70 protein-coding genes, 2 tRNA genes and 4 pseudogenes (2 of these 76 only partly in view) are annotated in these 53043 nt (G+C 57.7%); 46 read left to right on the top strand and 30 right to left on the bottom strand.

Going from position 1 to position 53043, the window contains the following annotated elements:
- From G6M89_RS10825 to G6M89_RS10810, 4 genes and pseudogenes are all read right to left on the bottom strand, one after another.
- On the bottom strand, nt 1-1577 hold the 5' portion of the coding sequence (locus tag G6M89_RS10825) for a cation:proton antiporter (protein ID WP_165161792.1). The gene continues 196 nt to the left of window position 1, outside the view; only the first 1577 of its 1773 coding nucleotides appear in the window; the start codon lies at nt 1575-1577; the stop codon falls past the left edge of the window.
- Nucleotides 1578-1688: 111 nt separating this feature from the next.
- Entirely contained in the window at nt 1689-2840 is a 1152-nt protein-coding gene (locus tag G6M89_RS10820) for an MFS transporter (protein ID WP_165161791.1), read from the bottom strand.
- Between the two features lie 47 nt (nt 2841-2887).
- Nucleotides 2888-4218: pseudogene (locus tag G6M89_RS10815) on the bottom strand (RNA-guided endonuclease TnpB family protein).
- On the bottom strand, nt 4215-4370 hold the full coding sequence (locus G6M89_RS10810; protein WP_084777756.1) for a DUF2080 family transposase-associated protein: 156 nt from the start codon (nt 4368-4370) through the stop codon (nt 4215-4217). Before G6M89_RS10810 ends, G6M89_RS10815 begins: the two are co-directional and overlap by 4 nt.
- Nucleotides 4371-4423: 53 nt before the next feature.
- Between G6M89_RS10810 and tnpA the strand changes: the two are divergent.
- Nucleotides 4424-4910 (top strand): annotated as a pseudogene (gene tnpA, locus G6M89_RS10805) (IS200/IS605 family transposase).
- On the opposite strand, the gene G6M89_RS10800 reads toward tnpA, so the two are convergent.
- Both G6M89_RS10800 and G6M89_RS10795 read right to left on the bottom strand, forming a co-directional pair.
- Nucleotides 4907-5083 carry a hypothetical protein gene (locus G6M89_RS10800; RefSeq protein ID WP_165161790.1) on the bottom strand — a complete coding sequence of 59 codons (177 nt, stop codon included), beginning with the start codon at nt 5081-5083 and terminating at the stop codon, nt 4907-4909. The pseudogene tnpA and the gene G6M89_RS10800 sit on opposite strands and share 4 nt — an antisense overlap.
- A gap of 141 nt (nt 5084-5224) precedes the next feature.
- Complete coding sequence (locus G6M89_RS10795) at nt 5225-5593, bottom strand: methylglyoxal synthase (protein ID WP_165161789.1); 369 nt, start codon at nt 5591-5593, stop codon at nt 5225-5227.
- Nucleotides 5594-5704: 111 nt separating this feature from the next.
- Here G6M89_RS10795 and G6M89_RS10790 point away from each other — a divergent pair, with 111 nt between their 5' ends.
- Nucleotides 5705-6136, top strand: coding sequence for a VOC family protein (locus tag G6M89_RS10790; protein WP_165161788.1), 432 nt, complete (start codon nt 5705-5707; stop codon nt 6134-6136).
- 32 nt (nt 6137-6168) lie between these two features.
- On the opposite strand, the gene trkA is transcribed toward G6M89_RS10790, so the two are convergent.
- Nucleotides 6169-7503, bottom strand: a complete 1335-nt coding sequence (trkA, locus tag G6M89_RS10785) for a Trk system potassium transporter TrkA (RefSeq protein ID WP_165161787.1) — start codon at nt 7501-7503, stop codon at nt 6169-6171.
- A 404-nt stretch (nt 7504-7907) separates the two neighbouring features.
- On the opposite strand from trkA, the gene G6M89_RS10780 reads away from it, so the two are divergent.
- Both G6M89_RS10780 and G6M89_RS10775 read left to right on the top strand, forming a co-directional pair.
- Nucleotides 7908-8702, top strand: coding sequence for an Lrp/AsnC family transcriptional regulator (locus G6M89_RS10780; protein WP_165161786.1), 795 nt, complete (start codon nt 7908-7910; stop codon nt 8700-8702).
- Between the two features lie 9 nt (nt 8703-8711).
- Complete coding sequence (locus G6M89_RS10775) at nt 8712-8939, top strand: hypothetical protein (protein WP_165161785.1); 228 nt, start codon at nt 8712-8714, stop codon at nt 8937-8939.
- A gap of 54 nt (nt 8940-8993) precedes the next feature.
- Here G6M89_RS10775 and G6M89_RS10770 read toward each other — a convergent pair whose 3' ends face one another.
- Entirely contained in the window at nt 8994-9257 is a 264-nt protein-coding gene (locus tag G6M89_RS10770; protein ID WP_165161327.1) for a hypothetical protein, read from the bottom strand.
- Between the two features lie 181 nt (nt 9258-9438).
- On the opposite strand from G6M89_RS10770, the gene pyrF reads away from it, so the two are divergent.
- Nucleotides 9439-10239 (top strand): orotidine-5'-phosphate decarboxylase, encoded by an 801-nt coding sequence (pyrF, locus tag G6M89_RS10765; protein WP_165161784.1) that lies wholly within the window; start codon nt 9439-9441, stop codon nt 10237-10239.
- Nucleotides 10240-10483: 244 nt separating this feature from the next.
- Here pyrF and G6M89_RS10760 read toward each other — a convergent pair whose 3' ends face one another.
- Both G6M89_RS10760 and G6M89_RS10755 read right to left on the bottom strand, forming a co-directional pair.
- Nucleotides 10484-10735, bottom strand: coding sequence for a hypothetical protein (locus tag G6M89_RS10760; protein ID WP_165161783.1), 252 nt, complete (start codon nt 10733-10735; stop codon nt 10484-10486).
- Between the two features lie 2 nt (nt 10736-10737).
- Nucleotides 10738-10950, bottom strand: a complete 213-nt coding sequence (locus G6M89_RS10755) for a hypothetical protein (RefSeq protein ID WP_165161782.1) — start codon at nt 10948-10950, stop codon at nt 10738-10740.
- Nucleotides 10951-11091: 141 nt separating this feature from the next.
- Between G6M89_RS10755 and G6M89_RS10750 the strand changes: the two genes are divergently transcribed.
- Both G6M89_RS10750 and G6M89_RS10745 read left to right on the top strand, forming a co-directional pair.
- Nucleotides 11092-12693: a GTPBP1 family GTP-binding protein gene (locus G6M89_RS10750; RefSeq protein ID WP_165161781.1), complete on the top strand. Its 1602-nt coding sequence runs from the start codon at nt 11092-11094 to the stop codon at nt 12691-12693.
- A gap of 88 nt (nt 12694-12781) precedes the next feature.
- On the top strand, nt 12782-13087 hold the full coding sequence (locus G6M89_RS10745; protein WP_165161780.1) for a hypothetical protein: 306 nt from the start codon (nt 12782-12784) through the stop codon (nt 13085-13087).
- A gap of 107 nt (nt 13088-13194) precedes the next feature.
- Here the strand turns inward: G6M89_RS10745 and mch are convergent, their stop codons facing one another.
- The 5 genes from mch to G6M89_RS10720 form a co-directional block, all read right to left on the bottom strand.
- A complete protein-coding gene (gene mch, locus G6M89_RS10740) occupies nt 13195-14133 on the bottom strand; it encodes a methenyltetrahydromethanopterin cyclohydrolase (protein ID WP_165161779.1) in 939 nt (312 codons plus the stop codon).
- Nucleotides 14134-14247: 114 nt separating this feature from the next.
- Nucleotides 14248-14457, bottom strand: a complete 210-nt coding sequence (locus G6M89_RS10735; RefSeq protein ID WP_165161778.1) for a heavy-metal-associated domain-containing protein — start codon at nt 14455-14457, stop codon at nt 14248-14250.
- 45 nt (nt 14458-14502) lie between these two features.
- On the bottom strand, nt 14503-14814 hold the full coding sequence (locus tag G6M89_RS10730; protein ID WP_165161777.1) for an MTH1187 family thiamine-binding protein: 312 nt from the start codon (nt 14812-14814) through the stop codon (nt 14503-14505).
- A 119-nt stretch (nt 14815-14933) separates the two neighbouring features.
- Nucleotides 14934-15293 carry a HalOD1 output domain-containing protein gene (locus G6M89_RS10725; protein ID WP_165161776.1) on the bottom strand — a complete coding sequence of 120 codons (360 nt, stop codon included), beginning with the start codon at nt 15291-15293 and terminating at the stop codon, nt 14934-14936.
- 181 nt (nt 15294-15474) lie between these two features.
- Nucleotides 15475-15651, bottom strand: coding sequence for a hypothetical protein (locus G6M89_RS10720; protein WP_165161775.1), 177 nt, complete (start codon nt 15649-15651; stop codon nt 15475-15477).
- Between the two features lie 122 nt (nt 15652-15773).
- On the opposite strand from G6M89_RS10720, the gene G6M89_RS10715 reads away from it, so the two are divergent.
- The gene (locus G6M89_RS10715; protein ID WP_165161774.1) at nt 15774-16184 is read left to right on the top strand and encodes a GNAT family N-acetyltransferase; all 411 of its coding nucleotides are present in this window, start codon (nt 15774-15776) and stop codon (nt 16182-16184) included.
- Between the two features lie 362 nt (nt 16185-16546).
- Here the strand turns inward: G6M89_RS10715 and G6M89_RS10710 are convergent.
- A tRNA-Gly gene (locus G6M89_RS10710) sits at nt 16547-16617 on the bottom strand.
- A gap of 303 nt (nt 16618-16920) precedes the next feature.
- On the opposite strand from G6M89_RS10710, the gene G6M89_RS10705 reads away from it, so the two are divergent.
- The 25 genes from G6M89_RS10705 to secY are packed head-to-tail and all read left to right on the top strand — an operon-like array spanning nt 16921 to nt 31574.
- Complete coding sequence (locus G6M89_RS10705; protein WP_165161773.1) at nt 16921-17796, top strand: putative RNA uridine N3 methyltransferase; 876 nt, start codon at nt 16921-16923, stop codon at nt 17794-17796.
- A gap of 4 nt (nt 17797-17800) precedes the next feature.
- Nucleotides 17801-18823 (top strand): 50S ribosomal protein L3, encoded by a 1023-nt coding sequence (locus G6M89_RS10700; RefSeq protein ID WP_165161772.1) that lies wholly within the window; start codon nt 17801-17803, stop codon nt 18821-18823.
- Nucleotides 18824-18826: 3 nt separating this feature from the next.
- Entirely contained in the window at nt 18827-19579 is a 753-nt protein-coding gene (gene rpl4p, locus G6M89_RS10695) for a 50S ribosomal protein L4 (RefSeq protein ID WP_165161771.1), read from the top strand.
- On the top strand, nt 19576-19830 hold the full coding sequence (locus G6M89_RS10690; protein ID WP_165161770.1) for a 50S ribosomal protein L23: 255 nt from the start codon (nt 19576-19578) through the stop codon (nt 19828-19830). Before rpl4p ends, G6M89_RS10690 begins: the two co-directional genes overlap by 4 nt.
- Before the next feature lie 2 nt (nt 19831-19832).
- Nucleotides 19833-20555, top strand: a complete 723-nt coding sequence (locus G6M89_RS10685) for a 50S ribosomal protein L2 (RefSeq protein ID WP_165161769.1) — start codon at nt 19833-19835, stop codon at nt 20553-20555.
- Nucleotides 20552-20977 (top strand): 30S ribosomal protein S19, encoded by a 426-nt coding sequence (locus G6M89_RS10680; RefSeq protein WP_165161768.1) that lies wholly within the window; start codon nt 20552-20554, stop codon nt 20975-20977. Before G6M89_RS10685 ends, G6M89_RS10680 begins: the two co-directional genes overlap by 4 nt.
- Before the next feature lie 7 nt (nt 20978-20984).
- Nucleotides 20985-21464 carry a 50S ribosomal protein L22 gene (locus G6M89_RS10675; RefSeq protein WP_165161767.1) on the top strand — a complete coding sequence of 160 codons (480 nt, stop codon included), beginning with the start codon at nt 20985-20987 and terminating at the stop codon, nt 21462-21464.
- Nucleotides 21464-22429, top strand: a complete 966-nt coding sequence (locus G6M89_RS10670; RefSeq protein ID WP_165161766.1) for a 30S ribosomal protein S3 — start codon at nt 21464-21466, stop codon at nt 22427-22429. The genes G6M89_RS10675 and G6M89_RS10670 overlap by 1 nt, the downstream gene beginning before the upstream one ends.
- A complete protein-coding gene (gene rpmC, locus G6M89_RS10665; protein WP_165161765.1) occupies nt 22429-22641 on the top strand; it encodes a 50S ribosomal protein L29 in 213 nt (70 codons plus the stop codon). The genes G6M89_RS10670 and rpmC overlap by 1 nt, the downstream gene beginning before the upstream one ends.
- Nucleotides 22642-22647: 6 nt before the next feature.
- Nucleotides 22648-23157, top strand: coding sequence for a ribonuclease P protein component 1 (locus tag G6M89_RS10660; protein ID WP_165161764.1), 510 nt, complete (start codon nt 22648-22650; stop codon nt 23155-23157).
- Complete coding sequence (locus G6M89_RS10655; RefSeq protein WP_165161763.1) at nt 23148-23594, top strand: 30S ribosomal protein S17; 447 nt, start codon at nt 23148-23150, stop codon at nt 23592-23594. The genes G6M89_RS10660 and G6M89_RS10655 overlap by 10 nt, the downstream gene beginning before the upstream one ends.
- Entirely contained in the window at nt 23594-23992 is a 399-nt protein-coding gene (locus G6M89_RS10650) for a 50S ribosomal protein L14 (RefSeq protein ID WP_076582148.1), read from the top strand. The genes G6M89_RS10655 and G6M89_RS10650 overlap by 1 nt, the downstream gene beginning before the upstream one ends.
- Before the next feature lie 2 nt (nt 23993-23994).
- Nucleotides 23995-24363 carry a 50S ribosomal protein L24 gene (gene rplX / locus G6M89_RS10645; protein ID WP_165161762.1) on the top strand — a complete coding sequence of 123 codons (369 nt, stop codon included), beginning with the start codon at nt 23995-23997 and terminating at the stop codon, nt 24361-24363.
- Complete coding sequence (locus G6M89_RS10640) at nt 24360-25106, top strand: 30S ribosomal protein S4e (RefSeq protein WP_165161761.1); 747 nt, start codon at nt 24360-24362, stop codon at nt 25104-25106. The genes rplX and G6M89_RS10640 overlap by 4 nt, the downstream gene beginning before the upstream one ends.
- Nucleotides 25103-25639: a 50S ribosomal protein L5 gene (locus tag G6M89_RS10635; protein WP_165161760.1), complete on the top strand. Its 537-nt coding sequence runs from the start codon at nt 25103-25105 to the stop codon at nt 25637-25639. The genes G6M89_RS10640 and G6M89_RS10635 overlap by 4 nt, the downstream gene beginning before the upstream one ends.
- Nucleotides 25632-25829 carry a 30S ribosomal protein S14 gene (locus G6M89_RS10630; RefSeq protein ID WP_165161759.1) on the top strand — a complete coding sequence of 66 codons (198 nt, stop codon included), beginning with the start codon at nt 25632-25634 and terminating at the stop codon, nt 25827-25829. Before G6M89_RS10635 ends, G6M89_RS10630 begins: the two co-directional genes overlap by 8 nt.
- A gap of 1 nt (nt 25830) precedes the next feature.
- Nucleotides 25831-26223, top strand: coding sequence for a 30S ribosomal protein S8 (locus G6M89_RS10625; RefSeq protein WP_165161758.1), 393 nt, complete (start codon nt 25831-25833; stop codon nt 26221-26223).
- Between the two features lie 2 nt (nt 26224-26225).
- Nucleotides 26226-26759 (top strand): 50S ribosomal protein L6, encoded by a 534-nt coding sequence (locus tag G6M89_RS10620; RefSeq protein WP_165161757.1) that lies wholly within the window; start codon nt 26226-26228, stop codon nt 26757-26759.
- A 3-nt stretch (nt 26760-26762) separates the two neighbouring features.
- Nucleotides 26763-27491, top strand: a complete 729-nt coding sequence (locus tag G6M89_RS10615; RefSeq protein ID WP_165161756.1) for a 50S ribosomal protein L32e — start codon at nt 26763-26765, stop codon at nt 27489-27491.
- Nucleotides 27484-27933: a 50S ribosomal protein L19e gene (locus tag G6M89_RS10610; protein WP_165161755.1), complete on the top strand. Its 450-nt coding sequence runs from the start codon at nt 27484-27486 to the stop codon at nt 27931-27933. The genes G6M89_RS10615 and G6M89_RS10610 overlap by 8 nt, the downstream gene beginning before the upstream one ends.
- Entirely contained in the window at nt 27933-28481 is a 549-nt protein-coding gene (locus G6M89_RS10605; RefSeq protein WP_165161754.1) for a 50S ribosomal protein L18, read from the top strand. The genes G6M89_RS10610 and G6M89_RS10605 overlap by 1 nt, the downstream gene beginning before the upstream one ends.
- Complete coding sequence (locus tag G6M89_RS10600; protein WP_165161753.1) at nt 28478-29140, top strand: 30S ribosomal protein S5; 663 nt, start codon at nt 28478-28480, stop codon at nt 29138-29140. Before G6M89_RS10605 ends, G6M89_RS10600 begins: the two co-directional genes overlap by 4 nt.
- Complete coding sequence (locus G6M89_RS10595) at nt 29140-29607, top strand: 50S ribosomal protein L30 (protein ID WP_165161752.1); 468 nt, start codon at nt 29140-29142, stop codon at nt 29605-29607. The genes G6M89_RS10600 and G6M89_RS10595 overlap by 1 nt, the downstream gene beginning before the upstream one ends.
- Before the next feature lie 2 nt (nt 29608-29609).
- The gene (locus tag G6M89_RS10590; protein ID WP_165161751.1) at nt 29610-30113 is read left to right on the top strand and encodes an uL15m family ribosomal protein; all 504 of its coding nucleotides are present in this window, start codon (nt 29610-29612) and stop codon (nt 30111-30113) included.
- A 3-nt stretch (nt 30114-30116) separates the two neighbouring features.
- Nucleotides 30117-31574, top strand: coding sequence for a preprotein translocase subunit SecY (secY, locus tag G6M89_RS10585; RefSeq protein WP_165161750.1), 1458 nt, complete (start codon nt 30117-30119; stop codon nt 31572-31574).
- A 792-nt stretch (nt 31575-32366) separates the two neighbouring features.
- Here secY and G6M89_RS10580 read toward each other — a convergent pair.
- From G6M89_RS10580 to coxB, 3 genes are all read right to left on the bottom strand, one after another.
- Entirely contained in the window at nt 32367-32633 is a 267-nt protein-coding gene (locus G6M89_RS10580) for a cytochrome C oxidase subunit IV family protein (protein ID WP_165161749.1), read from the bottom strand.
- Nucleotides 32634-32935: 302 nt separating this feature from the next.
- The gene (locus G6M89_RS10575) at nt 32936-35434 is read right to left on the bottom strand and encodes a cbb3-type cytochrome c oxidase subunit I (RefSeq protein ID WP_165161748.1); all 2499 of its coding nucleotides are present in this window, start codon (nt 35432-35434) and stop codon (nt 32936-32938) included.
- On the bottom strand, nt 35431-36450 hold the full coding sequence (gene coxB / locus G6M89_RS10570) for a cytochrome c oxidase subunit II (RefSeq protein WP_165161747.1): 1020 nt from the start codon (nt 36448-36450) through the stop codon (nt 35431-35433). The genes G6M89_RS10575 and coxB overlap by 4 nt, the downstream gene beginning before the upstream one ends.
- Before the next feature lie 420 nt (nt 36451-36870).
- Between coxB and G6M89_RS10565 the strand changes: the two genes are divergently transcribed.
- Nucleotides 36871-37161 (top strand): amphi-Trp domain-containing protein, encoded by a 291-nt coding sequence (locus G6M89_RS10565; protein ID WP_165161746.1) that lies wholly within the window; start codon nt 36871-36873, stop codon nt 37159-37161.
- A 2-nt stretch (nt 37162-37163) separates the two neighbouring features.
- On the opposite strand, the gene G6M89_RS10560 is transcribed toward G6M89_RS10565, so the two are convergent.
- A complete protein-coding gene (locus G6M89_RS10560) occupies nt 37164-37565 on the bottom strand; it encodes a hypothetical protein (protein ID WP_165161745.1) in 402 nt (133 codons plus the stop codon).
- A gap of 58 nt (nt 37566-37623) precedes the next feature.
- Here G6M89_RS10560 and G6M89_RS10555 point away from each other — a divergent pair, with 58 nt between their 5' ends.
- Nucleotides 37624-38259, top strand: a complete 636-nt coding sequence (locus tag G6M89_RS10555; RefSeq protein ID WP_165161744.1) for an adenylate kinase — start codon at nt 37624-37626, stop codon at nt 38257-38259.
- 50 nt (nt 38260-38309) lie between these two features.
- Here the strand turns inward: G6M89_RS10555 and G6M89_RS10550 are convergent, their stop codons facing one another.
- The gene (locus G6M89_RS10550; protein WP_165161743.1) at nt 38310-39800 is read right to left on the bottom strand and encodes a hypothetical protein; all 1491 of its coding nucleotides are present in this window, start codon (nt 39798-39800) and stop codon (nt 38310-38312) included.
- Nucleotides 39801-40067: 267 nt separating this feature from the next.
- Nucleotides 40068-42551, bottom strand: coding sequence for an archaellin/type IV pilin N-terminal domain-containing protein (locus tag G6M89_RS10545; RefSeq protein ID WP_165161742.1), 2484 nt, complete (start codon nt 42549-42551; stop codon nt 40068-40070).
- Nucleotides 42552-42671: 120 nt separating this feature from the next.
- On the opposite strand from G6M89_RS10545, the gene G6M89_RS10540 reads away from it, so the two are divergent.
- The 10 genes and pseudogenes from G6M89_RS10540 (at nt 42672) to G6M89_RS10495 (ending at nt 47201) form a co-directional block, all read left to right on the top strand.
- On the top strand, nt 42672-43625 hold the full coding sequence (locus G6M89_RS10540; RefSeq protein ID WP_165161741.1) for a DUF106 domain-containing protein: 954 nt from the start codon (nt 42672-42674) through the stop codon (nt 43623-43625).
- A gap of 113 nt (nt 43626-43738) precedes the next feature.
- Nucleotides 43739-44314, top strand: a complete 576-nt coding sequence (gene cmk / locus G6M89_RS10535) for a (d)CMP kinase (RefSeq protein WP_165161740.1) — start codon at nt 43739-43741, stop codon at nt 44312-44314.
- A gap of 3 nt (nt 44315-44317) precedes the next feature.
- Nucleotides 44318-45241, top strand: a complete 924-nt coding sequence (locus tag G6M89_RS10530; protein WP_165161739.1) for an RNA-guided pseudouridylation complex pseudouridine synthase subunit Cbf5 — start codon at nt 44318-44320, stop codon at nt 45239-45241.
- Between the two features lie 95 nt (nt 45242-45336).
- Nucleotides 45337-45407 (top strand) — tRNA-Pro (locus tag G6M89_RS10525).
- 109 nt (nt 45408-45516) lie between these two features.
- Nucleotides 45517-45758, top strand: a pseudogene (locus G6M89_RS22320) (hypothetical protein).
- Nucleotides 45751-46122, top strand: coding sequence for a hypothetical protein (locus G6M89_RS10515; protein WP_165161326.1), 372 nt, complete (start codon nt 45751-45753; stop codon nt 46120-46122). Before G6M89_RS22320 ends, G6M89_RS10515 begins: the two are co-directional and overlap by 8 nt.
- Nucleotides 46112-46429 carry a hypothetical protein gene (locus G6M89_RS22125; RefSeq protein ID WP_206335519.1) on the top strand — a complete coding sequence of 106 codons (318 nt, stop codon included), beginning with the start codon at nt 46112-46114 and terminating at the stop codon, nt 46427-46429. Before G6M89_RS10515 ends, G6M89_RS22125 begins: the two co-directional genes overlap by 11 nt.
- Nucleotides 46426-46602, top strand: coding sequence for a hypothetical protein (locus G6M89_RS10505; protein WP_165161325.1), 177 nt, complete (start codon nt 46426-46428; stop codon nt 46600-46602). The genes G6M89_RS22125 and G6M89_RS10505 overlap by 4 nt, the downstream gene beginning before the upstream one ends.
- Nucleotides 46603-46662: 60 nt before the next feature.
- On the top strand, nt 46663-46815 hold the full coding sequence (locus G6M89_RS10500; RefSeq protein ID WP_165161738.1) for a hypothetical protein: 153 nt from the start codon (nt 46663-46665) through the stop codon (nt 46813-46815).
- The gene (locus tag G6M89_RS10495) at nt 46812-47201 is read left to right on the top strand and encodes a PIN domain-containing protein (protein WP_165161737.1); all 390 of its coding nucleotides are present in this window, start codon (nt 46812-46814) and stop codon (nt 47199-47201) included. Before G6M89_RS10500 ends, G6M89_RS10495 begins: the two co-directional genes overlap by 4 nt.
- Before the next feature lie 11 nt (nt 47202-47212).
- On the opposite strand, the gene G6M89_RS10490 is transcribed toward G6M89_RS10495, so the two are convergent.
- The 7 genes and pseudogenes from G6M89_RS10490 to G6M89_RS10465 form a co-directional block, all read right to left on the bottom strand.
- Nucleotides 47213-47596, bottom strand: a complete 384-nt coding sequence (locus G6M89_RS10490; RefSeq protein ID WP_165161736.1) for a hypothetical protein — start codon at nt 47594-47596, stop codon at nt 47213-47215.
- Nucleotides 47593-47859, bottom strand: a complete 267-nt coding sequence (locus G6M89_RS10485; protein ID WP_165161735.1) for a hypothetical protein — start codon at nt 47857-47859, stop codon at nt 47593-47595. Before G6M89_RS10485 ends, G6M89_RS10490 begins: the two co-directional genes overlap by 4 nt.
- A gap of 168 nt (nt 47860-48027) precedes the next feature.
- Nucleotides 48028-49251 (bottom strand): hypothetical protein, encoded by a 1224-nt coding sequence (locus G6M89_RS10480; RefSeq protein ID WP_206335518.1) that lies wholly within the window; start codon nt 49249-49251, stop codon nt 48028-48030.
- Nucleotides 49248-49460 (bottom strand): hypothetical protein, encoded by a 213-nt coding sequence (locus G6M89_RS10475; protein ID WP_165161734.1) that lies wholly within the window; start codon nt 49458-49460, stop codon nt 49248-49250. Before G6M89_RS10475 ends, G6M89_RS10480 begins: the two co-directional genes overlap by 4 nt.
- A pseudogene (locus tag G6M89_RS10470) lies at nt 49457-49903 on the bottom strand (hypothetical protein); the annotation flags it as partial. The pseudogene G6M89_RS10470 and the gene G6M89_RS10475, both read right to left, overlap by 4 nt.
- A gap of 1687 nt (nt 49904-51590) precedes the next feature.
- Nucleotides 51591-51716 (bottom strand): hypothetical protein, encoded by a 126-nt coding sequence (locus G6M89_RS22565; RefSeq protein WP_255488186.1) that lies wholly within the window; start codon nt 51714-51716, stop codon nt 51591-51593.
- Between the two features lie 5 nt (nt 51717-51721).
- Nucleotides 51722-52153 carry a hypothetical protein gene (locus tag G6M89_RS10465; protein ID WP_165161733.1) on the bottom strand — a complete coding sequence of 144 codons (432 nt, stop codon included), beginning with the start codon at nt 52151-52153 and terminating at the stop codon, nt 51722-51724.
- Nucleotides 52154-52280: 127 nt separating this feature from the next.
- Here G6M89_RS10465 and G6M89_RS10460 point away from each other — a divergent pair, with 127 nt between their 5' ends.
- A complete protein-coding gene (locus tag G6M89_RS10460; protein WP_165161732.1) occupies nt 52281-52466 on the top strand; it encodes a hypothetical protein in 186 nt (61 codons plus the stop codon).
- Nucleotides 52467-52489: 23 nt separating this feature from the next.
- Here G6M89_RS10460 and G6M89_RS10455 read toward each other — a convergent pair whose 3' ends face one another.
- Nucleotides 52490-53043, bottom strand: the 3' portion of a protein-coding gene (locus tag G6M89_RS10455; RefSeq protein ID WP_165162106.1) for a hypothetical protein. The gene runs 244 nt beyond the window's last position; 554 of the gene's 798 nt are visible here — the last part of the coding sequence; its start codon lies off the right edge, out of view; its stop codon occupies nt 52490-52492.

Below are 53043 nucleotides of genomic sequence, written 5' to 3'. Positions count from 1 at the left end.
GCGAGATGGGATGTCATGATGACGTAGGTCGCTCCGCGGTCGTACAGTGCACGTGCGTCGTCAATTCGCTCGGCTTCAACGAACACTGTCGCATCCTCGTTAACCTCTGCCAACAGCGCCTCGTTGACCTCACGTTCGACACTCGAACTCAACACGAACTCCGCGCCTTTGAGGTTCGATTCCTTCCGTACTTCGGTGTGTCTGAAATCGCCAAAGACATACTCGTACCGGCCCTCCTCTTCGAGTTCTTCGATATGATCGGTTTGTCTATCGATGATCACCACCTCCTCGAAATGTTCCTCGAGAAGCGGGAGCGCACGCTCGGTGATTTCATCGTAGCCGATGGCGACTGCATGATTTTCGTACCTGCTGATATCCGCATCTTTCTCGTCACCGGATTCGAACCGCCGGAACCACGGCTCGAGGCGCTCGTAGATAGCGTGATTGTACGCGATAATGTACGTCGAAATACCCATCGTGAGCAACGCCATTAGGCTCAGATAGCCGAGTATGTCCGAGTCAATGAGCCCCTGGTCAATCGCGAGTGCACCGACAATCAGTGAGAACTCACTGACCTGCACCATATTGATCGAGCCGAGGAAGGAGGTCTCGACGGCGAACCCTTCGCGGTCGATCAGATAGAACATGATCCAGAAGTTCCCGACCATGAGGATGATCGAAGCGACGATTGCTTGCCACCAGTAGGCAAGCAGACTCGAGAGACCGTCGATTTGGAGGCCGATGGTGGCGAAGAAGACGAGGATGAAGAAGTCGGTAATCGGGGTGATCCGATCCTCGAGTTCCTTGCTGTAGGGGAGTTGGGCGAGGCTGATACCGGCGAGGAACGCACCGACTTTCGGATCGAGGTCGGATCCTTCGGCAATGGCGACGAACAGAAATGCCCACGCAATGGCGACGATGAGGAAGACGTCTTTGTTGTCTGCGATCCGTCGGAAGAGCTGTGGCAAGATGTATCGAGAGGAAAGCAGCGAGAAGATGCCGATAAAGGACATCATGACGAGGATCACGGCGAGTGTCGAGGCGATCTCGCTTGCGTTCCCGAGATCGTCGGCCGTAAACAGCGCAAGGACGACGACGAGGTAGATATCCTGAACGATGAGGACGCCGACATCGATTTTGCCCGGCAGGCTGGTGATCTCGTCTTTGTCGGTGAGAATCTTGACGATGATTGGCGTCGCGCCGAAGACAGTTGCAAGCGAGATAACGAGGATTTCATTGGTATCGAAGCCAAGCGCCAGCGCAACCAGAAACGCAAGCGCAGTCTGCATCACCGTCTGTCCGAACGCAATGTTCGTAACAGACGGAAGGATTTCGCGAATATCCTCGAAACGCATCTTCAGCCCAAGCAAGAACAGCAAGAACGCAAAACCAAGATCGCCCATCAACTCGACGAGTCCTTCGTTGGTCACGATGTCTAACGCAACCGGGCCGAGGAGAATGCCAGTCAGAATGTAGGCGATGATCGTCGGTTGCCCTGTCTGACGGGCGAGTAGACCGATTACAGTCGCAACAACGACGATAATCGCAAAGTCGGCCGCGAGAGCAATTTCACTCATCGGCGATGTATGTGCTCTTGTTTACCCCATCTCGCGTTTATACGTTGGCTTCTCGGAACTCGAGTCGTTGCGCCGTCTCCGAGATGTCTGGGTGTGAAACCCACTCGTGTGTTACGGTGACTGTGGCATCCGGAGCGTAAGCACGATTATTGCGGCCATGATTACGGCCAGCGCGATGTATCCCTCATTAAAGAAGCCGTAGTCGGCGACAATCCCGAAGAAGAGTGGCCCGCCGGCACCGAGCGTTGCCGTCGTTGTCCGAATTACGCCGAGGCCGGTTCCCTGCATTGCGTCCGAGAAGGAGTCTGCCAGATACGACTGTGTGATCGCACCGGAGCCAAGCATCGTGCTGATCAGGGCGGTGATGACGACAAGCGCCCACAGCTGGTCGACCATCGGCAACAGTAGGAAGCCGGCGACTGGTGGGAGCAAGACACCGACGAGCGAGCCACGCATGCCGATGCGGTCGTACGCCGCGCCACCGACGGGTTTGACGACGACACCGACCGCGAAGAAAAAGCCAAAGAGCAGGCTCGCGACCGCCGGATCGATCTCTTTTACGCTCGTCAGATACGTCGGATAAAACGCCGTAAATGATTGCCAGATAAATATGTAGAGAAACAGGATGAGCGACATGACGGCCATCTCCGGATTTCGAAGTTCACGAAACACGCCAAGTGTCTCCCGGAGCGATGTCGTCTCATCGACTTCGTCAGATCCGTCCGCAGAGTGATCTTGCAGCGCCGGCACAGCGATGAAAATGCCAAGACCGGCCAGAAGCAACAGCGGCGCGACGAATCCCAGCCCCGCCTGCCAGGCAACTCCTGCGGCAATGACGGTCGCAATCGGGGGCAACACCGTCTGGCCAATATCGCCCGTCGCCATCGTGACACCGAGTGCGCTCCCAAGACGGTCCTCGTACTGCCTCGAGAGGAACGTAATTCGGGCGATCGGGTACAGCGAGTGGGCCAGTCCCCAGAGCGCGGTTGCACCGAACAGGATGATCGCCGTCGATGAACTGACGACGATGCCGAGTGCAATCCCGACACCAAGTGCGCTCAGCCCCATGAGCGTCCGCTCGTTGTACCGATCGGCAAGGATACCACCGGGGAGTTGCCCGAGCGAGCCGAACAGCCAGAGCACAGTCACGAGCAAGCCAGCGACTGTCAGACTCAGCCCGTAGTCGGTCTGCAGGTACGAAAGCACGACCGGGTGAACTGCCTCGGGGTCAAGTGGTTCGAGACGCCTACGGCGTCTCGTCATCACGGAAGATCGAAGATCTTCCGAACGACCCCGAGGCTTCCCGTGGTTTAGTCGGACACTCCCATCCGACCATCGGCCTGATAGCCTCGAACGGTCGGGCGGGTCACGGTCGGGGCGTCCACGGCCCCCGATGCCTGCCGTCGTCGTCCGAAACGGCGCAGCCGTTTCGTGATCACGAGAGACTCCGTCTCTCGGTCGACACCTTCCGAACAACGGGAAGGCTGTTGAGAGCAGGCACATTCCAATCGAGTTTCTTCACGCCTTTCACGGCGATATTGACGCTTGCACTACGGTCGCTGTGGTCTTGATGCCCACAGTCCCGGCACTTGAACCGTTTCTTGTTACGGTTCGCACGTGCTGTGTGTCCACACATCGGACACCGCTGACTCGTGTACTCGGGATTAATCCACGCAGTCGGGATACCCTCGAACGACGCCTTGTACGACGTATAGAACTGTAGGGCGCGGAACGGGAGGTGGTGCAAGCGTCGGTTCATTCGCGTGCCGTAGTCGATACTGTCGCGCATCTCTTTGAGGTCTTCAAAGACGATGCACGGCTTCTCGAACTGTTGGCTCCACTCCACGATGTGCCGAGATACCTTGTGGAGTCGGTCGCGGACAAACCGTTCTTCGCGCCCTTCCAACGTGTCGTGGATGCTGTCTTTCCCGGCGTTCTGCACGCGCTTCCGCATCGTGAAGTAGCGGTGGCGCTCGAACTTGATTTCGGGGAAGTCGATGACCAACGAGTCCTCGACGCCATCCTCGGAGAGTGCGGTGAGAGCCACGTTGTCCTCATTCACGTCCACGCCGACAACCGTCCGTGAGTCCTGCTTGTCCCGAACTGTTTGTTCGGTGTTGGTGACGTTGACGTGCAACTCAGGAGTGTCGTTATGGAACAGGGCCTCCGCCGTCCCAATCTTCCACTCGTCACTTTCGAGTGCGGTCTTGAGAATATCGAGGTGAGCGTCACTCCCTTCGAGGACGCCCTTGACGTGGTTGTACGGTTTCGCGCTGATTCGGAACGCCACGTTGCCATCGTCGGTAAGCGACAAATTGTGCCCCTCCTCGTAGTTCGCACGAAGCGGGTACGCACCGTCCTTGGTGTGGCTCGGGAGCCCGAAGTCGTCGTACTCGTAGTAGTTCTCCATCGCTCCGAGAGCCTTGGCGACAACGCGCTGAGTCGTGTTCTTCACAAGGTTGGCGTCGTCTGCCACGCGGTCGGGAATCGTATTCCAGTCCACACCTTCTTTGGCGAGACGGATGGTTTCGTTGTACACTCGTCGGGCTTCGAGCGTGGCGTCGTACAACAGGCTCTTGTTGTCACTCTGGATGTTGAGTTGGAAGTCCAGAGTCTTGACGAGAGCCTGTGATCCTGTCATTCTTCGTCTTGTTTGGCGGGTTCTGAGGTTCGGACGACTTTCACGTCGGCCCCACGCCAGCGTTTAGGAACGGTGACGTGGGCACTGTTCCCGAACGGTTTGACCTCACCGTCGAGAACTTCCTCGCCGTCGATTTCAAAGCGATTCACCACACCAATGTATATATTTTGGATATACTTAACTGTGTTGGTGGAGTGGGTTCGATATGGGCGAGAAGCGGTCAAATCACACGGTGTACAACGTCAACTACCACTTCGTGTGGTGTCCGAAATCAAGCAAAGCGAAGTCGTTCGAGACGGCGCGCCGTCTCGTGATGACGAAACGTGCTCGCACGTTTCGAACCACTTTGCGTACCTCGCGGGACCTTCGATCCCGCTTAGTACCGCCACTCGATTCTCGAACCCATCGAGAATTCGCTGGAAGCGAGTTTTCGCAACGTGTGCGACGAGTACGATTACAAGATACTGTCGTCATCACGAGAATCGAAGATTTTCGAACGACACGCCCCGAGCGAGATTGTACGAACTGTCAAGAGCATCACGGCGCGGGAGATGTGGGAACAGCACGAGTCGTTCTTGGAGGAGTATCTGTGGGGTGGTGGATTCTGGGAACAGTCGTACTACATCGGAACGGCAGGAACAGTCTCAACAGAAACGATTGAGCGGTACATCGAGCGGACAGAACACGTCTAAGTGTCGGCTTCACCCTCGGGGTCACGCCCCGAGGCACTCGCCTTGTTTTCTCTGTAGATCATGCGCGTCCCGACCAGCAGCCCCCAGGTCGTCGCGACCGCGATCAGTGATAGTCCTTTGCCGTTACCCCAGAGCGCCGACGCTTCCTGTCCCAAGAGTTTCCGAACAGCCATTCAGCAGTCGTTGGTGGCCTCTCACCCCCGGCCGGCCTTAGCAACTGTCGTCGCCCCCGGCGTTTTCCGCTTCTCGATCGTGTGGGCGGACCACCTCGAGCACGCGCAAACGCGAACCAGTGAATCCCACCTCGAGAACAGCTACGATGCGAGTCCCTCGATCAGAAACTCTGCCGAGGCGAGGTTCGTCGCGAGCGCGGTGTCGTGAACGTCACAGATCCGCAGTAGTGCCGAGATATCCGGCTCGTGTGGCTGTGCACGAAGCGGGTCTCGGAGGAAGATGATGCCATCAATCTTATCTTCGGCAATCTCGCCGCCGATCATCAGGTCACCACCGAGAGGGCCAGACTGCTTGCGCTCGACCTCGAGGTCGGTCTCTTCCATCAGGCGCTGTCCCGTCGTGCCCGTCGCAAGCAGGTCGTACTCCTGTAGTTGCTGTTCGTGGTCCTGTGCGAACGCAATGAGATCAGCCTTCTTCTCGTCGTGTGCAATGAGTGCAACGCGTGTCATACTGGCAGGTCGGCTGCCGGGAAAATAAGCGTGTGTCACTCACGACCGTGCGACCGACGGCTGGCGGCCACCGACACCATTACTTCGCTGCTCGCCAAACGCACCTGACAGATGTCGACACAATCACTCGAGGCACACCACATTGGCGTTACTGTTACCGATCTCGAGGCCGTCGTCCCGTTCTATCAGGACGTACTCGGCTTCGAGATTGCCAGTGAGTTTGCAGTTGCGGGCGAGGAATTTTCCGATGCTGTGTCCGTCGACGATGCCGCCGGGACGTTCGTCCATCTCGATGGCCACGGCATCCGTATCGAACTCGTCGAGTACGACCCTGAAGGCGAAACGGTCTCACCCGTCGGACTGAACCAGCCCGGTGGCATGCATCTTGGCTTTACCGTGGACGATCTCGAGGCCTTTGCGGCGTCCCTGCCCGAGTCTGTCGAGACGTTAAGCGAGCCACAGACGACGGCAACGGGGAACTCGATACTGTTCATCCGAGACCCAGAAGAAAACCTCGTCGAAGTACTCGAGCTTACAGACTAGTCTTTTTGACGGCGTCTTTCCTTGGCGGCTGCTCAGATCGCTTCGACGACCTCGTCCAAGACAGCTGCGTCTACGAAGACGACGACGTGATCGCCGGGGTAGATCATCGTTTCACCACGAGGCGTTACCAGATCACCGCCACGTGAAATCGCACCGATGACGACACCATCAGGAAGGTCGCCCATCGCGTCAACGATTGTTTCACCGGCCAGAACGCTGCTGTCGTTGACCTCGAACTCGATTACCTCTGCCCGGTCGTGCTCGAGCATGGCGACTTTTTCGGTGTGGCCGGCGCGGGTAAAGCGGACGATCTCTTCAGCGGTCTCCTCGCGCGGGTTGATCGCCACGTCGATGCCGACTGTTTCGAACAGTTCCGCATACTGGAGGTTCTCGATGACGGCGACGGTTCGGTCGACGCCGAGTCGGCGCGCAAGCAGCGAGACTAACAGATTCTTCTCGTCGCCATCGAGGGCGGCGATAACTACGTCAGCCTCATCAATGTGTTCGCGTGCGAGAAACTCGGCGTCCGTGGCGTCACTTTCCATGACGAGCGTGTTTGGCAGCGCTTCGGCGACCTCGCGTGCGCGATCATGGTCTTGTTCGATCAGCCGTGGCCGGTAGCCGTGTTCTTCGAACTCGCGGGCGGCCTGAAAGCCGATTTCGCTCGCGCCGACGATGACGACCTCGTCGGTCTCGGTCGTCTCTCGCCTCGTGACATCATCTGCAAAATCAACAACTGAGTCAGGGCTTCCGATGACGACGACGCGGTCGCCAGCCCGGAGTACAGTATCACCGCGTGCGACAATCATCTCGTCCCCACGGAAAATCCCGGCGAAGGTCATCGAATCGTAACAGTCTGCCTCCTGAACAGTCATGTCGACGACCGAACTTCCCGGCCCAAGTTCGAACTCGGCCATCCGAACGAGACCACCGACAAACATATCGACATCCTGTGTCGCAGGGAGTCCTGAAATCCGGAATATCGTCCGCGCAGTCAGGAGATCCGTACAGACCATGAAATCGACGCCAAACGCGCCCTGAGAGCCCTCCCAGGTCTCGAGAAGGGTTCGTCGTCGGACGCGGGCAATCGTAAAGGAATTACTCACCGTTTTGACCGCCCCACAGACGACGACGTTGACCTCGTCGTTGTCAGTACAGGCGATGACGAGACTCGCCTCGTCGACATCTGCGGCTCGCAAGGTCTCGAGTTCGGTTCCATCGCCCTGTAATGCGAGGACATCCATCGAGTACGTGAGTTCCTCAACGACGTCTTGGTCCTGATCGATAACGACGACATCGTGAGAGTCCTCTAGATTACTGGCAATTGCCTGTCCGACGTCACCGGCTCCGACGATTACTACGTGCATACAGTGACCCGTGCCTGTCTGGTGTCTGCGCTCGTGAGGCGACTGTATCGGTCAGTGGCCGTGTAACCGTCTGTCGTGGTCATCTCTGCCCAGACTTCCATTAGTCCGTATGAGTTGGTTCAAAACCATAATTGCTCCCCTCTGTCTCGAGCGGGGAGTCCTCGAGACGTCGATACAGAGTGGCGAACACAGTAGGAATTATCGTCGGAGTTCATCGGTTTCCAGTGTGAAACCGAGATACACCGCCATAGACTGGATATCGAACCCTCCAGTCGGCTACGATCCACCCTGTTGTAGCCGACTCAAACCCGCATGCACCTTTTTCGATTCGAAAAGGACAGTCTTAGACGCTATCGAATACAAAGTACCGAGGATATATATTCCGCTATCACGCACTGGTGTCTATGGGAGACGGGACTGGCAGCACCTACCGACTTGATGAAATTGACCGTCGGATCATCTATGCGTTGATGGCCGACGCACGGAATACATCAGCACCGACGATCGCTGAACAGGTAAGCGTCTCCGGCGCAACGGTGCGAAACCGAATCGCCCAACTCGAGGAACATGGTATCATCGAGGGGTATCATGCAACCGTGGATTTCGAACACGCGGATGGCTCGCTGATGAACCTGTTTCTCTGTCACGTCTCGTTCGACGAAATCGAAGGTGTTGCCAGACGGATTGGAACGATCCCCGGCGTGATCAACGTCAGAGAGTTAATGGGTGGTCGCATAAACCTCCACGTCCTCGCCGTCGGAACCAACACCAGCGACCTGCGTCGCATCGGACGGGAACTCGCGCAACTGGATGTTGAAATCGAAGACGAGTTCCTCCTGCAGACTGAACACGACTTCCCGTATACGCCGTACGGACCCGCCGACGGGCATCCGCGAGAACAGTTGACCGACTACATCAGCCTTACTGGCGGTGCCGAAGTCGTCGAAGTGAACGTCCACGAGGACGCCCCAATCGCCGGCGCCACGCTCGAGGAAGCCGCAACTGATGGTCTGTTGGATGACCGGACGTTGGTGATCGCAATTGAGCGCGACGATGACGTGATTACGCCACACGGAGAGACAGAGATTCATGCCCACGATATCGTCACGGTATTCGCACCGAACGAGACCAATGGGCCGACAATACAGGGCTTTCACGGCCCGAACAGAGAACCCGATCTGCGGACACGACACCAGTAATCGCTAGCCATGTCACTCAGTAAATACCTTCCCGAGTTCCTCCAAGGGGACGATGACGACCACGAAGGCAATCCCAACGCGACCATTATCTACGAGTGTCGTCACTGCGGGACCGATTTCGACGAACAGCGAGATACCTGTCCAGTCTGCGATTCTGCTGAGATTGCAACATACACGTTCGATACTGGTGCCCAACTTCAGGACGAAAGCGAAGACAAGGACCCCGACGACCACTGAGACGAATTCTCTGAATAGAACGTCACAGTCTCGAGTGGTTCTTCTACTGAGATTCTACTGGCACGACAGTGTCGACCGAACCTGCTCAACGTCGGTTTCACACGTCGCACAGGATTGTTTCTTGGCAGCGATGTAGACAACGCCACAGTCTTCACAGTGAAAGAGATTGCCCGGTGCGTCTGTGGCGTTTTCGTCAGCGTGGTCCCGAGCGGTTTCGTCATCTCCTTGAGGAGAGTGCGAGAGTCCGAGTGCAGACCGGACCTGTTGTCCGACCGTCCCGAAATCAAATCGTTCTCGCATCTGACATCGAATGCTCATACACTGACCAACAATGATACGTAAAAAGTAGATACCGTCTAATATATTTGGTTGTCAGCGGTACGAGAATTTAGGGTGTAGTGGTACCAACGTACACACTGAGACGAACTGGTATCGTCGCCACTGACTCGGAGTGACACGTATAGCAACCTTTTCGATAGTTGCGGCGTCACTCGTCTCCATGAACTTCTTCGATCGGTTGCACGACCGCATTCGGACGGTCAACAGCGTCGTGAGCGTCGGCCTCGATCCAGATCCAGCGCGGATTCCCGATCATCTGGATGACTATGACCTCCCACGCTGGGCGTTCAACCGCCGAATTATCGACGCAACGCACGAACATGCTGCGGTTTACAAACCAAACGCTGCCTTCTATGAGGATCCTGACGGGTGGGCAGCCCTCGAGGAAACCATCGCGTACGCCCACGGGAAGGACGTCCCCGTCTTGCTCGACGCCAAACGGGCAGACATTGGAAACACGACCCGCCAGTACGCCCAGATCCTCGAGACCGTCGATGCGATCACGGTCAACCCCTACATGGGCCGGGACTCGTTGCAGCCGTTCCTGTCGAACGAGGAGGCTGGTGTGTTCATCCTCTGTCGAACCTCGAACCCCGGTGGCGAGGACCTCCAGGATCTCGAACTCGAGACCGGCGAACCGCTGTACGAACGCGTCGCCGCGTTGGCGGATCTCTGGAACGAAAATGACAATGTCGGCCTCGTTGTCGGCGCGACGAAACCCGAGGAACTCGAGGAGTTACGCGAACAGGTACCGGACCTGCCCTTCCTCGTGCCGGGTGTTGGTGCACAGGGCGGTGATGCGGAGGCTGCAGTCGAGTACGGGCTCTCGGGAGAGGTCGGGCTCATCAACTCCTCGCGCGGGATCATCTTCGCCGGCGAAAATCAAGGGACAGAGTTCGCAACGGCGAGCGAACAGGCAGCCAAACGGCTCAAAAAGCGGTTGAACCAGTATCGAGACTGAGCGCTCTATAGTAACAACTGAAACTGTTTACACACCAATCGTATAGCTCACGGCTCGCTTCGCTCCCCGTCTGCTCACGGCGCGAAGCGCCGTTCGCATGGTATGCGAGACCGCTGGTCTCGCACTATTCGCGTTTCCGCGGTTCTCACTCACATCATTCGCCCCGAACCGCGCTGTTGTCGTGCGATTGGGTGTGCACTGACTTTCAGTGGCTACGATAGTTGTTTTTCGCCCGAAACAGTGTCTATGCATCCTCGAGGATTCGACCGGCAATCCGACCATCGACGACTTCGCCGACGATTTCGACGGTGACTGGGTCGGCCGGCGGGCGTTCCTTGAGTAACTCCTCGCCGTCAATGATGACGATATCCATCGGACTCGCTTCTCGAGGGTGGGGCCCAACAAGCGTATCGCTGTCGTCCGCTCGCTCGAGTCTGACCTGCACTGTCTCACCGATTGCCAGTGATTCAGCGAGCAGATCGCGCAGGGAGGTCACGGTTAAAACCGATTAACATCGACATCATCGTGGCTGGTATCGACGTTTGGATTGTGTTCACTGCCGCCCGTTCCCGGCTGCGCCTGCGTCGCACAGTCAGCACACAACCCCATCCCGCGCTCGTAGTGTTGCTCACAGGCGAGCGTCCCGCAGTTGTCACAGCGCTCCTCGGCCGGTCGAGACTCACAGATCTGACAGAGGCCACTGACGCTCATACGGCTCCTAGGCGCTCGAGTGCCTTGAATCCGGGGCTGGCACCCACACGGTAGCATGGCGCACGTCACTGGCACTAGTACTGTGGTCCGAGTTATCATGTGACGAGAAAGCTTTTGCCGCGTGACCTGCTACCGAGGTATATGAGCCGTGACCGGGCTCTCCTCGAGCGAGCCCTGGACCGTGGCGAACAGGACGGAGGCAACGTCGAATTCAAAGAACGGCTTTCACGAGACGTCCACCTCGAGGGTGGACGACGCGAGAGTCTGGCGGCCCAACTTCGACACCGGTTGCTGTCTGGCGACGGCGAAGCAACGTACGTCGTCGGCGTCACCGACGACGGGGGTCTCGCCGGCATCGATCCCGAGACGTTCTCCGAGACGATGGATGTTCTTTCCTTACTCGCCGAGGAAGCCGACGCCCATATCGACGATGTCCAGACGTGGGGGGTCAACGACGGGTTGGTTGGCGTCGCGTTACTCCAAGAAGGCAGCGTCCTCGAGACGGATGACGAACACGTCGTCGTCGGGACAGCGGGCCACGTCGACCACGGCAAGAGTACGCTTGTCGGTTCGCTTGTCACTGGCACGGCCGACGACGGCAATGGCGCAACCCGATCGTTTCTTGACGTCCAGCCCCACGAAGTCGAACGCGGGCTCTCGGCTGATCTCTCCTATGCTGTCTATGGCTTCGACGATGATGGGCCTGTCCACGTTCGAAATCCAAACCGCAAAGCCGACCGTGCAGCCATCGTCGAAGAGGCTGACCGACTCGTCTCGTTCGTCGATACCGTCGGCCACGAACCCTGGTTGCGAACCACGATCCGCGGCCTCGTCGGCCAGAAACTCGACTACGGCATGCTCGTCGTCGCCGCCGACGACGGCCCCACGCGGACCACGCGCGAACACCTCGGCGTCTTGCTCGCGACCGAACTGCCGACCATCGTCGCGATCACGAAAACCGATGCCGTCAGCGACGACCGCGTCGAGGAAGTCGAACGTGAGGTCGAAGCCCTCCTGCGGGAAGTCGATAAATCGCCACTCCGGGTTGCCCGCCACGGCGTCGACGCCGCTATCGAGGAGATCGGCGAACGCGTCGTCCCCATCGTCGAAACTAGCGCGATCACGATGGACGGCCTCGAGACGTTAGACGAACTGTTCGACCGGCTTCCGAAAACATCCCAGGACATGGGCGAGTTCCGGATGTACGTCGATCGCAGTTACTCCGTGACCGGCGTCGGTGCGGTCGCCTCGGGAACCGTGATGGCCGGCGAAGTCGAAGCCGGCGACGAACTGCTGATCGGCCCGATGCCAGATGGGCGCTTTCAGGAGGTCGAAGTGCGCTCGATCGAAATGCACTATCATCGCGTCGATCAGGCCCAGGCGGGTCGCATCGTCGGCATTGCACTCAAAGGCATCAAAGAGAGTGCCATCGAGCGCGGGATGGTCTTGCTCCCGCGCGAGGCAGATCCCAAACCCGTCCGGGAGTTCGAAGCCGAGGTGATGGTCCTGAACCATCCGACTCGGATCGGTGACGGCTACGAACCCGTTGTCCATTTAGAGACCATCGGCGAGGCCGCCGCGTTCCATCCCGAAGACGGTCGCCTCTTGCCGGGCGATACCGGCGAAACCACCGTCCGATTCAAATTCCGTCCGTATCTCGTCGAGCAAGGCCAGAAGTTCGTGTTCCGCGAGGGACGCAGCAAGGGTGTCGGGACGGTGACCGAGGTCCATCCAATGGACTGACCGTCGACACCCATTGGCCTCTCCGGCACCGTGTGCTAGACAAATCAGTTCGATAAGACTTTACTCGAGAGTGATAGTTCACTGGCTAATGCTCCCTGAATCCCCACAGGCTCGCTTTCGGTGGGCGCTCACCGAATCGCTGATTATTTTCGGACTCTTCGCTGTTTGGGCCCTCATTGTCGCCAGTGTTAGATTCCTCTCTCAGTTAGTGATTGCACTCTCACATTCCTTCATCGGACCGCTGCACCCACTATTTGAACTCCTCAATGCAACCAGCCGGTTGTGGACTGTTGTCGTGCCAGTTGCAGCGATCACCGCGAGCCTCTACGTGTTGGTCCGAGCGGGCACGCTGCTCATCGACCACTACGTTGAAACTGCAGACAATTCGAGCTAGTGGCGGTCCAAGCCTGAACTGATCGGTGAGATCGATAGCAGTCGTCTGATTTCTCCTCCCGGTCGAGGGTTGGAACAGTACTATTTCACGAACGACGCTCCTGGCGCTTACAGCCCGAATGACTCCGCGAGCAGTTCCTCGTCGGTCTCGCCGTAGGAGTACGTCGGCCCGCCGAGGACATCGATCGTCACTTTCGCGGGCGCAAACAGATCCGATGGAACCTCCGAAAAGTCCCACTCGAGGTCGTCGAAGACCTCGCCGAACGGGCGACCGTGATCTTCTGCCGCCGTCGATGCCACCGATTCGAAGACCTCCGCATCGGCGTCCTCACGAACGGTCACGTGTGCAGTGCCGCCGTAGGCGATTGCGTCGTTCGTGCGCGCGATTGCTGTTTGTTCGTCTGGGGCAACCGGTGCAACCGGCCCACGACCAGTTGCCGAGACGATATCGAGCGGGTCGTAGCCGAGTTCGACCAGCCGGAACGTTGCGAGTTCGGCGACGCGTGCAGCGTTCGTGATACTGCCGACGAGGCTAGCCGTCGGATATGCGAGCAAAAAGACGCTGCTTGTTTCGACTTCTGCCAGGTCAGCGACCTGCTCGGCGGCCGATTCGGTTGGGTCAGCATCTGTTTCGACTGCCAGTGCGGTCAGGTCGAACGCATCGGTGTAGCCAACGCGACGAAACTCCTCTTCTTCGGCGACGAGCGCCCGTGCGGGGCCACTGCCAAGCCCTTCGAAGTCCTCGGTGGTCAGCTCCCAACCAGCCTTCTGGGAGCATAGCAGCGAGAGTGCCGGGTGGTCCGTCGTCAGTTCTACGTGTGGAATCGACACTCCGTTGATGGTCTCGAGATCGTGACTCGGCGTCGCCAACCCGGCCGTCTGTATCTCCGTCAGTAGGAGTCCCGCCTCGACGCCACCATCGAACTCGAGGCCGAAATCCAGAACCGTTGCCTCGTTCTCAAGGTCGTAGCCGCCGATACTGAGCTCCTCGGCATAGTCGAGAGCCTCGTCGACCAACTCGATCGCCATGCGATTGAGACTTTCCATACCTTCCGTTCAGCCTCCGGCGTAAAACAGTTTGTCAGTTCGTGTCAGACGTGCGTCTGACCCGATCGCCAATCAGGCTGTCTCGGCTTCGATATCGAAGCCGCTCGCGGCAGTTCAGACTGTGGGTTCGTAGCCGGCATCGGTAATCGTCGACGCGATCGTCGCCTCGTCGATCGTCTCCTCACTGTGGTCGACGCGAACCTCGTTGTCCTCGTGGCTTGCTCGCGCGGATGCGACGCCAGAAAGCGCCTCGAGTGCCTCAGTAACGTTCTGCTCACAGCCGCTACAGGACATGTCGGTGACCTCGAGTGTGGTCTGTTCCATACGAGCGCTTTGTGCTCGAGGGAAGTGAGCGTTGTGCTCGCGCTCTTACTCGTCGCTGTGGGCAGGTCGTCCCAAGGCCGCTTCGACGGCGTCGACTTTCTGGTCGGCCGACTGTTCGCGACCGCGTTTGTCGTCGATTTTTAACACCGTACTCACGCGGTCGCCGTCGACCGCCTCGTGGGCTGCTTGGGCTGCTGCAAACAGTTCGCCAATCTCGTCCGCTTCAATCACCGTCCCCATTGGGTTCGTCTCGTAGGTCACATTGTACTCCTCGAGTGCGTCGACTGCCTTGGCAACTTCCGACGCCATGCTGTCTTCGATGACCGGTGCGACGCTCAACAGTGCAATGACCGTCATACCTACTCCGATGGACGGGACCTACCTAAACTCGAGGGCTGTCGCTACTGTCGATTGCACGCTCTCGAGTACTAACAACAGAGAAAAGCCGGGACGGACGGACAGATTCGGGGTGGCTCTTACGCTGACGGCCGGTGCCGACCCTGAGTGGTCTCTGCGGGCGGGTAGATGATGACGTCGCCGTTCGCGTACACGAACACCTCGTGCTCGAGGGCAGTAAACGCGACGTGGCCGCCGGATCGCTCGGTGCCGTCTGCTTTCGGGCGGAAGAGTCGGTCAAGCGCGTCGGGGTCGATGCTATCGTAGAGCGAGAACTCTCCCTGGGAGACATCGGTCTCCGCAATTGAGGCGAGCGCGTGGACGATAGTCGTCGTTATCGTCGCCGTTCCATCGACGTCGTGGTGGAAGACGTATCGGTCGTTGGTCTGGTCATATTGCAGCTCGTCCGTCTCTGTGTCAGGTGAGGTTTCCGTTTGCATTGCTATCTCTCGTCGGTCAATCGTCTATTGCCACATAGTAATTCATGCTATAAAAGTAGCTCGCCACCCATATTGGTTTACATTCGTGAAATACGGACTTTCGGACTGGTCGACACTGCTATCGGACTCGGAAATCGCCTCGAGAACACGCCTCTCAACCCAAATCTGTCGTTTCTAGCCCTTACTGTTCCCTGTTGCGATCTTCCGCATACTCGCTCAGTCGCTTGAGCTCCCACTCCGCCTCGAGCGAGCGGCGATGCTGCGGTGAGACGATTGCCTCGCCGGAGCCGTCGATGCGCTCCTCTGGGTCCGCTACGGACACCCATTCGCGCACGCGGGCGAGGAAACAGCGGAACATACGCTGGTGTTCTCGCTCGAGGATCAAAGTCGTTGCCCGGCTAACACTGTGGCGAACCGGTGACCGTCTCTTTCATCCGGTTCTCCGATACAAATTTGTGAGTGGTCTAACAGTCTCCGCACATGGATATTCGAGCGCTCTCGAGTGACGCTGACCGGCGGTTGGCAGTCCCGATTCTCCAGCAGTTGTGGACCGATAAGTCCCCAGCGGAGATCATGGCGTGGACGGCTCAGGAGGCGTACACGCTCATCGGCGGTTTCGTCGACGGCGAACTGATCGCTGTCGCCGGGGTCCGAATCGACGATTTTCTGCATCACACTCGTCACGCTTGGCTCTACGATTTCGTCGTCGACGAACCCTCTCGAGGTGAGGGCTACGGTACTGCGCTCTTGGAATACGTTGAGGAGTGGGCGTCGTCGAACGAGTGCGATGTCATTGGACTGGCCTCGCCACTAGCCAAATCGCAGGAACATCAGTACTACACTGCCCGTGAATACGACAAGTGGGGCTATGTCCTCGAGAAAGAGCTTTGATTGGAGGATTCTCGAGACAGGGTCTCCGATTGCTCGAGGATGTAGTGTTCAGTAAAACGCGCTGGCTGGGATTAGAACCACGCCTGAGAACCTGCTCGCGGTGCTCGCAGAACCTCAGTCTGATTCAAATCCAGGAACGATGTCTCCGAATATGGATACTCGCACTGCTACGCAGTGCTCGCGGAGTTGTATTCGGAGAAATGCGCTGGCTGGGATTTGAACAACGCGAAGACATTCCGGGGTGCTCGCTACGCTTCGCTCCCGGGCTGTGACTTCTCTCGTTCAAATCCAGTGCGACATCACGACTCACGGATGACGAGCACACGCTACGCGGTGCTCGTCGAAGTTGTTCGTCGTAGAAGTGCGCTGGCTGGGATTTGAACCCAGGTTGTGACCATGGCAAGGTCACGTGATACCACTACACTACCAGCGCCCTGTTGCATTCATACCTACTGCCGGGTGGATATATAAGGCCTACGAATCGTTCCAGCATCGCCACACGGCAACACGGTGGACACTGCTCGAGGTCACCCTCGCTCGAGTGGGTAAACCGGCAAAAAACACTGCGTTCTCGAGTAGCTGTCACTAAGTTATCAGCTGTTGAGAGTGTGTGTCTGTAACACACGAATTCGAGGGTGTGAGAGCGTCACAGCCGTAATCGAATCCGCTATCCTTTTAAGACCCTGACCGCAACAAAACGCTACAGTCTAGTGACGCGGCGCCGAAGCGTTTCGGCATGACCGTTAGCGTACTCGTGCCGTCGTCGCTCACCCGTGAAGCCGAGGACAAACGCGAGGCAACTCGTAAACTCGGATACGTCGCCCGCGCGGCGACAATCTTCCGGGCAGATCGCCTCATCGTCTACCCAGATCGGGATGGCGAAACTGGGCGATTCGATGATGGGTTCGTCAGTACCGTTCTGCGGTACGCCGCAACCCCACCATACCTCCGCAACGAGGCATGGGGGATGCGAGACGAACTAGAGTACGTCGGCGTCTTGCCACCGCTGCGCGCGGTGTCACAGACCGGCTCCGAATCGAACGGTTCGGGGTCGACAAGACAAGGAATCGTGACCGAGGTCGGACCTGAAGGGCGCGTCCGGGTCAATTGCGGACTGCAACACCCGATCTCCCTCAACACACCTCCATCGATGGAGGTCGCCGAGGGGGAGCGCGTGACCGTCAGGATCTCTTCGCGACGACCGGTCCGGGCGAAACTCGTCGACGGCCCCCTACCGGGGCTTAGCGTCGAGCGGACGGACCTTTCGACAGCTCTCGGCCGTGAGGACGCTGGCGTTTGTATCGCGTCGTCTCGCCATGGTGCGGAACTTACCGTGGGGCGACTCGAGACGCTGGCCGGACGCGTTGACCGCAATGGGATGACCGTTGCGTTCGGTGCGCCCGAGAGAGGGCTGCCGGAAATCCTCGGAATCGAGGCATCCGAGATCGTAGCTGCGTACGACGCAGCTGCCGTGGATGACAGAGTCGACGTCGAACCCACCGATCTAGGGTTCGATCTCTGGCTGAATACGGTTCCGAACCAGGGCAGCAAGGTGGTGCGAACGGAGGAGGCTCTGTTCGCCACCCTCGCTCCCCTCTCACTGCAAGAGTGATAGAATGCCACAAGCAAATTCACCACGCAAAGGCTCACTCGGTTTCGGCCCACGAAAGCGTGCGACCAGCGAGGTCCCACGCTTCAATTCGTGGCCGGAAGACGACGGACAGCCGACGCTCCAGGGTTTCGCGGGCTATAAGGCCGGCATGACCCACGTCGTAATGGTCGACGACAAAGCGAACTCGCCGACCGAAGGGATGGAACAGACCGTCCCTGTTACGATCGTGGAGACGCCGCCTATGCGCGCCGTTGCTCTGCGTGCGTACGAAGACACGCCGTACGGAAAACAGCCCGTCACCGAAGTCTGGACCGACGAGTTCGTTTCTGAACTCGATCGTGTTCTTGACGTTCCCGGTGACGACTACGATACCGACGCATCCGCAGACGAACTCCGTGGCCTTCTCGAGGAAGGTCGCGTTGACGACGTCCGCGTCATCACGCATACGGTTCCGGGGGACCTTCCCTCGATGCCGAAGAAGAAACCGGACGTGATGGAGACGCGCGTTGGCGGTGGCTCAGTGTCCGACCGCGTCGACTACGCCCTCGAGCTGCTCGAGGACGACGGTGGCGAGCACGTCATGAACGACGTGTTCCGCGCCGGCGAGTATGTCGACGCAAGCGGCGTCACGAAAGGTAAGGGTACCCAAGGTCCCGTCAAGCGATGGGGCGTCCAGAAACGAAAGGGCAAGCACGCCCGGCAGGGATGGCGCCGCCGCATCGGGAACCTTGGCCCATGGAACCCGTCCCGTGTTCGCTCGACGGTCCCACAGCAGGGACAGATGGGCTACCACCAGCGGACGGAACTGAACAAGCGCCTCGTCGACATCGGCGAGGGCACAGACGCGACGGTCGACGGCGGCTTCGTCAACTACGGCGAAGTCGACGGCCCGCACGCGTTGATTAAGGGCTCGCTCCCCGGGCCAAACAAGCGCCTCGTGCGCTTCCGCCCGGCGATCCGACCTGGAGACCAGCCACGCCTCGACCCAGAGGTTCGGTACGTCTCCACCGCATCTAACCAGGGATAACACATGGAAGCAACAGTACGCGACCTGGACGGCTCCGACGCGGGTTCGGTCGACCTCCCGGCGGTCTTCGAGACCCAGTACCGCCCGGACTTGATCGCCCGCGCCGTGCGCGCTGCCCAGGCTAACCGAAAGCAGGACTACGGTGCCGACGAGTTCGCTGGCATGCGAACGCCAGCCGAATCGTTCGGTAGTGGCCGCGGTATGGCCCACGTCCCTCGACAGGACGGACGCGGTCGCCGTGTTCCCCAGACGATCAAGGGGCGCAAGGCACACCCGCCAAAAGCCGAGAAAGACCAGGGCGAATCGATCAACACGAAAACACGAAAACTGGCCACCCGCAGCGCAATCGCCGCGACGACGGATGCTGAACTCGTCGCCGAGCGCGGACACCAGTTCGACGATGACGCTGAGATTCCAGTCGTCGTTTCCGACGAGTTCGAAGACCTCGTCAAAACGAAGGAGGTCGTCTCCTTCCTCGAGGCAGCAGGCCTCGACGCCGACATCGAGCGTGCAGACGAGGGTCGAAGCGTCCGTGCCGGGCAGGGGAAGATCCGTGGCCGGAAGTACAAGACGCCGACGTCGATTCTGTTCGTCACCTCGAGCGAATCCGGCCCATCCCGTGGTGCTCGGAACCTCGCTGGAGCCGACGTGACGACAGCTGCAGAGGTCAACACTGAGGACCTCGCACCTGGTGCACAGCCAGGTCGACTCACCGTCTGGACCGAAAGCGCACTCGAGGAGGTGGCAGACCGATGAGCACGATCATCGAGCACCCACTGGTGACCGAGAAGGCGATGAACGACATGGACTTTGAGAACAAGCTCCAGTTCGTTTGCAATCCAGATGCCTCCAAGCCCGAGATTCGGGACATTGTTGAGGCGCGCTTCGATGTCACGGTCGACGACATCAACACGCAGGTAACGATGAAAGGCAAGAAGAAAGCAATCATCAAACTCGCTGAAGAGGACGACGCGCAGGAAGTCGCCTCTCGAATCGGGGTGTTCTGAGAATGGGACGACGTATTCTCGGACAACGACGCGGTCGCGGTACCTCCACGTTCCGTGCCCCGTCGCACCGATACAAGGCGAAACTCGACCACAAGAAGACCGAAGACGACGATATCGTCCGCGGGACGGTCGTCGATATCGAACACGACCCTGCTCGATCCGCGCCGATCGCAGCTATCGAGTTCGAGGATGGCGAACAGCGTCTCGTTCTCGTTCCCGAAGGCGTCACCGTTGGCGAGGAGATTCAGGTCGGAGTTTCTGCTGAGATCAAGCCGGGGAACACGCTTCCCCTCGCAGAGATCCCAGAAGGGGTTCCGGTCTGTAACGTTGAGTCCAACCCAGGCGACGGCGGGAAGTTCGCCCGTGCCGGGGGGACCAACGCAGACCTAATCACCCACGACCGCTCGGCTGCGGTTGTCCAGCTTCCAAGTGGCGAGGTCAAGCGCCTCGATCCACAGTGTCGAGCCACCATCGGCGTTGTCGCCGGTGGCGGTCGCACTGAGAAGCCAATGGTTAAAGCAGGGAACAAGTATCACAAGATGCGCGCACGCGGGTCCAAGTGGCCTCGCGTTCGTGGTGTTGCGATGAACGCCGTTGACCACCCATTCGGTGGCGGTGGCCGACAGCACCCCGGAAAGCCGAAGTCCGTCTCGCGGGATGCCCCGCCAGGACGGAAGGTCGGTGACATTTCCTCGCGCCGTACCGGCCGAGGTGGAAACAAATGAGTCAGGAGTACCGAACCGGCCGTGAAGGTGAAGACTTCACCTACCGCGGTCACACGCTTGAGGAGCTGCAGGATCTGGAGCTCGAGGAAGTCGCAGAACTGTTGCCCGCACGTCAGCGGCGAAGTGTCAACCGCGGTCTCTCTGTTGAGAAGCAAAAGCTTCTCGAGAAGGCTCGCGGCAAAGGCGAAGAGGAAACGGCGAACGCGCCGATCCGAACGCACCTGCGCGATATGCCGGTGCTGCCGGAGTTCGTTGGACTGACCTTCGAGGTCTACAACGGACAGTCGTTCGAGCGTGTTCGCATCGACCCCGAGATGATCGGCCACTATCTCGGAGAGTTCCAGCTGACCCGTAACTCCGTCGAGCACGGACAGGCTGGTATCGGTGCAACTCGATCGTCGAAGTTCGTCCCACTGAAGTGATCATCGTATGGGAATCAACTACTCAGTCGACGCCGACCCCGACAAGACCGCGAAAGCGATGCTTCGGGAGCGTCACATGAGCAACAAGCACAGCAAGGAAGTCGCCCGTGCAATCAAAGGCCGCACCGTTGCGGACGCACAGGCGTACCTTCAGGACGTCATCGACGAGGAACAGTCCGTTCCGTTCAAGTCCCACAACTCCGGCGCGGGTCACCGCTCGGACATCGAGGGCTGGGACGCCGGCAAGTATCCCGAGAAGGTCTCGGGCGAGTTCCTTGACCTGCTCGAGAACGTCGAGGCTAACGCGGACCAGCAGGGCTTTGATGGCTCTGCAATGGAGATCGTCCACGTCGCCGCCCACAAGGTCGGCGAATCGGTCGGTCGCAAGCCCCGTGCGATGGGGCGTGCCTCGGCGTGGAACACGCCACAGGTCGATGTCGAGATCGTCGTCGAAGAGATCGACGAAGAAACGGAGGACGACAACTAATGGCTGACGAACACCAATTCATCGAAAATGGCCTGCAGCGGTCCCAGATTGATGAGTTCTTTCAGGAAGAACTCGGCCGCGCTGGCTACGGTGGCATGGACGTCGCCAAGACGCCGATGGGTACGCAGATCGTCCTCAAGGCCGAAAAGCCCGGGATGGTCATCGGCAAAGGTGGCGAGAACATCCGAAAGGTCACGACCGCACTCGAGGAGAAGTTCAACCTCGAGGATCCACAGGTCGATGTCCAGGAAGTCGACGAACCGGACCTCAACGCCCGGATCGTCGCGGACCGACTGGCGAACGCACTCGAGCGTGGCTGGTACTTCCGGAAAGCTGGTCACACGACGATTGACCGGATCATGGAATCCGGCGCACTCGGCGCTGAGATCGTCCTCTCCGGCAAGGTGACGGGCGCTCGCTCGCGCGTTGAGAAGTTCAACCGCGGCTACATCAAGCACAACGGCGAACCCGCCGAGGAGATCGTCGACCACGGCCAGGGTACGGCCGTCATGAAGCTCGGGACGATCGGTGTGACGGTGAAAATCATCCCGCCGAACGCCGAACTCCCCGATGACTTCGGTGTCCACGAAGATCTGGACCCCGAGGAACTCGTCCCCGACGCCGTCGAAGCCAACGAGGCCGAAGGCGTCGAGGAACTGCTTGAGGGCGAACCCGAGGATGCTGAGGCAGCCGACGAGGGTGCCGAGGCACCGGCTGACGACGCTGTCGAGACCGCCGCCGACGAGGATGGCGACCTCGACGAGGAAGTCGTCGAAGAGGTCATCGAAGAAGAAGTCGAGGCTGACGATGACGACGAGTTCGAAGAAGTCGAGGTCCCCGAAGACGAGGACGTCGAGGAAGAACTCGAGGAACTCGAAGAGGATGTCGAGGCCGAAGCTGAAGAACTCGTCGCCGAGATGGAAGAAGAGGATGCTGACGATGCAGACGAGGGAGGTGACGACTGATGGCAATTCTCCACGTCGCAGAGGTCCGCGACATGACGCCTGCAGAACGGGAAGAAGAACTCGAGGAACTCGAGACTGAACTCCTGAACCAGAAGTCCGTCCTCGCAGCCGGTGGTGCCCCGGAAAACCCGGGTCGAATTGGCGAAATTAGCCGCACCATTGCTCGGATCAAGACGATCCAGACTGAAGAAGGCGACTTCGACGACGAATAAACACACATGGCACTGACACCCGAGACCCTCCCACGGCACGAACTCAACGGATTGCCGGTCCGCGTCGTCGAGAGTACCGACGACTCGCGAGTCGGCATTTCGGGGCGAGTCGTCATCGAGACGACGAAGACCCTCTCCATTGAGATTTGCGTTCCGCAGGAGGCGGAACGATGGCGAGGCGGTGTAACCGCCGAGTGCGACGGTGAGTCTCGAGTTGTGACAGTGCCGAAGTCGGGCTCGACGTTCGAGTTCGCGATCACAGATGAAGCCGCCGACGCCGAGAAGGCGTTGGGGACTGCGTCCAAACTGGCCGACACTCAACCTGCAGCGCCGGACGATTCGTCCGACGCGACAGACCGAGCCAGCGCCACCGGCGCTGGCTGTCGTGGCGATGGGTCAACTGACCACTGCCACGCTGCTGGCGAGGGCGTAGCCTACGTTACGGTCGATGGTTCGCGATTGCTCTCACGACCCGCCCGACGCACGGAAACGAATGGTGACTCACCATGGCAATAGGATTAGACGTTGACACCCCTCCGGAACCAGAAAACCCGGAGGAATACGACTACGAGAAGTGTCCGTTCTACGGCGAACTCTCCGTTCGAGGACAGATCCTCGAGGGACTCGTCGTTTCGACGGACATGGACAAGACCGTAGTCGTCGAACGAGAGTACGATGTCGCGGTTCCGAAGTACGACCGCTACATGAAGCGACGCTCGCGCATTCCGGCACACGTGCCAGGCGTGCTTGAGCCGCTCTCGGTTGGCGACTCGGTCAAGATCGCAGAGACCCGACCACTGTCGAAGACGAAATCGCACGTGGTCGTCGAAATAACTGAAGAGGCAACCGCAGAGGATATCGCTGAGTTGACCGGACAGGCAGAGCCTGAGCCGGAACTCTCCGCTGAGGATCTCGCTGCGGATGACGCCGAAGAAACCCAGGGTGAAGAGTAATGGAGGCAATGAAAGCCGACGTCACTCAGGGACTGAAGAAGGGCTCGCTGGTCACGTGTGCCGACAACACTGGCGCACGCGAACTCAAAGTCATCAGCGTAGCAGGGTACCACGGCACCAAGAGCCGCCAGCCAAAGGCGGGTCTCGGTGACAAAGTGACCGTTTCGGTCACGAAGGGTACCCCGGAGATGCGCCGACAGGTCCTCGAGGCAGTGATCGTTCGCCAGCGGAAATCGATCCGCCGGCCGGACGGCACCCGTCTCAAGTTCGAGGACAACGCGGCGGTCATCATCGACGAGAACGAAGAGCCCCGCGGAACGGAGATCAAGGGCCCAATCGCTCGCGAAGTCGCAGAGCGCTTCGGTGCAATTGCCTCTACCGCGACGATGATCGTCTAACTATGAGCAAGCAACCACACAAACAGCGAACGCAGACGGAGCGTGCACCGCTTCACAAGCGGCAGAAACAGCTCCACGCAACGCTGTCTGACGACCTCCGCGAGGAGTACGATACCCGTCGAACCCGCGTTAACGCGGGCGACACGGTCGAGGTCATGCGTGGGGACCACGCCGGCGAGGAAGGCGAGGTTCTCAAGGCAATCCTCGAAGACAGCACGATTCACGTCGAGGACGTGACGGTCGAGACGGCCGACGGCGAAGAGGTGCCACGGCCAGTCGACCCATCGAACGTCCGCATTACGGCACTCGATCTCGAGGACGACCGCCGAGAGGCCCGTCTCGAGGGCGAGTCCGAAGGTGATAACGAATGACGAAACACCAGAAACGACTCTCAGTACCAAAGACCTGGCCGGTCGAGCGCAAGACCGAGACCTTCACCGTCAAGGCCGGTGCTGGCCCGCACGGTGAGGAGGGCGTGCCGCTGGTCGTCCTGCTTCGGGACGTCCTCGGCTACGTCGACTCGACGAAGGAAGCCCGCTATGCGCTTTCGGAGGACGCGATTCTCGTCAACGGACAGCCGATCAACGACGAGCAGCGTCCAATCGGTATCTTCGACATTCTGGCGTTCCCCGGCCGTGAGGAGTACTACCGTGTCTTCCCAGACGAAGGCGGTCGGCTTTCGCTGACCGAGATCGACGCTGATGCGGCAGACAGCCGCCTCGGCAAGATCGACGGCAAGCAGCAGGTTCCAGGTGGCGACACCCAACTAACGCTGCACGATGGCACGAACGTCATCGCCGATGTCGATGCATACAACACGAAAGATTCGATCGTTGTCGACAACGACGACAAATCGGTTGTTGCCCACTTCCCATACGAAGAGGGTGCACTCGTCACTGCTATCCGTGGAAACCACGGTGGCAAAATCGGCGAAGTCGAATCGATTGACGTCACGCCCGGCAGCGGTTCGAACACCGTCACCATCTCGACCGACGATGGCGAGTTCGACACTGTCGAAGAGTACGTCGTCGTCATCGACGAGAACTTTACGGGCGACGACTCGTCGTCGAATGATGCGAGCGGTGCAACCGCGAGCACGGGTGATGATGAATGAGCGAAGCTGACAGCGGTTTCCACGAGATGCGCGAACCCACCGTCGAAAAGGTCGTCGTCCACATGGGTGTCGGTCAGGGTGGTCGCGAACTCGCCAAAGCCGAGGACATCATCGAGGAGATTACCAGCCAGCAGAGCGTCCGTACCCAGGCACAGCGAACCGAGCCTGACTTCGGTATTCGCCAGGGCGACCCGATCGGGACGAAGGTCACCCTCCGCGGCGAGGACGCTGCTGAGTTCCTCGAGACGGCGCTTCCACTCGCCGAATTGTCGCTGACGCAGTTCGACGACACCGGCAACTTCAGCTTCGGCGTCGAGGAACACACCGAGTTCCCAAGCCAGGAGTACGACCCGAGCGTCGGGATCTTCGGGCTGGACGTCACCGTCAACCTGGTGCGTCCGGGCTACCGCATCGCCAAGCGCGACAAGGCAACGCGGTCGATTCCGTCGAATCACCGACTCACGCCCGAGGACGCAGCCGCGTACCTCGAGTCGAACTTCGACGTCACTGTGGAGGACCCAGAGGATGAGTGAAAGCGAAACTGACACCGAAACCAACGCCGCCGATCGCACGGGTGAGCACACGGCAAAGCGAACTGGCCAGATGGAACAGTGCCAGCGCTGTGGCCGTAAACAGGGGCTTGTCGGCAAGTACGACATCAACCTCTGTCGACAGTGCTTCCGTGAAATCGCCCGCGAGATGGGATTCAAGAAGTATCGATAACATGACCGGAAACGATCCACTCAGCAACGCGCTTTCGGGGCTCGACAACGCCGAAAGTGTGGGACATCTGACTCACGAGGTATCACCCGCCTCGAACGAAATCGGCAGCGTACTCGAGGTCTTCTACGACCGCGGGTACATCGACGGCTTCGAGTTCGTCGATGACGGTAAAGCCGGCCAGTTCGAGGTCGAACTAACTGGAGCGATCAACGAGTGTGGCCCCGTCAAGCCCCGCTATAGTGCTACGTCCGATGAATTCGAGAAGTGGGAGAAGCGATTCCTCCCGGCTCGAGACTTCGGTGCGCTCGTCGTCACGACGAGTAACGGCATCATGAGCCACTACGAGGCTCGTGAGCAGGGAATCGGTGGTCAGGTTATCGCATACGTCTACTAACAATGCGAGTCGAACTGGAAATCCCTGACAACGTAACCGTCGAGACAGACCATCTCGATGTGACCGTCGACGGTCCAGAAGGCAGCGTTACCCGCCGCCTCTGGTACCCCGACGTGACCGTCGATGTGGAAGACGACAGTGTGGTAATCGAAAGCGACGCCGAGGACGCGAAAACGAACGCGACCGTCGGCACCTTCGAGAGCCACCTGAGCAACGCGTTCCACGGCGTGACCGAGGGCTGGGAGTACAAGATGGAAGTCTACTACTCTCACTTCCCAATGCAGGTCCGCGCGGAAGGCGGCGACATCGTCATCGAGAACTTCCTCGGCGAAAAGGCACCGCGACGTACAACTATCCACGGTGACACTGACGTCTCCGTCGACGACGAACGCCTCGTCCTCTCCGGCCCGAACAAAGAGGACGTCGGCCAGACGGCGGCTGACATCGAGCAGCTGACACGCGTCAGCGGCAAGGACACCCGCGTCTTCCAGGACGGGGTCTACATCACCGAGAAACCCGCCAAAGGAGGTGTCTAATAGATGGCAGACGACAACGCAAACGACGAACCACAGGAGCTCGAGGACATCAGTGGTGTCGGCGCGAGCAAAGCTGACGCACTGCGAGAGGCTGGCTTCGAGTCCATCGAGGACGTCAAAGAGGCCGACCAGGACGACCTGGCCGAAGCCGAGGGCGTCGGAAACGCACTCGCAGCCCGTATCAAAGCCGACGTCGGTGACCTCGAGGTAAGTGAGGACACCGAGGCTGAGATCGAAGACGAAGACGGCGAGGACGAAGACGAAGCACCCGCCGAAGACGTCGAAACCGAACTGCAAGCCCGTGGCCTGACCGAGAAGACGCCGGAGCTTTCCGACGAGGAAACGCGTCTGCTCGAGCGCCGTAAAAGCGAGGGCAAGCCGCAGTTCAACCGCCAGGACTACCACATGAAAAAGCGGACGCCAGAATCCTGGCGCCGCCCACGTGGGCAGCTCTCGAAACAGCGCAAGGGAATCAAAGGCAAGGGCCCGAAGGTCGAAGCCGGATTCCGGACCCCAACCGCTGTTCGTGGCAAGCACCCAAGTGGCTTCGAGGAAGTCTATGTTCAGAACACGGACGACCTCGAGGGTGTCGATGGCGACACCCAGGCAGTCCGTATCGCCTCCGCAGTCGGTGCCCGCAAGCGCGAGCGCATCGAAGAACAGGCAGAGGAACAGGGCGTCCGCGTCCTGAACCCAACCTACGAGGAAGTCGAGGTGGAATCAGATGACTGATCTGTCCGCACAGAAGCGACTGGCAGCTGACGTCCTTGACGTTGGCGAGAACCGCATCTGGCTCGACCCTGATGCCCAGGGCGACATTGCCGAAGCGATCACCCGTGACGAGATCCGTGAACTCGTCGACGAGGGTCGCATTCGCGCAGCAGACGCTAAGGGCAACTCCCGTGGCCGTGCACGCGAGCGCAACGCAAAGCGTTCCTACGGCCACCAGAAGGGGCCAGGCAAGCGCCGCGGTAAGAAAGGCGCACGCCAGAACTCGAAAGAAGACTGGCAGGCAAAGATTCGTGCACAGCGCCGGAAACTCCGCGAACTCCGCGATAAGGGCGAACTGACGCCCACGCAGTACCGCGAGCTGTATAAAAAGGCTGGCGGTGGCGAGTTCCGAAGTGTCCGGTACCTGTTGAACTATATCGACGACAACTACGGTGACCAATAATGGCAACAGGACCACGATACAAGGTGCCGATGCGACGTCGGCGCGAGGTCCGGACGGACTACCACCAGAGGTTGCGCCTGCTGAAGTCGGGTAAGCCCCGTCTCGTCGCTCGAAAGAGCAACAAGCACACTACGGCGCAGCTGATCGTTCCCGGACCCAACGGCGACGAGACGCTCGCAAGCGCACACTCGAGCGATCTCGAGGAGTATGGTTGGGAAGCACCCACGAGTAACATTTCTGCGGCGTACCTGACCGGCCTGCTGGCCGGTACACGCGCCGTCGAGGCCGGACTCGAGGACGCAGTCCTCGATATCGGTCTCAACACGGCAACGCCTGGTAACAAGGTGTTCGCCGTTCAGGAAGGCGCTATCGACGCCGGTCTCGAGATTCCACACAGCGACAGTGTGCTCGCAGACTGGGAGCGTACGCGCGGCGAGCATATCGCCGAGTACGCAGAACAGCTCGATGAGCCGCTGTATAGCGGTGACTTCGACGCAGCGGACCTTCCAGAACACTTTGACGACGTACGAGAGGCGATCCTCGAATGAGTGGAAACAACTACAACGACAGTGGATGGGAACCCGTCACCCGTCTCGGCCGCAAAGTCCAGGAGGGCGACATCGATTCGATGGACGTCGCTCTCAACTCGGGGCTCCCGCTCAAAGAGCCCGAAATCGTCGACCAGCTCCTCCCCGGACTGGATGACGAAGTGCTGGACATCAACATGGTCCAGCGCATGACCGACTCCGGACGACGCGTGAAGTTCCGCTGCGTCGTCGCCGTCGGCAACCGCGATGGCTACGTTGGCTATGCAGAAGGTCGAGACGACCAGGTCGGCTCAGCCATCCAAAAGGCAATCGGTATCGCGAAACTGAACATGCTCAAGGTCCCCCGCGGCTCCGGGTCGTGGGAAGACCGTTCGGACCGACCACACTCTCTGACCCGACGAACGACCGGCAAAGCCGGCTCCGTCGAGGTCGATGTGATCCCTGCCCCTGAAGGGCTTGGACTCGCTGCGAGTGACACCGTCCACGCCGTCCTCGATCTGGCCGGCATCGAAAATGCCTGGACCAAAAGCCACGGCAACACTCGAACGACTGTGAACCTCGCGAAGGCAACGTACAATGCCCTCGAGAACGCCTCGCAGTCGCGCCAGCCAAAACAGCGTGGGACGACTGGCTCCGACGAAGCGGAGGTGTCCGAATAATGAAGGCAATCGTGCAAGTCCGCGGTGAAGTCAACCGCAATCAGGACATCCAGGATACCCTGGAGATGCTCAACATCCACAGCGTCAACCACTGTGCGCTTGTCCCCGAGACGAGCGCGTACACGGGTATGGTTGACAAAGTCAACGACTACGTCGCCCACGGCGAACCCGAGGCTGACGTTCTCTCGACGCTGCTTGCAAAGCGTGCTGAGCCCCTCGAGGGTCGACAGGCAGATGTCGACGCAGAGTGGCTCGCCGAGAACACTGACTACGACGACTTCGACGCACTCGCCGAGGCATTGCTTGCCGAGGAGACGACGCTCCGTGATGTGGGCCTGTCGCCAACGCTTCGGCTCCACCCACCGCGTGGTGGCCACGGTGGCATCAAGAAGCCAACCGTCGAAGGCGGCCAACTCGGAAAGCATACAACGGACGAGATTAACGACCTCTTAGAATCGATGCGATAACCATGACGAGCAAAAAACGACGCCAGCGCGGATCGCGCACGCACAGCGGCGGCTCCCACAAGAATCGACGTGGTGCGGGCCACCGCGGTGGCCGCGGACGCGCCGGGCGTAGCAAACACGAGTTCCACAACTACGAACCGAAGGGCAAACACGGCTTCAAGCGACCGGACGGCATTCGCGAGAACGTCGCCGAAATCGACGTCCAGAAACTCGACGAGGACGCGATTCTCTACGTCGCCGACGGCGACGCCGAAGAGACCGACGACGGCTACGCAATCGACGCCCGTGATGTCGTCGAGGACGGCCACGACGTCGACATCGTGAAAGTGCTTGGCTCCGGACAGGTCCGGAACGCACTCGAGGTCACGGCAGATGCCTTCTCGGATGCAGCCGAGGCAAAACTCGAGGACGCCGGTGGCGAGGCAGTCCTTTCGCAGCGAGCCCAGGACGCAGCCGAGGCAGCGGCCGACGCCGAGGCTGACGACGACGAACAGAGCGAGGACTAACAGATGGGATGGAAGGAAGCCGCTGAACCGGTCCTAACGCGGATGCCCGCAGTGCAGCGTCCGGAAGGGCACGTGCCGTTCAAGCGCAAGCTCGCCTGGACGGCAGGGATCCTCGTGTTGTACTTCTTCCTGACGAACGTCGCACTGCTTGGTTCTGCTGGGGGAGATGATATGCTCGGCGAGTTCCGTGCGATCCTTGCTGGTGAACACGGCTCGCTGTTGCAGGTCGGTATTGGCCCAATCGTCACGGCGAGCATCGTCATGCAGTTACTTGGCGGTGCGAACCTCCTCGGACTCAACACCGACGATCCTCGAGATCAGATCCTCTACCAGGGACTGCAGAAGCTGCTCGTCATCGTGATGACTGCCCTGACAGCACTGCCGATGGTGTTCGCCGGCGGCTTCCTTCCAACAGTCCCGGCGCTTTCTATCGGTGGGATGACGCTTGGAACCTTCGAGATCCAATTACTGATCTTCCTCCAAGTGTTCATTGGCGGGATCCTCATCCTGTATATGGACGAGGTCGTCAGTAAGTGGGGTATCGGCAGCGGGATCGGCCTGTTCATTATCGCCGGTGTGAGCCAGCGCCTCGTCGCAGGATTCATCTCGCTGAGTGGTGATGGATTCTTCTACAGCTGGTATCAGATCATCACCGGCCAGATAAACGTCGATATCTTCACGAGTGACGGGCTGTTCTTCTTGCTCTCACACAATGGCGGACAGATCATCGCGTTGTTCACGACGGTCTTGATCTTCTCGGTCGTCGTCTACGCCGAATCCGTCCGCGTCGAGATCCCACTCAGTCATGCCCGCGTAAAGGGCGCTCGAGGGCGCTTCCCAGTGAAGCTCATCTACGCGAGCGTCCTGCCAATGATCCTTGTTCGTGCAGTGCAGGCGAACATCCAGTTCATGGGCCAGATCATCTACTCTCAGATGGGAGATAGTATGCCTGCGGTGCTTGGGACGTACGTCGATGATCAACCCGTCGGTGGCTTCTTCTACTACACCGCACCGATCTACAGTCCAGAAGACTGGATGTGGTGGACTGGGGAAGTCACGCAGGAAGCCTGGCAGGTCATGATCCGCGTCTCTGTCGACCTGACGTTCATGATCGTCGGGGGCGCGATCTTCGCGATCTTCTGGGTCGAGACGACGAACATGGGTCCACAGGCAACTGCACGCCAGATCCAGAACTCCGGGATGCAGATCCCCGGATTCCGACAGAACGTCGGTGTCATCGAGAAGGTCATGGAGCGGTACATCCCGCAAGTGACCGTCATCGGTGGCGCACTCGTCGGTCTGCTCGCCGTCATGGCGAACATGCTCGGCACCATCGGAGCCGTTACCGGAACGGGTCTGCTGCTCGCTGTCTCCATTACGTACAAACTGTACGAGGAGATCGCCGAGGAGCAGATGATGGAAATGCATCCGATGATGCGCCAGATGTTCGGCAAAGAGTGACCATCCGGTCACAACCTGCCTAAACTGGCGTCGTCGACGTCTTCTTACGCACTCACAGCGCCTTGTAGAGCCATTCCTGCTTATCTATACTCGAGTAGTGATGCTATAGTAACAACTGAAACTGTTCACACACCAATCGCGTAGCCGTCATGTGATTGGGTGTGCACTGACTTGCAGTGGCTACTATAATTCGTGGCTTAGTGATTCACAAGAGTGTGTGGACACTGTTCGTACAGACGCGTTTCGTCTCCACCGACTCGTCTGTACTGCTGTGGCTCTCATGTTGAGTGCAGCGTCCGGCCTCTCGTCTCCGTCACACCTACTCTACTATCGTATCTCGTTCAACCAGTGTAGAATCTGCTCTGTCGGTTACAGCACACTCTCACGTCGTTCTCGCGGATGTCTCTGTGTTGTGTGATGCTGCAATCTCGAGGGCAGTGACCGTGAGCATAAAATCCAATCCTACCTGATCGACACACTGTTGGCTACACAGTCGCTGTTCGTGCTCTTCGAACGCGACCTTGATGCCGTTGACTTTGTGTGTGTCTCAATAGTATAGGCGATCGGTTCATCCTCGAGTGGCGTGTTGCAGTTGGTACACTGCATAGACGGGTAGTTGCAGTGTGAAGTAACGGCGATACGCTGTCTAAATGGCCAGTAGAAGCGTCGGTACACGACTTACGACCTATCGACCATACTCTCAGCTCGTCGCCGTGATACTGGCGTTTAAATCGTCGACAGTTGTGATCGGTTCGAAAACAGGGGTTCGTTCGTCTCGACGGAGACTCGAGCTTACTGGATCGAATAGCCTGCGGCGATCGTTAGCAACAGGACCATGAACACGGCAACGCTCACCATGTACGTAATTGCTCGTGGCTCTTCGATCAGGTGCTGGAAGTACGCAGCGATCAGCAAGGTCTTGATTATCGCGAGGACGATTGTCCCAGCAAATGCCATCCAGTAAGAGAAGACGTCGGGGAACGAGAAGAAGACGAACTTCCCTGTCCCCAACACCAGCAATGCCACATAGATCAGGGTGTATGTTCGAATGTCAGCCATTGCTATTCTATGTGGGTGTGGCCCACTTATACCTTCCTCATGTCTCCGCTCGCGGTCACAATAGTCGCGTTTTCGAGCGTGGCTCACTGTTTATTTATGGCCCCACACTGCCCGAACGTAGCTGTCGACATGGGGCTCACTGCTTGGCTTTGACCAAGCAATCGCATGTGCGTGATAGGCGCGCTCGAGTGTTCTCGGTTGGAATCGTATCTGGTTGAGATGACTGTTACTTTGCTCGAAACGGTGAACGCCGTTGCTCACTGTTTGGGGCTGTGAAAAAACAAAAACGCGATTCCGAGTCGCTAGAACAGGTAGAACAGTGGGAACAGGAAGACCCACACGATGTCGACGAAGTGCCAGTAGAGTCCGAAGAACTCCACTGGGCGGTGGTCCTCGAGGTAGGCATCGATGCTCAGGATCCGGTAGATCATGAAGATCGCGATGGCCATTCCGAGGAGGACGTGCAGTGCGTGCAGTCCCGTCGTGACGTAGTAGATCGAGTACTCGAGGCCGTACCACCAGTACTGCCCCTCAGCGAATTTCGAGGTGTACTCATAGGTTTTGACGCCCATGAACGTCGTTGCGAGCAACAACGTTGCACCCATTGTCGCGAGCAGGCCTTTCTTGTTCTTGCGTTCGGCGAACACCAGCGCCAAGATGACCGTGAAACTCGAGGTCAACAGGACGTACGTGTTCAGCAGGCCGGCCCACTGGATCGTCTCGAGCGACCAGTTGCCCCAGCCCATGTGGATCCGCATGAAGACGAATGCTCCGATTACGGCACCGAAGACGACGATGTCAGAGGCAAGGAACACCCAGACACCGAATTTCGTGTTGCCGACGCCTTCGAACGGCCAGCGTTCAGCGATTGCCATCTCGGGGGCGTTGAAGTCTTCAACGCCGAATTTGAACAGGACGTATGTGAGCAGGATGAGGCCAACTACCGTCAGAATCGGGTAGATGATGTTTGCCTCGGTCGACATACCGATGAGGTTCTGCAGCGAGTCTTCGGTTCCCGTCTCAGCAGCTGCTTGTTCAGCGAAGTCGATGACGAACGGCGTAATGCCGGAGAGCCCAAGGAACAGGACGAACGTCCCAAGGCCAATTCCGAGTGGCCAGATACTGGCGTGATCAGCGTGTTCGCCGTCGCCGTGTGCAATCTCGTCGCCAGTTGCGCTGTGTTCCTGTGTGACGCCGCCGTCAGTTGCGGCCGGTGAGTCCTCGACGAACTCGAGGCGACCACTGGCGTAGCTTGGGCGGCCGGACCAGTTGTCAAGCGGTGGTGGGGATGGAATCGCCCACTCTGCGGTGCGGGAGAACTCCCATGGGTTGTCCGGCGCGTCGGGGCCGGAGACCCAACTCTTTGCGAACGTGTAGAACATAATCAGGAAGGACGCGCCGAGGATGAACGCCCCGACTGTCGCGACCCGATGGTAAGGTGTCATGCCTTCCGAGAAGTGGAAGACACGTCGTGGGGTTTCCCAGGCGAGGAACAGCGGGAAGTACAACATATTGAAGCCGATGAAGTAGACGGCGAAGTTGAGTTTCCCGAGTGCCTCGGAGTACATCTTCCCGGTGATTTTTGGCCACCAGTAGTAGAGGCCACCAACCAAAGCGGTGACCCCGGAAACCATCACGTAGTGGAAGTGTGCGACGACCCAGTAGGTGCCACGGAACTCGTAGTCGAGCACGACGGCACCGAGGAAGACCCCGGTAATGCCGCCGAGGATGAACAACACGAGCGCACCGAGGCTGAACAGGAACGGCGTCGTGAATCGGACGCGTCCTTTGACCATCGTGTAGATCAGCGCGAAGACCATCAGGTCGAACGGCAGCGAGATTCCGATGGTCGTTGCCATCATCAGCGTCTTGATCTCGAGGTTGATCGTCGTCAGGAACATGTGGTGCATCCAGACGAGGAACGACTGGACGGCCACGAGGACCATCGCGATGATGACCCATTTCCGACCGACGAGACGTCGACCACAGAAGGTCTGGAACGTCTCGAACATGATCCCCAGTGCGGGGAAGAAGACGATGTACACCTCGGGATGGCCGAAGAACCAGAACAGGTGTGCCCACAGCAGGCCTGAACCCTGTTCGGTTGCGAAGTACTGCGTAATGAGCAGTCGGTCTGCAGAGAGCAAGAGCAACGCAGCAAGCAGTGCTGCGAACGCAAACAGCATCATCCAGACCGTCAGTAGCCACGACCACGTGAACATCGGCATGTTCCAGAGGCCGAGGCCCTCAGCGCGCGAGCGGTGAATTGTCACGAGGAAGTTCACCGTCCCGACGGTGATCGAGAAGACAAACAGAACCAACGCAAGCACTGTTGCGGTGCCACCTGCCGTTGCTTCCATCGCGGGCGTGTATGTTGGGACGTTTAGCGGGGCATACAGTGTCCAGCCACCGCTGTACGTTCCACCCTGGAAGAACGAAATTGCGAGGAGAATCCCCGAGAACAGGTAGAACCAGTAACTCAGCGCGTTCAGTCGTGGGAACGCGAGGTCTTTCGCGCCGATTTGCAGCGGCACGAGATAGTTCGCAAAGCCGGTTGCGATCGGTGAAAGGAACCAAAAGACCATCAACAGCCCGTGTGCTGTGACTGCCTGATTAAACTGGTTCCCAGTCAGAAGCCCGGTCCCGCCTGGCTCCCAGAGGTGGACGCGGAACAACAGCGCCATTACCCCCCCAAACAGCAGGAAGAAAAGCGCTGTTATGATATACAGGATCCCGACGTCCTTGTGGTTGGTCGTTACCAGCCACCGCTTGATGGTTGTTTGTGGTGGAAGGTCACTCATTCGTCGTCACCCTCCTCTGTATCCGATTCTTCGTCCGTTTCCTCATCGTCTTCGTCATTCTCCTCATCGTCATCCGCTTCTTCCTCATCAGCGTCCGGGTCCTCAAGCGTGTAGGTCTCGTCCGTTGCGCTGGTGAAGCCAATCGTATCCTCGACCGCTTCGAGGTCATCGTCTTCAGGCGTGATGACGACATCGTAGTCGCCACCCTGGCGGAATTCCGTGATTTCGAGCGTTCCGTTCTCGAACTCGTCGGATTCTTCGGAGTAGGTGGCGCTCAGATCGTCTTCGAACTCATCGTCGTCCGTGTGTGCGATCTCGAGGTCGAAGCCATCGGTGAACGGCTCTTCCTCAGCATCCTCGAGGTTGATCGTGAGCGTGAACTGCTCGTCGAGCCAGTCCTCGTAGTCGTCCTCTGCGAGGACTTCAACATCGCCATCCATGCCGGAGTGGCCAGATCCACACAGTTCGAAACACTCAGCGACGTATTCGCCGGGTTCTTCAGCCATGAACCAGGTTTCATCGTATTCCCCGGGGATTGAGTCAGCTTTCACCCGTAACTCAGTAATCCCGTAGGTATGCCAGACGTCGACAGATGTTACTTCGAGCCAGATTGGTGTATCAGTCGGGACCACCAAGTGGTTGGGCTCGAGGCCGTTTTCGTACTCGTAGTTCCACGTGAACGCTTGGCCTTCGACGTCAATCTCTATTGCATCGTCGGGGTCTATATCTGGCCCGTCTTCGACGTACAACAGCATGCCATACGTCCATACGACGAGCGAGATGACAATGATAGCACTCAGCCCGAACGAGAGAAATAGTTTTTTACCGCCCTTTCCGCCTGTCGGTAGCTCCCCGACGGTTGGTAGGTTTTCACCGGCAGCTCGGTCGTCAGTATCGCGATACTTATACGCGTTGTAGAGCGTATACGCGACGACGACGATGCCGACAAGTGCACCGAGTGCGAGGAAAACCAGGAAGATATCCTCGAACACATCGACACGCGTTCGAACCTCCATCGGGATCATCATTTCACTGTAGATTGTGTTCACCTCTATTGAAAGCCGCTTATATGTCGGACGATGGTTGCCCGGGGCACTTATCTATTTGGAAACGGCCGTGTGTTCGACCAACTCATTGAGTGCCCTGCAGCAATTTCGTCCCCGCAGTTCGATTCCCCGCTGTCTATGCCTCGGGCGTTGAGTAGGAGTCTGCCCTCTTTTTTCTATCGGTGCGCTGGGAGTCGCGTTAGCCACTCAAGCACAGATTACGCAACCTGGAGCGAACTTGTTCGGTTGTGGGCCAATCGAATACTTGAACGCCCGTCATATGGCCCACTACTAACCCAGTTGAGTTGATCTTTACCGCTCGCGCGCGAGAAGGACAAAAAAGAGTACTGTAAGCGCAAGACACTATATCGCGACGCCCATATACAGCGTATGCCCGAAGAAGTACTCTTCAAGTTCGAACAGGAAATGGACCGCAGCGACATCGCCGCCTCACTTCGAACCGTTGCCGACAGCCTCGAGGCTGGTGAGCCAATTTCGCTCGAGGCCGGCGGCGACTCCGTCACCGTCTCGCCACCACCGCGCCCAACGTTCGAAATTAAAGCCGAACGCGAAACCTCGAGTAGCGGTGGCGACGCCGAACGGAGTATCGAGTTCGAACTCGAGTGGGACGAAGGTGACGACGGTGATGGGAGTGGCGATACCGGACTGACGATCGAGTAACCTCAGATTTCGGTAACCCAGACACGGCCGTCCTCGGGGAGCCCGTAGACACGACGGAACACCGCTTCGATCAACTGAGCCACTCGCTCGTGGTCGGCGGTTGCGCTAATGTGAACGTTGATTCCGTCGAGTTCCTCAGGACGGACGATTGCATCGATTGTGAACGCAGCAAACTCACTGAGGAGGTCTTTGAGTTCATCGAGTTCATCGTCCGTGCAGTCGAGATTGAGCGTTCCATCGCCAAACTGCACCCAGGGGACGCCCCCCTCGAGATTATCCTCTGGGAGACTGTCGCTATCGGCCTCGAGCGTGAGGTACCCACTGGCGCGTTCGCGGTGGGCTGTGATGGCGTCGACGTACAGTTTTTGCCGATCAGCAGGCTCGGTGGCGTCGAATCTGGACATATAGTATCCTTGCGCCCGTTTCTTTAAGCCTTTATGCGACGGTGGCGAACATCGGGGTATGGCACAGCCACGACTACTGATTATGGGTGCTCCCGGGGCAGGGAAGGGAACCCAGAGCGCAAAGATCACTGAGGAATTCGACATCGATCACATCACGACCGGCGACGCATTGCGATCGAACAAGGAGATGGACATCTCCGAGATGGACACCGAGTACGACACGCCCGGCGAATACATGGATCAGGGCGAACTCGTCCCTGACGAGGTCGTCAACGCCATCGTCGACGAAGCACTCTCACAAGCTGATGGGTTCGTCCTCGACGGCTACCCGCGCAATCAAGAGCAGGCCGAAGAACTCGAGGACATGACCGATCTCGATCTCGTACTCATGCTCGACGTCAGTGAAGACGAACTCGTCCATCGCCTGACTGGCCGCCGTCTGGACCCCGAAACTGGCGACATCTACCACGTCGAGTACAACCCACCAGAAGATCCTGAAATCGAGGAGCGCCTCGAGCAGCGCGAAGACGACACCGAAGAAACCGTCAAAGAGCGACTCAGCGTGTATCAGGAGAACACGGAGCCAGTCATCGACCACTACGAGGAAGCGGGACTGCTCGAGCGTGTCGACGGTGAGCAAGTTCCCGATGAGGTCTGGGAAGACGTGAAGGCGACGGTCGAAGACACAATATAACAGCGTGTGAACGGTCTTCGACTGTAGTGTATGGATTCGTTTTTCGACCGTTAGTTCTCGGAAATGTCTATCTGATATTCTGCGACGTTGAGATACGTGAGCTGGGGCGGTAGGGCATCGGGGTCTGGATAGATTGAGAGGTCTGCATTCTCTAGTTTGGGATCGTATTCGAAGTCGATACTCCCAGCACCACCTTGTACATAGACAGAAGAAGCAACAACCGAACCGTACAAATTCGGATTTGAGTGGATACAAATTTGCGAGCCACAACTGTCCCACTCTGATTCAGTCCCGCCCGCGTAAATCACGCCTTCAAATCGAGAGTTTCCACCAGGCCCAATCTCTACTTGGGATTCTGAGGTGGCGACTAATTGAATCACAGTACCATCTTCATTTTCTGCACAGGAGTATTCATCCGCAACACAAACGTCGCCACCATTGCGAGCATCGTAATCACCGGTCAGATAGATACTCAAATCGTTCCCCTCTTCATACTCAGTTACCGTGATCGAACTACCATCGACAGTGAGATTTCCATCAACGACGAGGGTTGCATTTCCGTGCGTTAGATCAAACTCGAGATCGCCGGAGCCTTCTATCTCATCAGCGATGTAAATCCCATCGTCGAGCGTCTTGTGGTCAGTTACTGTCCCCAGATCGATCACATCTGTATTAGAACTGGTTTCATTGACGTATGTCTCAACCTCGCTATCGAGTTCTGGATAGGCCTTCTTTTTTGTCATCTCTTCATCCATCTGGTAATTTCCGCTAATATCTGTTGCGTAGATCGCACCGGTTTTGAACGCATCTGACACCTCCTGGAAGCCAAACTCTGCTGTGATTTTCCCGCTGTTGTCATCTATCTGCTCGACAGATTGAATCGTCGTCGCACCTCCCTGTTGCTCGAAGTATGCTTCCCAACCCCGGTAATAGTCACTCTCAATGGTAATAGTGACCGTGTCGTTCTCAACAAGGCTAGCGTCTTGCAGTGGGTCAGTCTCATAATGTGCTATTGAGAACTCTCCAGAATTGATATTGTGTTCGTCTCGTGTTTTCACAATTGGAAACGACAGTGTCTCGGACTCTGCATCGTACTCAATCGGTGGTGCAGAGACAACCTGTGTTTCGTTGCCTGTTTCTCGGAAAATTCCTCCTGCCTGATATGCCGTTTTACTCCTATCATCACCTGTGTATTCGATTGCACCAATTGGTATTGTTTTATTTACATCACCACCCTCTATTTGGAGTTCTCCAGTATTGGTCATAGCAACCGCGCCTTTCTCACCAACATCAACATCTATTGACCGAGAAACATCTGTGGTTGACGATGCTGAGGTCAGTTGCTGGCTCAATTCAACGAAGGCCTGTTCAGTGCGGTCATTTTCTGATTGTTGTTCTATGCCAGCCATTGCGTCGGTCGCAACAAGCAATAGCCCAAGACTGCCTACTGCGACCATCCCAATCAACAGGACCATCCCGAGGAGCGTGGATTGTCCTCGAGAAGCCCTTATGGTGATAGTGTCCCTTCGTGGCGTCTTCATACCGCCTGTTGAAATTCATCATATTGTTAACGGGGTTGTTCGATCAAATAGTCTTGAACGTTTTTCTCGAGACTCGATGATTATTCTCCATAATCAAATTAGGCGTTAAAAATAGTATAGGGGGCTGAATGGACCGTTTTGATGATAAACGATTTGAACGATCCGATGCAGCTAGCACGAACTGGGTCGACCTGCTACTCACCAGTATCAAAGAAACTACGAATTCACATGGGTTAGCAGGTTCAATCGCGGTTGAGAGGGAGCGACTTACCCAATGATGATCTCGTCAGATCCGACTTCGACACTGTCCTCACTCCATGATGAGTGCTCGCCGTCGCTTCCTTCACCAGTTCCCACAGACGGGGCTATGCCATTTTCGGCACTCGGATCAAACACAGCGTCCTCTGGATCGATCCCTTCTCCACCGGGTTCAATTTCGACGTGAACGAGCACATCGTTGAAGTTCGGGTCTCCACTTCGCTCGTGTGCTTCTTGCCAGTAGTCGTCAGCAGAAATCTCTGGATCATTAAGTTCTGGGCCCGTATTATACTGTTGCGGATGGTGGGTCACCTCGAAAACGAAGACGAACTCGTTTTCATCAAGGTCAAGCTCAGCAGAGCCATCAGGGTTCTCCGAGACATCGATGTCGACCTCATCTCGCTCGAGGAGTTCGTTTGCCGGAAGCTGGACGTCATTCCCTGGATCAAGTTCTGGCATTGTATTACTCTCTTCGCTTAGAACTCGAACGTTCGTCTCTTCTGTTTGTGTATCTGCTGTGAGATCAACTAATTCATTGTGTTCGCTTCCACTTGGACAGTTTCGGTGTTGATAGGTGACGCCATTGATTGTCTCTTCACCACCTACCTGCCAATCGTGACACTCCATGTATGACGTTCCCTGAACCATCAAACTTACACGCTCATCGTCTTCCGTCGTAAAGCTGTGGTCGAAGGTTGAAAGCCGGTCATCCCACTGATTGAGGTTGTCACCGGACCATTCCATCCCATCTCTGCGCTCAGGGTCTTCGTTTTCATCGATTGGGTCTCCGTCTTCGTCAACCGCTTGCGTATAGATGCTTGTCGTCGCGGGAATCCAGTCGACTTGATATCCGTGTTCGGCACAACCAAATCGTCCTACTGGTTCCAGACACACTTGTTGTGGTGTATAGCCCAGTTCTGTACCAATAACGGAGACATCTACCTCCGAGTTTGGTGGCGTGAATAGTTCTGTGTCCCCGGCTTCAATTGCTTCCGAGACATCGAAATAGCCAGTTGCTGATTCATCACTCTCTACCGCGGTGACGGTAAATTTGTGTTCTAGTTCGAACAAATCTTCGCGCGACACATTCCACGTAACGGTTCCGTTTTCACCATACGTTCGGTCCACAGACACAGGTTCTGCATCCTCTAAGCCATATGGGTCCGTTCCGTAGGCATTTTCGACCTCGTCATCCAGTGTTTGAACACCCACCCTGACATCACTGTCAGTGATGTTTTCGGCACCAATATTGGTGATGTCTGCTGACAGTGACACATTTTCGCTCGAGGAATCTGCACTCACTGGACTATTCTCGTCACTGGCGTCTGCATCATTGACTTCGGGTTTTGTGACATTGAGATGCGGGTCCTCGGTTTTCGCGTAGTAGATCGAACCGTTGTCCGTTGTGTCATCATCCGTCGAGATAGTGTAGTTGTACTCGTTTCCAAAATCAAGGTCTGTACCTGTGTATTCTGTTACATCAATCCCTACTGTTTTGCTATCTCCGCCATCAATAGAGACATCGAGACCTTCAGGGCCGACAATTTCTTCACCATCTTCTTTAATTGCCACCTCGACTGGCTGTGTCTGACGCTCATCCCCTTTGTTTTCGATGTCGGCTTCGAACGTCATGCCGTCTGGAGACTGTACGAATATATTTTCCTCAGCATACTGGTCACCACTGAGTCCATAATCTTCCGCGACGAGGAACTCTGGTGGATCTGTTTCTGTCGCGTTTTTAATTGTCACATTGATCGCTGTTTCTGAATTGTCTATGAACGGAGCACCTGCACCGTCGCGTTGAATCGTGATGTTTTCATCTTCAGCATCAAATGCAGAATCAAGATGGCTGTGCCAACTATCGTGGTACTTGCTATCTACAATAAGCGACAAATTATTGTAACCATCTTGCGTCGCATTATTTTTGGTATCCTCAATATCTTCAGCGAGTTCTCTATCTGGGCTTGGTTCAACAATAGCTTCACTACCACTTACTGCATCCTGAGAGAGCGTTGTAAAGTACAGTTGTAGTGTACTATCATCATACCCGATATTTGGTCCAGACGTGACTTGCATGTCGTCGTCTTGAATTTCCCAGGTTGCCCCGCTCTGATACACAACCGTTCGGTCTGCTAGTTCGTATTCAATTGCTCCAATAGGATCGATACTGACGTTATGGTTCGATGAGATATCATCATCGTACCACGCGATATAGACCTCACCATCATCGACATAATTGGCTCCGTCCCAGGGAATCGTTTGCATCTCCCTAGTGGAGGCGGCTGTTGTAATGCCGTGATCCGTGGCCTCTACTGTAGAATATGTTGATTCTGCATCACTTTCGGAACTAAGTGAATCCATAACGACCCATCCAGTGATCCCAACCAGAATTGCACCGACGAAAACCATTCCAATTAGCAATACAACACCCACTAACGGAGTAACCCCACGGTCGTTATCCCCACCGGTTATTGTACCGGTTCTCTCAGTCATTCTGTTATATGTGTATGGTTATAGATATTAAATGTTAGGACACCGATGGAACAGTCTGACGGTTCGTGTTCCGCTCGAAGATAAACACTTGTATACCGGACGTACCCTAGCACAAACCAGATGACGCGTACAGCCGAGAAAATCAACGCCCTCGTCCGCGAGGATTCGGAAATGGACGACGCCCTCGAGGCTATCCGCGAGGCGGCCGACGAGAACGGCGGGGAGGTCCAGTGGCAGGACGTCAACGACGACCTGACGAGCGGACAGTGGGGTCGGCTGATTGAGAAAGGAGTGTTAGTCGACGGGACCGAAGGGTTCGAAATCGCTGACCGCGAGGCCTACGATGAGGCCCTCGACGGTGATGGGGGGGCCGAGTTCCCCGGTTCGGACGTCGATATCGACCCAGAGGAGTCGAAGTGGTCCCAGTGGGACAAACTGGCCGCAGTTGGCTCCGTCCTGTTGATGGTCGGCTACTGGTTCGACTCTGTTCGAGACACAGTCGGCAGCACGCTTGATCTCGTGCTTGCACCGCTTGATGCGGCACTGCCGTTTTACGCCGTAATTCTCTCCGTTGCGCTGCTCACTGGCTTGTATTCGACGCTGTTGCAGGCGAACCTGATGAACCCGGAGATCATGGGGAAGTACCAACAGCGGATGAAAGCCATGCAAGAAAAGCAAAAGGATATCCGCGAACGCAAAAAGGAGGCCGAAGAGCGAGACGCAAGCGAGGCGGAAATCGAGCGCATCGACAACGAGATGGAACGCGCTCGGGAGGAGCAGATGGAAGCCATGGCGGACAATCTCGGGATGTTCAAAGAACAGTTCCGGCCGATGGTCTGGATCATGCTCTTTACGATTCCGTTGTTCCTTTGGATGTACTGGAAGATCCTCGACGGCCACGTTGCTGAATCGGAACTGAGAATGGTCATGCCAATCGCTGGCGAAGTCGAACTCCATAGAGGACTGATCGGCCCAATGTGGGGCTGGATTGTCTGGTACTTCCTCTGTTCGATGGGCTTTACGCAACTGCTGCGCAAGTCGCTCAACATCGACATGACGCCGTCAGGAACCTGATCTGAGCGGTTAATTAAACCGACATCATTTCTATTGACTGACTTCGTTACAGCCGGCAGGTGACGCCTCGAGGGATTCAAAACCCATTTTACCGGCCGCGTCGCAGAACCAGTATGTTACTGACCGTCTCCGGCCCGCCGGGCAGCGGGAAGAGTACGACTGCGGCGTTGCTTGCTGATGCGTTTGATCTCGACCACGTCAGCGGTGGCGACATCTTTCGCGAACTGGCCGATGAACGCGGCTATACACCCCTCGAGTTCAACAAACTCGCCGAAGAGAACGATGATATTGACCGCGATCTCGATCGTCGACTCCGAGAGATAGCCCTCGAGGAAGACGATCTCGTTCTCGAGTCTCGACTCGCGGGGTGGCTCGCGGGCGACGAAGCCGATTTCAAGTTTTGGCTCGATGCACCTGCCGCGGTTCGGGGTGAACGAATCGCCGACCGCGAGGACAAAGACCCAGTTCGTGCCACCGAAGAAACGAAAGCGCGCGAAGCGAGCGAAGCCCAACGTTACGAGGAGTACTACGAGATCGACATTCGTGATCTGACCATCTATGACCTCTCCGTGAACACTGCTCGCTGGGACCCTGATGCCGTCCTTGACATGCTCGTTACCGCCGTCGAAGAGTACGACGCCGATGGTGACGAAGGAAAAGCTGATCTCGGCCTCGAGTACGAGTTCTGATCGATGACTGTACTGCGTGGCCCACCCGACGACCGCTCGCCCGCCGACCTCCTCAGCTTCGGCGTCGTCAACCTGGATAAACCGCCCGGTCCCTCGTCACACCAGCTCAGCGGCTGGCTTCGCGATGCCGTCGACGACACCCTCGCCGACCGCGGCGTCGACACGCGGATTGATCGCGCTGCCCACGCGGGAACACTTGATCCGAAAGTCACGGGTTGCCTGCCGATCATGCTCGGGGATGCAACCCGGCTCGCACAGGTCTTCCTCGAGGGTTTGAAGGAGTACGTCGCCGTCCTCGAGTGCCACGGCTCGATTCCGGCTGATGCTGAGTCGGTTATCGACGAGTTCGAGGCCCCGCTCTATCAGAAGCCACCCCGGAAAAGCGCGGTCTCACGTCGCCTACGCGTCCGCGAAATCTACGACCTTGACCTCCTCGAGCGAAACGACGAGGATCGACAACTCTTGGTTCGCATTCGCTGTGAGAGTGGGACCTACGTCCGAAAGCTCTGTCACGACCTCGGATTGGCGCTTGGAACAGGGGCGCATATGGGCCATCTGCGACGAACAGCGACGACGCCGTTCGACGACCGTGACCTGCACTCGCCCTACGAATTCCTGGACGCGCTTGCGTTCTGGCTCGAGGACGATGATCCTGACCCACTGTTCGACATTGTCGAGCCCGCCGAACGGATTCTCGAGGATCTTCCGCGAATCCTGATCGCCGAAAACGCAGCCCAAGAGGTCGCCAACGGTGCGCCGGTGTACGAACCGGGCGTACTCGAGGTCAGTGACCACCTCGAGTACGGCGACTTGGTTGCGTGCTATACGCCGAACGAGGCCGCGATCTGCCTTGGCGAGTTCGTCGGGGACCGTGACGGCGAGGCCTCGGAGGGGGTCGCGGTGTCACTCGAGCGCGTGCTGGTGTAGCCTCGAGTCGCTCGAAGGTGATTGGGCGGCGAGAACGTGTATGAACGGCAACGAAGCGACACGCTTAAACACCAGACGGCCATCGGATATAATGCGGGACCGTGGGGTAGTGGTATCCTCTGCGGATGGGGTCCGTAGGACCCGAGTTCAATTCTCGGCGGTCCCACTCGAAATTATCCAAGTGTTCATCCGTGGGGTTCTCAACCCCCTGAGACGCTTGAAAATCCAATTCTCGCTTTCGAGATATTTCTACTTAGCCAACAGTATGGCCGGGGGTGGTCGGCGTGACGGTCGCTCCCTGGCCGTCGACCGCGAGCGGATCGACGTGTCTCCACTGCGAACGGCACGTTTCGGACCGCTTCGGCCGTGTTTACGGCGATAATCAGAACCGCGCCCATCGATGCCCATCGTGTGACTCGTACCGGCGACTGACTCGAGGCTCTGCAGCTGGAAAGACCTCGATATTCCGGACCCAGAGACAGCGAACGGCCACCAAGGAGGTGAGCCCGATGTCTGAGTTCGTCCGGGCCAGTCACCTGTATCACGTCTCGAGTCGGACGCCCATCGCCCATCCAGCCCATCAAGCGAGTGACGTCGACGTTCGCCGTTCGCTCGACGATCGCGAGATTCGAACCGACGGTGGTCACTCTGGAGATAATATTGATCACGGGCTGTTCTGGGCCGGCGCGCCACTCACAGTCAGAAGCGAACTGTACCATATCTACCGTGAAGACACTGGCCGGTCGCTCTGCGGGAAGTACCACCATGCAGATCTGAACACGAAGAGTCCGGTCGAAGAGGGCGACACGTGGACTGACGGCGGCGACTGTAAGGCGTGCTGTCGGAAGGCCGACCCCGTGGAGGTGGACGATGCCGAGTGACGGTGCTGAACACGTCGAGTGGTGGGAAAAGGCATCGAATAACGTCGAGAAATGGGGGCTGCAAGACGTTCCGACGTTGCTGCTGGCAATGCAAGAGGAGATGGGCGAACTGGAACAAGCTCACCTCGAAGCTCGTGATGAGGATGGCGATCCCGAGCGAGTCGGTGACGAACTCGCCGATCTCGCTGCGCTTTGCTTCCAGCTTCAGTGGGCGCTAAACTACCGCTCACTCGGTACGGATACTGATCAACCTCACTCACAGTCTGAGAATTCCACGCGAAGAGAAGGGGGTGAACAGGGCCGATGACGGTCGCCGAGAACCGCGAACGCGGTCACTACGTCGAGTCGGCTGCCTGTGATCGGTGGCCCCTCGAGCGCGACGACCTCACGCACGAGCAACGCCAGGAGATCGCCGAGACACTGAGCACCCGAGTGACGAACGTCGAGGTCGAGCAGACGGTGACAGTCGATCGGGAGTAGATCGAAACAGCGATTCGAATCACCAGTAGGCTTTTGCAATCGGGCCGGTTATCGTTGCACATGAGCCTCACAACAGACGACTTCGCTGAATTCATGGCTGGCGACCCTGAGGATGACGAAGACATTCCGCTCGGTGATGCGCTTCGAGAGCTGGCTGTCGACGAAGAGGTTGATTCCGTTGAAGCGGTTCGCGATGTTCGCGAGCGCCTATGAAACTCTTTCTGGATACAAACGTTATCGTCGCAGCCGTTACGAAGGATACAGAGCGCTCCGAAGCTGCAGTTCGTGTTCTCAATGACTTCGACGAGACTTATACCTCGGTACTAAATCTCATGGAACTGCGCACGGTGCTCACAAAAAAGAAGAAGTTCGAACGCGAGCGCGTTGAGCAAATCGAACAGCGAGTTAGTTCCAGAACAACCGTAACGTTTCCCGATGCGTCGGACATGGTGAATGCAAATCAACTTCAAGACGAGACGTTACTCTATCCGATGGATGCGATCGTGTTAGCCGCTTCCGACGCCGTCGATGCAACGCTTGTTTCGTTTGACGGCGAACTAAGAGATCACGGTGCAGAACGTCCGCAAGATCTCATCTAAGAGACTGACCCTCAGAAGATCTCTGAAATTGCAATTTTCGCCTGTTCGGTATCGCGGTGATCGCCGCCCCCGTGCCACCGGAGCAGTGGGAGATCGCACGCTCGAACCATTTTGTCTTTGACCACAGTCAACCCCGAGCGGCCATGTGGCCGGTAGACGACGAAACAGTACCAGCCGTCGTTCCGTCGTAGTTTGTCGTGATAGGCCCGATTGACCTTGAAATTCCCCGGCTGGCCGTTACTGTGCTCGAGCATGGTGCTCTTAATCTCGACGGGTGTACCGTTCTGGAACGTTGCATCGTGCCAGCTGCAGCGCGCGAGTTCGAACCGGCGTTTCCGGGCCATGCGCTTCTCGCAGGTCGTGCCGAAGTGATTCGCTCGCTTGCTCCGATTCATAGGTCTGGGTTGGTGGCTCGCCAGCGCCAATCTGCTCGAGCGACTGTGTAGGTCATCCAGGCTGCGAGTCCGACCGACACGACCGCGAGTTCAACCGCGCCGGTATGGAGCAAGATCGGGCCACCGGCGAGAAAGCAACCGACCATTGCGAGCGTCTGCCTCGAGAAGACACCACGCTCGTAATCGCGGCGAAGTTCGTAGGCCACCCTAACGAGACCAAAGCGACCGACTCCCGAGAGATAGCGGAGTTGGTCAGCAAGCACGCTCGCCCACCTCGAGTGCGTACGCGCCTCGCGCGCCGTTATATATAAACCTCCGCTGGCTGTGAGACGAGCGAAGCGATGGGCCGAGCCTGCGCGGCCCTGGCGGGCCACGCAGCCCATATCTAAAGGGGGGTTGGTTGCGCTTTACAGCGTTACACCCCGACGCCGTCATGCGATCACCTGCTCAACAGTGGAAACCCAATTTGCCTTCTCGCCGCCGTTGTCGATGTCTTCCCACCAATTTCCGACGGTAGTGTGGCTGTAGGGGACGAATTCGGCGGTTTCGCGTGGCGACATTCCTTGGCGACGACACTCCTGCATTGTCCACGCAGCGACCTTCTTGATGTCCGTTTCGGCGATTGCGTCGTCTTCTTTGTCGCCGCTGCTTGGCGCTTCCCAGCTCCAATCGGCTTCGTCCTTGGTGTTGAAGTTCCAGTCCGTCGGCGGGATGCCCTCGAGCGGTCGGGGATCGATGCCCTGGAGTGTCCCACCGGAAACGCGGTCTGCAACGATGGCGCGTTTCTGCGACTTCTTTTTGATGATCGTTCCGACACGCCAGAGCATCGGGTGAATCGACGACTCGCCGTGTGCGATGTAGATGAGTGCACCGCCGTACTTTCGGATTTTGTAGACAAGTGGCCCCATCTTTTCTCTGACCTTGTGGCCGTCTTCGCCGGTGCCAGAGGCGTTGCTCGAGAATTCGTCGCCGATGAACAGCTTCGGCTGCTGGGAGTTGTGCACGGGGTCGCCATCTTGCTGAACCCACTCCTCGAGGAGCGGATAGTTCGGTATCCAGCCGTCCTCGTCGCTGCCGTCGTCTCGCACCCAGCGATTGATTCGCTCGAGCGTTCGAATATTGCTGCCGACGAGTAGATCACCGTCGACCCACCGATCACGCAGTTGGCCCAACAGCCCAGCAAAGTCGGTCTTGCCCGCGCCCATCTCGCCCAAGAGGACGATCACCGGTGCGGGTCCGGCGACGATCTCCTGCAGCCGGGTGACTGCTTTGATCCCAGCGAGGTCGGCCTCCTGTGATGGGTCGCCAATATAGTGTTTCAGCGTCATCGAATCGCCGTTCTCGAGAGCGTTTCGAGCGGTTTCACTGCCTTCGGCTTTCAGGATTTTGCGGTTCTTGCCGACCGCCAGGTAATCTTTCGAAGCCTTGCCGTCCCAACGGTCCACGTCGTGATGGATTGCGCGCATGGTGAGCTGGCGGTCGACCTGCTCGTCACGCACGAATCCAGAGTGCGGTAGCACCTCGTCGGGGTCGCGCTCGAGGTTGCCGTCTTGCCACTCGCGAAAGCCGCCGACTGCGTACGCTTCCTGTTCGTTCGTGCCGCCGTCGGTCATCAACCGCTTGCCGTTCTTGCGGTACTCGCGCCTGGTGCTCATCGCGTACCACGCGCTCGAAGCGCCACGAGGGTTGCGAGGTAGCTGTTTCGTTGGTGTTCGACTTCACGGTGTGACTCGTGTAGTTTCTCGAGTTCCAGTCGCTGTGCGGCCGTGAGTGTGTTCGCGTGCTCGCGCTCGCGGATACGGTCCTCGAGTCGCTGTCGTTCGTCGTCACAGACGGTATAGAGTTCACGTAGCGTGTAGTTCATGCCTCAGTCCCTCCATCGGTTGCGGCTTGTTCTGCGGCCTGTGCGCGCGTCTGTGGCGGACCACTGACGGTATCGATGCCGTGCTCGTCGGCATAGTCCTCGACGTATTCGTTCACATCCCGAATTCCGTCCGTCGCGTTCTCTTCCGCATCTGCTCGAGCATCGTCAAATCGGGTTTTGACGGCGGTCTTGGGGTTCATCATACCGCGTTCGTCGGCTTCGGCTTCTTCATTGACGACGTCTTTCTGAATCTGCAGCCCCATTTTCGAAATGCGGCCGCGGAGTCGGTTGGCTGCGAGGAAGTCCTCGACAAGGTCGCCGTGGATATCCTCGAGCATGGCTTTGATCGTGATGAGCTTCGAGTCGGCCATTTGGCTGAAGTAGCAACCACGCACAATCAGCGTCTCTGTATCATCGTGCCACTCGAATTCGCGGACTTCGAAGTCAGGAAGGAAGCTGCCGCCACCGCCGCCGCTGTTGCCCTCGAGGTCGACAACGATCTCGTGTTGTTGGTCGGCTATTTCGCGTTCAACTTCGCTCCACTCGTCTAACGCCTCGAGCAGTGCGCCGTAGTCGGTTGGGCTTTCGGTTGTTTCGATGTCTGAGAAGTCCACTTCATCAACATCAACTGCATTCCCGTCTTCGTCGATCTCTTGCGCCTCGAGCACCTCGAACGGCTCCTCAAGCGTGCCGAGTGTGCTTGATTGCTGCCCGTCGTCATCGACGACATGGAACGAGTAGTACAGTGTTGGCTCAAGGTCGTCCGGGTTGTACTCATTGCCCGGTTGGAAGCCGCTTGCAGGCATTTCACTGGCAAAGAGGTTGCCCCACGATTCTGCGGGTTCGCCGTCATCGTCCTCTGATTCGGGGAACCGAAGCTTCACTGTCTGCTTCGAGCGAGGGAGACCGAGAGCAGCCAACTGGCCGCCAGCATACGGGAACGTGTCTTGATCGGACGCCATCAAAGATAGCTGACTTGCCGTCAGGTATTCCGATGGGTCCGTCTCATCGTCAACGATGTCTTCCCAGTTGTCTTCAACGAACTGCTCGACATTGGAAATCGCGTCAGAATAGGTCTCAAGAATCTCGTGCATCGCATCAACGAACAACTGCGGGCAGAAAAGCATCGGATTCTCTTCTGCATCCTCTGGCGGATCGATCCCTTCTTGGGATTCCTCATCAAGGTCGTCGTACTCATCTTCAGGCCAATCTCCAAGACGAAGACCAAGAAGTTCGTCCCGGTCGTCCTCATGATCATTATCAATGAATCGACCAGTGGCATACACAGAGTCTCCCTCATCATCTGAAGGTGTGTCCTCAAGTGCAACCACATCGAGAGCAGTATAGTCTGATAGGGACGTGGACACGACCTGAGCTTCCGGACTTAACGAGTCGAAGACATCAGCCTCAACCTCGTAAGTTGATCCGTCGATCAACTCATACTCCACCATTGCAGTTCCAGCCACTTCGACATTCGTATCATCGTCATCAAGAAGAAGGAAATCATCATCCTCTTCAATATCGACATCTCCGAGCGTGTCGAAATCCTGCATCAGATTGACGAACTGGCGGCTGTGGTGATGGAAATCGTCAATAACGTTTTTCTGCATATTGACGAGGATTTCACCAGCCCGCTCTCCAGCAGCATCTTTCGCGTCCTCAAGGTTGTCCTCATCGTCTGCATGGTCAAGAGATGCAACAATTCCCTCGTCATAGACGTTCTGTGTACCGAACTCCGCAAAATCACGGATAAAGGTCTGTGACGTTCGAATCCGACCCCAGTGACTGAGATAATTCCGAATCGCGTCGGCCCACAGGGCTAATTTCTCAAGTGTATCATACTCATCTGTTCCTCTTTCCTCGTCGTCGCTATACCGACCAACGAGGGCCTGAGACCCAACTAAAACACCTCCAGCAAGGGCAACAGCAGGGAGCGCAGCCTCCGCACGCCCCACCGGACTAAACTGCGGAGCGGCCTTCGAGCCACCCGCGCCGATAACGCCGGCAGCCGCAGCCGTCGTTCCAACCCGCTGCAGGTAGCCCCGCCTCGAGCAGGCAGATGTCGACTCACCCGCGTCGTCGCGGTCGCCCTGCTCGTCACGATCGTGGGCGGTGGGATGTGGGCGTGGGCTACTCGACATGGATCACCTCACTGCGGATGCCCGCCCGCTCGAGCGTACTTACGATTCGGTTCGCCAACGGACTGTCCTCGAAGTTCTCGAGCACGATTCGCGGTTCTGTAGTGGGTGTACTCATTGCAATCACCCGAGGTAAGAGACGGCGACAGTTGCGCCGGAGACGTAGATCAGCGCGGCGACCTGCATGAGGTCGTGCCACATCACCAGCGCCTCAATGGCCGGGACGAAGACGACACCCAGCGGCAGGGCGATAGCGACCGCGATTACGGCGATTTCGTACGAACTGTGGTCCGTCTGCAGGTTCGCGACATTGGTCGCGAGCACCCAGATAACGGAGAAGATCGTGACGATCAGCGCAACGGAAATGTCCGCGTTTGCAACCGTCCAAATCGCATCCGTGAAGTCGTAGCTCCCGAAAACGTTGACCTGCCAGGTGAAGACCTGGAAGATCATCGAGGCCATGATCGGCAGGATGATCAGCGCGCCGATGTCGATCAGGTCCACTTCGTTGTTGTCTGTACCGCTGCCAAACGCAATCGATCTAATTGCTGCCATTGTGCAACGACACGGGCTGTAACACGTCGGGTAAAAAGGGTCCGCAAAACCTTGGTGGGGCCTTGGTGATACCTTGGTAAAACCGATAGTCACCAACCTTTATACCAAGGTAAGTTGCCCGCCCTCTATGGCACTGAACAAATTACGACAGTTGGACCAGCACTCACTCGGGGTTACGTTGCCAAAAGATGATCTGCGGCTCGAGGGATTGCTTGATGAGAACGGTGAACTGCGAGACGAGCATCACGTCCACGTCCGACATACCGACACTGGCGAGTGGCAACTCGAACTCGTCGAAGACATTGATTCGTGACCTGAGTGCCGTCACCCGCGGGGTCAAATCCCGAGCGACCGTGTGGCGTCGACCGAGATCGTCACTGATTGCTTCCCTGATGTTACCTGCTCACCGGCGACATCTTCAATAAGTGCTGCTAACTCGTCACGATAGGACTGTGGCCGCTGTTCTTGGATGGTAACGGTTCGCTTGTTCTGTTGATGGAGGGTTCGATTTGTGACATACGCAAGCACGAACATCTTGCGGGTTTCGGACGGTGCATCCTCAAGATACCATGGCAGAGAAATCGAATCGATATCGGCTTTTGGCCCGACGGGAGCGCCCAGGACGGCGAGCACTCGGCCGAGAACAGGACCGTCTTCGGAAGGACGGACTTCAGTTGCGCGATCGTCGTCATCACGATGAGTGAATTTGTATTCGATACCGGTTGCGTCTAGGGCGTCAACCACATGCGAGTCTTCGCCGTTGAAGTTCAGCGCGAATGATGGGCGGTAGTTCTCAGTTGCAATTGCTCCGCCAGAGAAGATGTTCGCGACGAGCGTATTCAGCGCCACAAATTCCCGATCGCCGTAGGTGGCCTCGAGCCAGCCGTAGT

Source organism: Natronolimnobius sp. AArcel1 (genome assembly GCF_011043775.1).
Classification (GTDB): domain Archaea; phylum Halobacteriota; class Halobacteria; order Halobacteriales; family Natrialbaceae; genus Natronolimnobius.
This window is presented reverse-complemented; position numbering and strand designations above follow the sequence as displayed.

Bases quoted from the DNA above. Each gene is read 5' to 3' on its own strand.
- G6M89_RS10820 (WP_165161791.1), bottom strand. From the start codon at position 2,840: ATGACGAGACGCCGTAGGCGTCTCGAACCACTTGACCCCGAGGCAGTT.
- G6M89_RS10800 (WP_165161790.1), bottom strand. From the start codon at position 5,083: ATGGCTGTTCGGAAACTCTTGGGACAGGAAGCGTCGGCGCTCTGGGGT.
- G6M89_RS10795 (WP_165161789.1), bottom strand. From the start codon at position 5,593: ATGACACGCGTTGCACTCATTGCACACGACGAGAAGAAGGCTGATCTC.
- G6M89_RS10790 (WP_165161788.1), top strand. From the start codon at position 5,705: ATGTCGACACAATCACTCGAGGCACACCACATTGGCGTTACTGTTACC.
- trkA (WP_165161787.1), bottom strand. From the start codon at position 7,503: ATGCACGTAGTAATCGTCGGAGCCGGTGACGTCGGACAGGCAATTGCC.
- G6M89_RS10780 (WP_165161786.1), top strand. From the start codon at position 7,908: ATGGGAGACGGGACTGGCAGCACCTACCGACTTGATGAAATTGACCGT.
- G6M89_RS10775 (WP_165161785.1), top strand. From the start codon at position 8,712: ATGTCACTCAGTAAATACCTTCCCGAGTTCCTCCAAGGGGACGATGAC.
- G6M89_RS10770 (WP_165161327.1), bottom strand. From the start codon at position 9,257: ATGAGCATTCGATGTCAGATGCGAGAACGATTTGATTTCGGGACGGTC.
- pyrF (WP_165161784.1), top strand. From the start codon at position 9,439: ATGAACTTCTTCGATCGGTTGCACGACCGCATTCGGACGGTCAACAGC.
- G6M89_RS10755 (WP_165161782.1), bottom strand. From the start codon at position 10,950: ATGAGCGTCAGTGGCCTCTGTCAGATCTGTGAGTCTCGACCGGCCGAG.
- G6M89_RS10750 (WP_165161781.1), top strand. From the start codon at position 11,092: ATGAGCCGTGACCGGGCTCTCCTCGAGCGAGCCCTGGACCGTGGCGAA.
- G6M89_RS10745 (WP_165161780.1), top strand. From the start codon at position 12,782: ATGCTCCCTGAATCCCCACAGGCTCGCTTTCGGTGGGCGCTCACCGAA.
- mch (WP_165161779.1), bottom strand. From the start codon at position 14,133: ATGGAAAGTCTCAATCGCATGGCGATCGAGTTGGTCGACGAGGCTCTC.
- G6M89_RS10735 (WP_165161778.1), bottom strand. From the start codon at position 14,457: ATGGAACAGACCACACTCGAGGTCACCGACATGTCCTGTAGCGGCTGT.
- G6M89_RS10730 (WP_165161777.1), bottom strand. From the start codon at position 14,814: ATGACGGTCATTGCACTGTTGAGCGTCGCACCGGTCATCGAAGACAGC.
- G6M89_RS10725 (WP_165161776.1), bottom strand. From the start codon at position 15,293: ATGCAAACGGAAACCTCACCTGACACAGAGACGGACGAGCTGCAATAT.
- G6M89_RS10720 (WP_165161775.1), bottom strand. From the start codon at position 15,651: ATGTTCCGCTGTTTCCTCGCCCGCGTGCGCGAATGGGTGTCCGTAGCG.
- G6M89_RS10715 (WP_165161774.1), top strand. From the start codon at position 15,774: ATGGATATTCGAGCGCTCTCGAGTGACGCTGACCGGCGGTTGGCAGTC.
- G6M89_RS10705 (WP_165161773.1), top strand. From the start codon at position 16,921: ATGACCGTTAGCGTACTCGTGCCGTCGTCGCTCACCCGTGAAGCCGAG.
- G6M89_RS10700 (WP_165161772.1), top strand. From the start codon at position 17,801: ATGCCACAAGCAAATTCACCACGCAAAGGCTCACTCGGTTTCGGCCCA.
- rpl4p (WP_165161771.1), top strand. From the start codon at position 18,827: ATGGAAGCAACAGTACGCGACCTGGACGGCTCCGACGCGGGTTCGGTC.
- G6M89_RS10690 (WP_165161770.1), top strand. From the start codon at position 19,576: ATGAGCACGATCATCGAGCACCCACTGGTGACCGAGAAGGCGATGAAC.
- G6M89_RS10685 (WP_165161769.1), top strand. From the start codon at position 19,833: ATGGGACGACGTATTCTCGGACAACGACGCGGTCGCGGTACCTCCACG.
- G6M89_RS10680 (WP_165161768.1), top strand. From the start codon at position 20,552: ATGAGTCAGGAGTACCGAACCGGCCGTGAAGGTGAAGACTTCACCTAC.
- G6M89_RS10675 (WP_165161767.1), top strand. From the start codon at position 20,985: ATGGGAATCAACTACTCAGTCGACGCCGACCCCGACAAGACCGCGAAA.
- G6M89_RS10670 (WP_165161766.1), top strand. From the start codon at position 21,464: ATGGCTGACGAACACCAATTCATCGAAAATGGCCTGCAGCGGTCCCAG.
- rpmC (WP_165161765.1), top strand. From the start codon at position 22,429: ATGGCAATTCTCCACGTCGCAGAGGTCCGCGACATGACGCCTGCAGAA.
- G6M89_RS10660 (WP_165161764.1), top strand. From the start codon at position 22,648: ATGGCACTGACACCCGAGACCCTCCCACGGCACGAACTCAACGGATTG.
- G6M89_RS10655 (WP_165161763.1), top strand. From the start codon at position 23,148: ATGGCAATAGGATTAGACGTTGACACCCCTCCGGAACCAGAAAACCCG.
- G6M89_RS10650 (WP_076582148.1), top strand. From the start codon at position 23,594: ATGGAGGCAATGAAAGCCGACGTCACTCAGGGACTGAAGAAGGGCTCG.
- rplX (WP_165161762.1), top strand. From the start codon at position 23,995: ATGAGCAAGCAACCACACAAACAGCGAACGCAGACGGAGCGTGCACCG.
- G6M89_RS10640 (WP_165161761.1), top strand. From the start codon at position 24,360: ATGACGAAACACCAGAAACGACTCTCAGTACCAAAGACCTGGCCGGTC.
- G6M89_RS10635 (WP_165161760.1), top strand. From the start codon at position 25,103: ATGAGCGAAGCTGACAGCGGTTTCCACGAGATGCGCGAACCCACCGTC.
- G6M89_RS10630 (WP_165161759.1), top strand. From the start codon at position 25,632: ATGAGTGAAAGCGAAACTGACACCGAAACCAACGCCGCCGATCGCACG.
- G6M89_RS10625 (WP_165161758.1), top strand. From the start codon at position 25,831: ATGACCGGAAACGATCCACTCAGCAACGCGCTTTCGGGGCTCGACAAC.
- G6M89_RS10620 (WP_165161757.1), top strand. From the start codon at position 26,226: ATGCGAGTCGAACTGGAAATCCCTGACAACGTAACCGTCGAGACAGAC.
- G6M89_RS10615 (WP_165161756.1), top strand. From the start codon at position 26,763: ATGGCAGACGACAACGCAAACGACGAACCACAGGAGCTCGAGGACATC.
- G6M89_RS10610 (WP_165161755.1), top strand. From the start codon at position 27,484: ATGACTGATCTGTCCGCACAGAAGCGACTGGCAGCTGACGTCCTTGAC.
- G6M89_RS10605 (WP_165161754.1), top strand. From the start codon at position 27,933: ATGGCAACAGGACCACGATACAAGGTGCCGATGCGACGTCGGCGCGAG.
- G6M89_RS10600 (WP_165161753.1), top strand. From the start codon at position 28,478: ATGAGTGGAAACAACTACAACGACAGTGGATGGGAACCCGTCACCCGT.
- G6M89_RS10595 (WP_165161752.1), top strand. From the start codon at position 29,140: ATGAAGGCAATCGTGCAAGTCCGCGGTGAAGTCAACCGCAATCAGGAC.
- G6M89_RS10590 (WP_165161751.1), top strand. From the start codon at position 29,610: ATGACGAGCAAAAAACGACGCCAGCGCGGATCGCGCACGCACAGCGGC.
- secY (WP_165161750.1), top strand. From the start codon at position 30,117: ATGGGATGGAAGGAAGCCGCTGAACCGGTCCTAACGCGGATGCCCGCA.
- G6M89_RS10580 (WP_165161749.1), bottom strand. From the start codon at position 32,633: ATGGCTGACATTCGAACATACACCCTGATCTATGTGGCATTGCTGGTG.
- G6M89_RS10575 (WP_165161748.1), bottom strand. From the start codon at position 35,434: ATGAGTGACCTTCCACCACAAACAACCATCAAGCGGTGGCTGGTAACG.
- coxB (WP_165161747.1), bottom strand. From the start codon at position 36,450: ATGGAGGTTCGAACGCGTGTCGATGTGTTCGAGGATATCTTCCTGGTT.
- G6M89_RS10565 (WP_165161746.1), top strand. From the start codon at position 36,871: ATGCCCGAAGAAGTACTCTTCAAGTTCGAACAGGAAATGGACCGCAGC.
- G6M89_RS10560 (WP_165161745.1), bottom strand. From the start codon at position 37,565: ATGTCCAGATTCGACGCCACCGAGCCTGCTGATCGGCAAAAACTGTAC.
- G6M89_RS10555 (WP_165161744.1), top strand. From the start codon at position 37,624: ATGGCACAGCCACGACTACTGATTATGGGTGCTCCCGGGGCAGGGAAG.
- G6M89_RS10550 (WP_165161743.1), bottom strand. From the start codon at position 39,800: ATGAAGACGCCACGAAGGGACACTATCACCATAAGGGCTTCTCGAGGA.
- G6M89_RS10545 (WP_165161742.1), bottom strand. From the start codon at position 42,551: ATGACTGAGAGAACCGGTACAATAACCGGTGGGGATAACGACCGTGGG.
- G6M89_RS10540 (WP_165161741.1), top strand. From the start codon at position 42,672: ATGACGCGTACAGCCGAGAAAATCAACGCCCTCGTCCGCGAGGATTCG.
- cmk (WP_165161740.1), top strand. From the start codon at position 43,739: ATGTTACTGACCGTCTCCGGCCCGCCGGGCAGCGGGAAGAGTACGACT.
- G6M89_RS10530 (WP_165161739.1), top strand. From the start codon at position 44,318: ATGACTGTACTGCGTGGCCCACCCGACGACCGCTCGCCCGCCGACCTC.
- G6M89_RS10515 (WP_165161326.1), top strand. From the start codon at position 45,751: ATGTCTGAGTTCGTCCGGGCCAGTCACCTGTATCACGTCTCGAGTCGG.
- G6M89_RS22125 (WP_206335519.1), top strand. From the start codon at position 46,112: ATGCCGAGTGACGGTGCTGAACACGTCGAGTGGTGGGAAAAGGCATCG.
- G6M89_RS10505 (WP_165161325.1), top strand. From the start codon at position 46,426: ATGACGGTCGCCGAGAACCGCGAACGCGGTCACTACGTCGAGTCGGCT.
- G6M89_RS10500 (WP_165161738.1), top strand. From the start codon at position 46,663: ATGAGCCTCACAACAGACGACTTCGCTGAATTCATGGCTGGCGACCCT.
- G6M89_RS10495 (WP_165161737.1), top strand. From the start codon at position 46,812: ATGAAACTCTTTCTGGATACAAACGTTATCGTCGCAGCCGTTACGAAG.
- G6M89_RS10490 (WP_165161736.1), bottom strand. From the start codon at position 47,596: ATGAATCGGAGCAAGCGAGCGAATCACTTCGGCACGACCTGCGAGAAG.
- G6M89_RS10480 (WP_206335518.1), bottom strand. From the start codon at position 49,251: ATGAGCACCAGGCGCGAGTACCGCAAGAACGGCAAGCGGTTGATGACC.
- G6M89_RS10475 (WP_165161734.1), bottom strand. From the start codon at position 49,460: ATGAACTACACGCTACGTGAACTCTATACCGTCTGTGACGACGAACGA.
- G6M89_RS22565 (WP_255488186.1), bottom strand. From the start codon at position 51,716: ATGAGTACACCCACTACAGAACCGCGAATCGTGCTCGAGAACTTCGAG.
- G6M89_RS10465 (WP_165161733.1), bottom strand. From the start codon at position 52,153: ATGGCAGCAATTAGATCGATTGCGTTTGGCAGCGGTACAGACAACAAC.
- G6M89_RS10460 (WP_165161732.1), top strand. From the start codon at position 52,281: ATGGCACTGAACAAATTACGACAGTTGGACCAGCACTCACTCGGGGTT.